At 61.5% G+C, this 46,633-nt stretch carries 46 protein-coding genes; 20 read left to right on the top strand and 26 right to left on the bottom strand.

The features are described from left to right. Positions 1–493: 493 nt before the first annotated feature. On the top strand, positions 494–661 hold the full coding sequence (locus tag KW838_RS28900) for a hypothetical protein (RefSeq protein ID WP_173900862.1): 168 nt from the start codon (positions 494–496) through the stop codon (positions 659–661). A gap of 66 nt (positions 662–727) precedes the next feature. Here KW838_RS28900 and dmpG read toward each other — a convergent pair whose 3' ends face one another. From dmpG to KW838_RS28880, 4 genes are read right to left on the bottom strand one after another with little or no spacing between them, the layout of a single operon-like run. Further along, complete coding sequence (gene dmpG / locus KW838_RS28895) at positions 728–1,762, bottom strand: 4-hydroxy-2-oxovalerate aldolase (RefSeq protein WP_102702278.1); 1,035 nt, start codon at positions 1,760–1,762, stop codon at positions 728–730. Positions 1,763–1,775: 13 nt separating this feature from the next. Then, complete coding sequence (locus KW838_RS28890; RefSeq protein ID WP_102702277.1) at positions 1,776–2,684, bottom strand: acetaldehyde dehydrogenase (acetylating); 909 nt, start codon at positions 2,682–2,684, stop codon at positions 1,776–1,778. An 18-nt stretch (positions 2,685–2,702) separates the two neighbouring features. Further along, positions 2,703–3,494 (bottom strand): fumarylacetoacetate hydrolase family protein, encoded by a 792-nt coding sequence (locus KW838_RS28885; protein ID WP_218504337.1) that lies wholly within the window; start codon positions 3,492–3,494, stop codon positions 2,703–2,705. After that, a complete protein-coding gene (locus KW838_RS28880) occupies positions 3,491–4,333 on the bottom strand; it encodes an alpha/beta fold hydrolase (RefSeq protein ID WP_218504336.1) in 843 nt (280 codons plus the stop codon). The genes KW838_RS28885 and KW838_RS28880 overlap by 4 nt, the downstream gene beginning before the upstream one ends. 232 nt (positions 4,334–4,565) lie before the next feature. On the opposite strand from KW838_RS28880, the gene KW838_RS28875 reads away from it, so the two are divergent. Further along, positions 4,566–5,336: an SDR family oxidoreductase gene (locus KW838_RS28875; protein ID WP_218504335.1), complete on the top strand. Its 771-nt coding sequence runs from the start codon at positions 4,566–4,568 to the stop codon at positions 5,334–5,336. Between the two features lie 82 nt (positions 5,337–5,418). Beyond that, positions 5,419–5,916, top strand: coding sequence for an SRPBCC family protein (locus tag KW838_RS28870; protein ID WP_218504334.1), 498 nt, complete (start codon positions 5,419–5,421; stop codon positions 5,914–5,916). 310 nt (positions 5,917–6,226) lie between these two features. On the opposite strand, the gene KW838_RS28865 is transcribed toward KW838_RS28870, so the two are convergent. Genes KW838_RS28865 through KW838_RS28835 form a run of 7 tightly spaced genes read right to left on the bottom strand, consistent with a single transcriptional unit; the run spans position 6,227 to position 11,899 of the window. Next, positions 6,227–6,661, bottom strand: a complete 435-nt coding sequence (locus tag KW838_RS28865; RefSeq protein WP_218504333.1) for a nuclear transport factor 2 family protein — start codon at positions 6,659–6,661, stop codon at positions 6,227–6,229. Beyond that, complete coding sequence (locus KW838_RS28860) at positions 6,658–7,047, bottom strand: steroid Delta-isomerase (RefSeq protein WP_218504332.1); 390 nt, start codon at positions 7,045–7,047, stop codon at positions 6,658–6,660. Before KW838_RS28860 ends, KW838_RS28865 begins: the two co-directional genes overlap by 4 nt. Further along, entirely contained in the window at positions 7,048–8,250 is a 1,203-nt protein-coding gene (locus KW838_RS28855; RefSeq protein ID WP_218504331.1) for an acetyl-CoA C-acyltransferase, read from the bottom strand. Positions 8,251–8,279: 29 nt separating this feature from the next. Next, positions 8,280–8,738 carry a MaoC family dehydratase gene (locus tag KW838_RS28850; RefSeq protein ID WP_218504330.1) on the bottom strand — a complete coding sequence of 153 codons (459 nt, stop codon included), beginning with the start codon at positions 8,736–8,738 and terminating at the stop codon, positions 8,280–8,282. A 2-nt stretch (positions 8,739–8,740) separates the two neighbouring features. Next, entirely contained in the window at positions 8,741–9,523 is a 783-nt protein-coding gene (locus tag KW838_RS28845; RefSeq protein ID WP_095967437.1) for an SDR family oxidoreductase, read from the bottom strand. Positions 9,524–9,536: 13 nt separating this feature from the next. After that, complete coding sequence (locus KW838_RS28840; RefSeq protein ID WP_218504329.1) at positions 9,537–10,730, bottom strand: acyl-CoA dehydrogenase family protein; 1,194 nt, start codon at positions 10,728–10,730, stop codon at positions 9,537–9,539. Next, positions 10,727–11,899, bottom strand: a complete 1,173-nt coding sequence (locus KW838_RS28835; RefSeq protein WP_218504328.1) for an acyl-CoA dehydrogenase family protein — start codon at positions 11,897–11,899, stop codon at positions 10,727–10,729. The genes KW838_RS28840 and KW838_RS28835 overlap by 4 nt, the downstream gene beginning before the upstream one ends. A 172-nt stretch (positions 11,900–12,071) precedes the next feature. Here KW838_RS28835 and KW838_RS28830 point away from each other — a divergent pair, with 172 nt between their 5' ends. Beyond that, positions 12,072–12,716, top strand: a complete 645-nt coding sequence (locus KW838_RS28830) for a YceH family protein (protein ID WP_218504327.1) — start codon at positions 12,072–12,074, stop codon at positions 12,714–12,716. Positions 12,717–13,051: 335 nt separating this feature from the next. Here the strand turns inward: KW838_RS28830 and KW838_RS28825 are convergent, their stop codons facing one another. Together KW838_RS28825 and KW838_RS28820 are read right to left on the bottom strand one after the other, a co-directional pair. After that, the gene (locus KW838_RS28825; protein ID WP_218504326.1) at positions 13,052–13,570 is read right to left on the bottom strand and encodes a cupin domain-containing protein; all 519 of its coding nucleotides are present in this window, start codon (positions 13,568–13,570) and stop codon (positions 13,052–13,054) included. A 9-nt stretch (positions 13,571–13,579) separates the two neighbouring features. Next, a complete protein-coding gene (locus tag KW838_RS28820) occupies positions 13,580–14,398 on the bottom strand; it encodes a shikimate 5-dehydrogenase (RefSeq protein ID WP_015094240.1) in 819 nt (272 codons plus the stop codon). Positions 14,399–14,644: 246 nt separating this feature from the next. Here KW838_RS28820 and KW838_RS28815 point away from each other — a divergent pair, with 246 nt between their 5' ends. The 3 genes from KW838_RS28815 (at position 14,645) to KW838_RS28805 (ending at position 16,054) form a co-directional block, all read left to right on the top strand. Next, positions 14,645–15,010: a hypothetical protein gene (locus KW838_RS28815; RefSeq protein WP_218504325.1), complete on the top strand. Its 366-nt coding sequence runs from the start codon at positions 14,645–14,647 to the stop codon at positions 15,008–15,010. Positions 15,011–15,552: 542 nt separating this feature from the next. Further along, on the top strand, positions 15,553–15,747 hold the full coding sequence (locus KW838_RS28810; protein WP_095967441.1) for a hypothetical protein: 195 nt from the start codon (positions 15,553–15,555) through the stop codon (positions 15,745–15,747). 115 nt (positions 15,748–15,862) lie between these two features. Beyond that, positions 15,863–16,054: a hypothetical protein gene (locus KW838_RS28805; RefSeq protein WP_218504324.1), complete on the top strand. Its 192-nt coding sequence runs from the start codon at positions 15,863–15,865 to the stop codon at positions 16,052–16,054. On the opposite strand, the gene KW838_RS28800 is transcribed toward KW838_RS28805, so the two are convergent. Then, positions 16,051–17,112, bottom strand: coding sequence for an AI-2E family transporter (locus KW838_RS28800; RefSeq protein ID WP_218504323.1), 1,062 nt, complete (start codon positions 17,110–17,112; stop codon positions 16,051–16,053). The two genes, KW838_RS28805 and KW838_RS28800, sit on opposite strands and share 4 nt — an antisense overlap. Before the next feature lie 159 nt (positions 17,113–17,271). Between KW838_RS28800 and yegQ the strand changes: the two genes are divergently transcribed. After that, complete coding sequence (yegQ, locus tag KW838_RS28795; RefSeq protein ID WP_102701861.1) at positions 17,272–18,597, top strand: tRNA 5-hydroxyuridine modification protein YegQ; 1,326 nt, start codon at positions 17,272–17,274, stop codon at positions 18,595–18,597. A 133-nt stretch (positions 18,598–18,730) separates the two neighbouring features. Here the strand turns inward: yegQ and KW838_RS28790 are convergent, their stop codons facing one another. Next, a complete protein-coding gene (locus KW838_RS28790) occupies positions 18,731–19,594 on the bottom strand; it encodes a LysR substrate-binding domain-containing protein (protein WP_104447912.1) in 864 nt (287 codons plus the stop codon). Positions 19,595–19,690: 96 nt separating this feature from the next. On the opposite strand from KW838_RS28790, the gene KW838_RS28785 reads away from it, so the two are divergent. Continuing rightward, complete coding sequence (locus KW838_RS28785; RefSeq protein WP_218504322.1) at positions 19,691–20,602, top strand: DMT family transporter; 912 nt, start codon at positions 19,691–19,693, stop codon at positions 20,600–20,602. A gap of 156 nt (positions 20,603–20,758) precedes the next feature. On the opposite strand, the gene KW838_RS28780 is transcribed toward KW838_RS28785, so the two are convergent. After that, positions 20,759–21,469 carry a FadR/GntR family transcriptional regulator gene (locus tag KW838_RS28780; RefSeq protein WP_007976831.1) on the bottom strand — a complete coding sequence of 237 codons (711 nt, stop codon included), beginning with the start codon at positions 21,467–21,469 and terminating at the stop codon, positions 20,759–20,761. Positions 21,470–21,749: 280 nt separating this feature from the next. Here KW838_RS28780 and KW838_RS28775 point away from each other — a divergent pair, with 280 nt between their 5' ends. The 3 genes from KW838_RS28775 to ampC all read left to right on the top strand — a co-directional run bounded on the left by KW838_RS28775 (position 21,750) and on the right by ampC (position 25,734). Beyond that, positions 21,750–23,096, top strand: a complete 1,347-nt coding sequence (locus tag KW838_RS28775) for an MFS transporter (RefSeq protein ID WP_218504321.1) — start codon at positions 21,750–21,752, stop codon at positions 23,094–23,096. Between the two features lie 25 nt (positions 23,097–23,121). Further along, positions 23,122–24,465, top strand: a complete 1,344-nt coding sequence (gudD, locus tag KW838_RS28770; protein ID WP_218504320.1) for a glucarate dehydratase — start codon at positions 23,122–23,124, stop codon at positions 24,463–24,465. A 159-nt stretch (positions 24,466–24,624) separates the two neighbouring features. Next, complete coding sequence (gene ampC, locus KW838_RS28765; RefSeq protein ID WP_371317899.1) at positions 24,625–25,734, top strand: class C beta-lactamase; 1,110 nt, start codon at positions 24,625–24,627, stop codon at positions 25,732–25,734. 187 nt (positions 25,735–25,921) lie between these two features. Here ampC and KW838_RS28760 read toward each other — a convergent pair whose 3' ends face one another. Next, the gene (locus tag KW838_RS28760; RefSeq protein WP_102675653.1) at positions 25,922–26,473 is read right to left on the bottom strand and encodes a DUF4174 domain-containing protein; all 552 of its coding nucleotides are present in this window, start codon (positions 26,471–26,473) and stop codon (positions 25,922–25,924) included. A 180-nt stretch (positions 26,474–26,653) separates the two neighbouring features. Between KW838_RS28760 and KW838_RS28755 the strand changes: the two genes are divergently transcribed. Then, the gene (locus tag KW838_RS28755; protein ID WP_102701873.1) at positions 26,654–27,022 is read left to right on the top strand and encodes a VOC family protein; all 369 of its coding nucleotides are present in this window, start codon (positions 26,654–26,656) and stop codon (positions 27,020–27,022) included. Positions 27,023–27,042: 20 nt separating this feature from the next. Here KW838_RS28755 and KW838_RS28750 read toward each other — a convergent pair whose 3' ends face one another. Next, positions 27,043–27,828 carry a sulfite exporter TauE/SafE family protein gene (locus tag KW838_RS28750; RefSeq protein WP_095967456.1) on the bottom strand — a complete coding sequence of 262 codons (786 nt, stop codon included), beginning with the start codon at positions 27,826–27,828 and terminating at the stop codon, positions 27,043–27,045. Positions 27,829–28,045: 217 nt separating this feature from the next. Beyond that, the gene (locus KW838_RS28745) at positions 28,046–28,795 is read right to left on the bottom strand and encodes a hypothetical protein (RefSeq protein WP_218504318.1); all 750 of its coding nucleotides are present in this window, start codon (positions 28,793–28,795) and stop codon (positions 28,046–28,048) included. A gap of 222 nt (positions 28,796–29,017) precedes the next feature. Here KW838_RS28745 and KW838_RS28740 point away from each other — a divergent pair, with 222 nt between their 5' ends. Beyond that, on the top strand, positions 29,018–29,839 hold the full coding sequence (locus KW838_RS28740; RefSeq protein WP_218504317.1) for an aldo/keto reductase: 822 nt from the start codon (positions 29,018–29,020) through the stop codon (positions 29,837–29,839). A gap of 25 nt (positions 29,840–29,864) precedes the next feature. Next, positions 29,865–30,335 carry a DUF1810 domain-containing protein gene (locus KW838_RS28735; protein ID WP_218504316.1) on the top strand — a complete coding sequence of 157 codons (471 nt, stop codon included), beginning with the start codon at positions 29,865–29,867 and terminating at the stop codon, positions 30,333–30,335. On the opposite strand, the gene KW838_RS28730 is transcribed toward KW838_RS28735, so the two are convergent. Next, positions 30,300–32,660: a DNA polymerase II gene (locus tag KW838_RS28730; RefSeq protein ID WP_218504315.1), complete on the bottom strand. Its 2,361-nt coding sequence runs from the start codon at positions 32,658–32,660 to the stop codon at positions 30,300–30,302. The two genes, KW838_RS28735 and KW838_RS28730, sit on opposite strands and share 36 nt — an antisense overlap. Before the next feature lie 346 nt (positions 32,661–33,006). Here KW838_RS28730 and KW838_RS28725 point away from each other — a divergent pair, with 346 nt between their 5' ends. Then, positions 33,007–33,447, top strand: coding sequence for a CBS domain-containing protein (locus tag KW838_RS28725; RefSeq protein WP_007976812.1), 441 nt, complete (start codon positions 33,007–33,009; stop codon positions 33,445–33,447). A 133-nt stretch (positions 33,448–33,580) separates the two neighbouring features. Here KW838_RS28725 and KW838_RS28720 read toward each other — a convergent pair whose 3' ends face one another. Continuing rightward, positions 33,581–34,204 carry a glutathione S-transferase family protein gene (locus KW838_RS28720; protein WP_218504314.1) on the bottom strand — a complete coding sequence of 208 codons (624 nt, stop codon included), beginning with the start codon at positions 34,202–34,204 and terminating at the stop codon, positions 33,581–33,583. Between the two features lie 261 nt (positions 34,205–34,465). On the opposite strand from KW838_RS28720, the gene KW838_RS28715 reads away from it, so the two are divergent. Then, complete coding sequence (locus KW838_RS28715) at positions 34,466–34,945, top strand: hypothetical protein (protein WP_008021706.1); 480 nt, start codon at positions 34,466–34,468, stop codon at positions 34,943–34,945. Between the two features lie 616 nt (positions 34,946–35,561). Here KW838_RS28715 and KW838_RS28710 read toward each other — a convergent pair. Then, positions 35,562–36,656, bottom strand: coding sequence for a DUF1615 domain-containing protein (locus KW838_RS28710; RefSeq protein WP_218504313.1), 1,095 nt, complete (start codon positions 36,654–36,656; stop codon positions 35,562–35,564). 283 nt (positions 36,657–36,939) lie between these two features. Here KW838_RS28710 and KW838_RS28705 point away from each other — a divergent pair, with 283 nt between their 5' ends. Then, a complete protein-coding gene (locus KW838_RS28705) occupies positions 36,940–39,150 on the top strand; it encodes a TonB-dependent siderophore receptor (RefSeq protein WP_218504312.1) in 2,211 nt (736 codons plus the stop codon). Between the two features lie 464 nt (positions 39,151–39,614). Next, positions 39,615–41,150, top strand: coding sequence for an FAD-dependent oxidoreductase (locus KW838_RS28700; protein WP_218504311.1), 1,536 nt, complete (start codon positions 39,615–39,617; stop codon positions 41,148–41,150). Positions 41,151–41,274: 124 nt separating this feature from the next. Here the strand turns inward: KW838_RS28700 and hemB are convergent, their stop codons facing one another. Beyond that, complete coding sequence (gene hemB / locus KW838_RS28695) at positions 41,275–42,249, bottom strand: porphobilinogen synthase (protein ID WP_008021700.1); 975 nt, start codon at positions 42,247–42,249, stop codon at positions 41,275–41,277. A gap of 146 nt (positions 42,250–42,395) precedes the next feature. Further along, complete coding sequence (locus KW838_RS28690) at positions 42,396–43,106, bottom strand: glutathione S-transferase family protein (protein ID WP_102701845.1); 711 nt, start codon at positions 43,104–43,106, stop codon at positions 42,396–42,398. 369 nt (positions 43,107–43,475) lie between these two features. On the opposite strand from KW838_RS28690, the gene KW838_RS28685 reads away from it, so the two are divergent. Then, positions 43,476–44,147: a histidine phosphatase family protein gene (locus KW838_RS28685; protein ID WP_218504310.1), complete on the top strand. Its 672-nt coding sequence runs from the start codon at positions 43,476–43,478 to the stop codon at positions 44,145–44,147. Between the two features lie 138 nt (positions 44,148–44,285). Here the strand turns inward: KW838_RS28685 and mnmH are convergent, their stop codons facing one another. Both mnmH and selD read right to left on the bottom strand, forming a co-directional pair. After that, positions 44,286–45,389, bottom strand: a complete 1,104-nt coding sequence (mnmH, locus tag KW838_RS28680; protein ID WP_218504309.1) for a tRNA 2-selenouridine(34) synthase MnmH — start codon at positions 45,387–45,389, stop codon at positions 44,286–44,288. Next, a complete protein-coding gene (gene selD, locus KW838_RS28675) occupies positions 45,389–46,423 on the bottom strand; it encodes a selenide, water dikinase SelD (protein ID WP_218504308.1) in 1,035 nt (344 codons plus the stop codon). The genes mnmH and selD overlap by 1 nt, the downstream gene beginning before the upstream one ends. Positions 46,424–46,633 lie beyond the last annotated feature (210 nt).

The following is a 46,633-nucleotide window of genomic DNA, read 5'->3' as shown; positions in this document are numbered from 1 at the left end:
CTCTCGATTCCAGGGCATGGTCAGGCACCTCCTGACCGTATTTCATACCTGTAAACGATGTCTCCGGTTTAAAACGTAAAGGATGTCTCCGGTTTCTACCCGAGCAAGCCCGCTCCCACAGGGGATTGCAGCCAGACGAAAATCCCGGAAACGCAAAGTAACCTGTGGGAGCGAGCCTGCTCGCGAAGGGGCCGGCACATTCAACATCCACGTCGCCTGATACACCGCTTTCGCGAGCAAGCCCGCTCCCACAGGGGATTGCAGCCAGACGAAAATCCCGGAAACGCCAAGTAACCTGTGGGAGCGAGCCTGCTCGCGAAGGGGCCGGCACATTTAACATCCATGTCGCCTGATACACCGCTTTCGCGAGCAGGCTCGCTCCCACAGGGGTTGCGGAGCTCTCAAGCCATCAACTAGTCCATTCGGACGAAGCCGCTCGCGAGTCGCCGCCATAACCTGTCTCTACAACAATAAAACCGTGTCGAGACTCATCATGCGCAAATCCACTTGTGCTCTATTCATCATCGTCTGTGCAGGCGCGTCCACCAGCCTGTGCCAACTGTTCAAAAACGAAGCCTATCGACCGACCACGGCGTATTTCAGTTGTGCGAGCGCGGCGATCAATTGCTATCCACCACTGGTGCGTAATCTGTTGCCTTAAGCGCAAGATTTCACCGGCCATAAAAAAACCACCGAATCATCGGTGGTTTTTTCGTTGCTTCAAGGATCAGGTTGGCAATACCCCACGGGCCCGCGACAAGGTCAACGCCAGGTCTTCGATCATGTCTTCCTGACCACCCACAGTCCCGCGCCGGCCCAGTTCCACCAGCAGCTCCCGCGCCGCAATCCCGTACTTCTGCTCGGCGCGCTTGGCGAACAGCAGGAACGAGCTGTAGACCCCGGCGTAACCCAGGGTCAGCGCATCGCGGTCCAGGCGGATCGGCTGGTCCATCATCGGCACCACCAGGTCTTCGGCCACGTCCATGATTTTGTACAGATCCACGCCGCTGTTGACACCCATGCGCTCCAGCACCGCGACGAACACTTCCAGCGGCGTATTGCCCGCACCCGCGCCAAGGCCCGCAACAGACCCGTCGATGCGTGCTGCACCGGCCTCGATGGCGGCCAGGGAGTTGGCGATGGCCATGCCCATGTTGTGGTGGCCGTGGAAACCGACTTCGGTCCCGGCGTTCAGGCCGGCGCGCAGGGCACCGATCTTTTGCGTCACTTCATCGGGCAGCATGTAGCCGGCCGAGTCGGTGCAATAGATGCAGTTCGCGCCATAGCTTTCCATCAGCCGCGCCTGCTCCAGCAGTTTTTCCGGGCTGACCATGTGCGCCATCATCAGGAAGCCGACGGTGTCCAGGCCCATCTTCGCCGACATGCCGATGTGCTGGCCGGACACGTCCGCTTCGGTGCAGTGAGTGGCGACGCGAATGGTCGAGACCCCATGCTCATGGGCCATTTTCAGGTGGTCGAGGGTGCCGATCCCCGGCAACAACAGGGCCGAAACCTTGGCCTGTTTCATCTGCGGGATCACCGCAGCGAAGTACTCTTCGTCGCTGTGGGCCGGGAAGCCGTAGTTCAGCGACGCACCGCCCAGGCCATCGCCGTGGGTGATTTCGATCAGCGGCACACCGGCCGCATCGAGGCCGGTGGCCACCGAGACCATTTGTTCAATGCTGATCTGATGCTGTTTGGCGTGCATGCCGTCGCGCAGGCTCATGTCATGCAGACGGACGCTCTTACCTTGCAAATTCATGGCAATTCTCCACTCAACGGACGGGCAGTTGCAGGGTGCCCTTGTGGGCTTCTTCGGCGAACATCTCGGCCGTGCGCAATCCGGCGGCGGTCATGATGTCGAGGTTGCCGGCGGACTTGGGCAGGAAATCGCCGAGGCCTTCGACTTCGATGAAGATCGACACCTTGCGCCCGTCGAACACCGGCCCGTTGATCAACTTGTAGCCGGGCACATAGCGCTGCACCTCGCGAACCATGTCCAGCACCGAGGTGCGGATCGCATCCTGGTTCGGCTCGTCATCGGTCAGGCAGTGGATGGTGTCGCGCATCATCAACGGCGGCTCGGCCGGGTTGATGACGATGATGGCTTTACCGCGTCGGGCACCGCCGATCTTCTCCACCGCACCGGCCGTGGTGCGGGTGAATTCGTCGATGTTCTGCCGGGTGCCCGGGCCGACCGAACCGGACGACACGGTGGCAACGATTTCGCCGTAGCTCACCGGCTGCACCCGCGACACCGCCGCCACCATCGGGATGGTCGCCTGGCCACCGCAGGTGACCATGTTGACGTTCATCGCCAGGCTCGACGCGTGCTCCTTGAGGTTGACCGGTGGCACGCAGAACGGGCCGATGGCCGCCGGCGTGAGGTCGATCATGATCACCCCGAGCTCGTTGAGCTTGCGGCTGTTTTCCGCGTGCACGTAGGCGGAGGTGGCGTCGAAAGCGATGCGAATATCATCGTCGAGCACGTGCGGCAGCAAGCCGTCGACTCCTCCGGCGGTGGTTTTGATGCCCATTTCCCGGGCACGTTTCAGGCCTTCGGATTCGGGGTCGACGCCGACCATCCATACCGGCTCGATCCATTGTGATCGACACATTTTCATCAGCAGATCGGTGCCGATATTGCCCGGGCCGATAATGGCCGCTCTGAGTTTTTTGCTCATGGGGTCAAACTCCAAAAGTCAGGCGCAGAAAGACACCCGGGCACTGCCCAGGCCATCGATGGTCAGAGAAAAACGGTCGCCGGCTCGGGCCGGTTCCAGTGGCACAAGAGAGCCGGACAAGATGATTTCCCCGGCCTTGAACGGAATGCCGAACGCGCCCAGGGTGTTGGCCAGCCAGGCCACCGCCGTCAATGGATTGCCCTGCACTGCCGAACCCAGGCCTTCGCTCAGGGGTTCACCGTTCTTGAACACACGCATGCGCAAGTTCGGCAGATCCAGCTCGCGGGGGTCGACCTGGCTGTCGCCCAGCACGAACACGCCGCAGGAAGCGTTGTCTGCGACCGTGTCCTGGATGCGGATGCGCCAGTCGTGAATCCGTGAGTCGACGATCTCGAAGCACGGCATCACGTATTCGGTGGCGGCCAGTACATCGGCCTCGGTGATGCCCGGGCCGACCAGGTCGTGCTTGAGCTTGAAGGCGATTTCGCCCTCGGCGCGGGGCTGGATCAGTTTGTTGGCGGACAGGGAAATTTGCGCATCGTCATCGAACGACATCTGCCGGGTGATGAAACCGAAATCCGGTTGATGCACGTTGAGCATCTGTTGCACCGCCGCCGAGGTCACGCCGATCTTCTTGCCGACGATCTGGTCACCGGCCGCGACCCGACGCTCAATGGCGTACAGGGAAATGTGATAGGCGTCTTCGATGCTGATCGACGGCCAACGTTCGGTCAGCGGCGCCAGGGTGGAGCCGCTGAGCAGCGCCTGATAAAGCTCTTCGCCGAACTCACGGCGCAATTGCACGCTCATCCGCGGGCCTCCTGAAGAAACGCCAGGCACTGGCTGTTGAAATAGTCACGGTGCTCGACCTGAACCCAATGCCCGCACTCGCTGAGCATCACGAAACGGATTCTGGAACAGTTTTCGAGCATGGTCCGGGCACCGGAGGACGGGCAGAACTTGTCGTTCATGCCCCAGAAACCGAGGATCGGGCACCGCAACTCCCCCAGGCGCGACGTCATGTTCGGCACCTGCATGGTCGACAGCACGCACACCGGCTGCTGTTGCACCACGGCCACCCGCTCGTTCACCGTCTCGTCGCTGATCAGGCTTTCGTCGAACAGCTGCAGGGCCAGCAGACGACGCATGCCCGCCGCATCGTTCAGCTCACCCTTGGCGAAGGCCGCGCCCATTTTCTGGATGCCTTCCATCTGCAGGTAATACTGTTCCTTTTCCATCAGGCCACCGGGCGCCATCAGCACCAGCCGGCTGACACGCTGCGGTTGGTCGAGGGCCAGTTTGATCGCGATCGCGCCGCCCAACGAGTTACCGACCAGCACACAACGCTGGATGTCGAGGGCATCGAGCAAACCGCTCAGGGCTGCGACAAAGAAGTCCAGGGTGTACAGGGTGTCGGGCTTGTCCGAGGCGCCGTAGCCCGGCAGGTCAGGCACGATCACCCGGTAACCGGCCTCGGCAAACACCGGGTAGTTCTGCTTGAAGTTGCTGTGACCGCTGGCGCCCGGTCCGCTGCCATGGATGAAGATCACCGGCTCGCCGTTGCCGCCATCCTTCCCGCTTATATCCACATAGCGCAGCTGCAAACCATCCGGCAGCGTAACGAAGTGCCCTTGCGCTGAAGCGCCCATAAGGTGTCCTCCCGGCCTGTTGTTGTAGCTGGATTATTCAGACGGCCCGGGCGCGCAACATCGTCCGACAGGACTACGCCCCTGTAGGAGCGAGCCTGCTCGCGAAAAACGCCAGGACACCGTGGGGCATCAGGTTTTACGCGACACCGTTCCTAGTCTCATCGGACGTTGGATTACGGGGACCACAGACCTAGCATCGATGGCATTCCCGAGCGGCAAAAAGAGAACTCCCATGCTTGATCCAATGGACTTTCGCGGCAAAGTGGTACTGGTCACCGGCGGTGGCAAAGGTGTGGGGCGCGGCATCAGCCAGCGCTTTCTCGACGGCGGCGCCGAGGTGGTGATCTGCGGTCGCGAAGCCCCGCCATCCGTACCTGCCAGCGGCGGGCGCGAGGCGCTGTTCGTGCACTGCGACCTGCGAGACGTCGAACAATCCGGGCGCTTGATCGCACAGATCGTCGAGCGTTTCGGCCGCCTCGATGTGCTGGTCAACAACGCCGGCGGCTCACCGAATGCCGACGCGGCCACCGCGTCTCCCCGTTTCAGCGAAGCGATCATTCGCTTGAACCTGATTGCGCCACTGAACCTGTGCCAGCAGGCCAACCAGGTGATGCAGGCCCAGGCCGACGGCGGTGCGATCATCAACATCTGCAGCGTCAGCGCCACCCGCCCCTCCCCCGGCACCGCCGCCTATGGCGCGGCCAAGGCCGGTCTGCTGAACCTGACCACCTCGCTGGCGGTGGAATGGGCGCCGAAGGTGCGGGTCAATGCGGTCACCGCCGGGCTGATTCTCACCGAGCAGGCGGCCATGCATTATGGTGACGACGCGGGCATTGCCCGGGTGGCGGCGACCATTCCATTGCAACGTCTGGCGACCCCGGAGGACATTGGCGATACCTGCCTGTACCTGGCGTCGTCTTTGGCCCGTTATGTCAGCGGCGCGGACATTGCGGTGCACGGTGCCGGCGAGCGACCGGCGTTTCTCGACGCGGCACAATCCTGAAAAGATCGCAGCCTGCGGCAGCTCCTACAGTGAAACGAGGCTGCGATCTTTCAAGCATTCGAATAACAAAAGGAGTTCCGACATGCCCGCAATCGCCAGCCACAGCGTCCCGCTCGACCTCACGCTACAAGCCGCCTGGACCAAACTGCGCGACCTGAGCCTCGCCCCGCACTATGTTCCGGGGCTGACCGGCTGCCAGTTTCATCCCGGCGCAACGGAGGGTGTCGGCGCCAGTCGCCGTGTGTTGCGCAAGGGCGGTCAGTACCTGGATGAAAGCGTGATGCAGTGGCAGGAAGGCACGGGGTTCGTGCTGCTATTGCACAAAGGCAGCAATGGTTCGCCCTTTCCGTTACGCGAGGCCAGCTTCAGCTATGCCCTGCAAGCCGAGGGCGACACGACCCGCATCACCCTGCAAATGCGTTACAGCCTACGCGGTGGCAGGTTGGCAGAGTGGTTGCTGGCCAAGGCCTTCAACAAGGTAGTGAGGCAGATTGCCGAGAACCTCAAGGCGTACTACGAAACCGGCCGGACACAGAATCCGGATATGACATTGAGCACATCCAACATTGATGTCGCCTGACACGCCGTCTTCGCGAGCAGGCTCGCTCCCACAGGGGGATGGGGCTGTACGCCAATGCCAGGCTCACCACAAAAAACTGTGGGAGCGAGCCTGCTCGCGAAGAGGTCGGCACATCCAACATTAATGCCGTCTGACACACCGCCTTCGCGAGCAGGCTCGCTCCCACAGGGGGATGGGGTTGTACGCTAATGCCAGGCTCACCACAAAAAACTGTGGGAGCGAGCCTGCTCGCGAAGAGGTCGGCACATCCAACATTAATGCCGTCTGACACACCGCCATCGCGAGCAGGTTCGCTCCCACAGGGGCCACCTCAGGAACGCACCACTTCCGAGTGAGCGGTAAACCGGGTGGCGACGATCTTCCATTGGCCGGCGATACGCTGGTAACGGTCCTGATAGAATCCACCTAACTGCCGCGTCGCCCCGCTCTCGCCATCCAGGTTGAAATACCACAGGGCCCAACGGCCCTGGGCCTGATCCTCGTTCAGCACCTCGATTTCCGGGTTGGCGCCATGATGCAGGTCGATCACCCGCTCATGGCAGGCCAGTTCGCGGTACAGCGCGACAAAACTGTCGCGCTCACGAAAGATCCCCAACGGACCGTAATCGATCAGCACTTCACCGTCGGCAAAGCAGTCGGCAATCACCTCGACCTGCTTGAGGTCGCAGGCATTGAGGTAGCGATGCTTGAGCTGGCGGATGTCCTCCAGCGCTTCCAGGCGGGCGATCCGCTGTTCCAGGTTCATGCATCACCTCGCGCAGTTACGTTAACTTCACTCCAGTAGGCTTTCATCGAGCGGACCTGGCCATCGGCATCGAACTCCATCACGTCGATCACATGCAGCGAGCACGGTTGCCCGCCCCACTCCATGTCGACCCGGAACGGCATCGCCCCGCAACCGTTGAGCGTCGCGCGCACCGGGCCGGTCCGGGTTGCCGAGACCTTCATCGCCCCCAGGCCTTCACGATAAAAGCGCGCGATGGCGTCGATGCCCTGCAACGGCGCCTGGCCGACCGGGTCCTCAACGGTGGCGTCTTTGGCGTAGAGCGCGAGGATGCCCTCGATGTCGCCGGCATCCACCAGCTCCACATAACGTGCCATGGTCGCCTGGATCTGCTCTGCGCTGATCATTCAGACCACCTCGAACAGGGCGGCGGCGCCCATGCCGCCACCGATGCACATGCTCACCACCACATAGCGCAAACCGCGACGCTGGCCTTCGATCAGCGCATGGCCAACCATCCGCGCCCCGGACATGCCAAACGGATGACCGATGGAAATCGCCCCGCCGTTGACGTTCAGGCGCTCGGCGGGAATGCCCAGGGTGTCGCGGCAGTACAGCACCTGACAGGCGAACGCTTCGTTCAACTCCCATAGGCCGATGTGGTCCATGGTCAGGCCGTGGCGCTTTAGCAGCTTGGGAATGGCGTAGACCGGGCCGATGCCCATCTCGTCGGAGTTGCAACCGGCGACGGCCATGCCGCGATAGATCCCCAGCGGTTCCAGGCCACGCTTCTCGGCCATTTTCGCGCTCATCAACACCGAGGCGGACGCGCCGTCGGACAACTGCGAGGCATTGCCGGCGGTGATGAAACGCCCCTTGTCGCTCCACTGACCGCCCGGCCATACCGGCTCCAGCGCCTTCAGGCTTTGCAGGGTGGTGTCGATGCGGTTGCACTCGTCGCGCAGCAAGGTGACGGATTCATAACCGGTTTCGCCGGTGGCCTTGTCGAACAGTGCCTTGCGGCTGGCCAGCGGCGCGAGCTCGCGGTCGAAGCGCCCGGCGCTCTGGGCCTGTGCGGTACGCAGCTGACTCTGGTAGCTGTACTCGTCCTGCTCGTCGCGGGAGATGCCATAACGTGCGGAGACGATCTCGGCGGTTTCGATCATCGGGATGTAGGCGTGCGGGTCCAGCTCGATCACTGAAGCCGACTGGTTGCGATAGAGGTTCTTGTGCTTGTTCTGCACCAGGGAAATCGACTCCAGGCCACCGGCCACGGCGATGTCGATTTCGTCGCACATGATGCCTTTGGCGGCCATGGCGATGCTCATCAGGCCCGACGAGCACTGGCGCTCGACGGCCATCCCGGCAACCGATGCCGGCAAGCCGCCGGCAATCGCGCACAGGCGCCCCAGGTTGTAGGACTGCGTGCCCTGCTGCGCCGCGGCGCCAATGATCACGTCGTCCACTTCACCCGGCTCGATGCCGGCGCGACGCACGGCTTCGCGCACCACATGGCCGCCCAGTTGCGGCGCCTCGGTGTCATTGAACGCACCGCGAAAGGCCTTGCCGATCGGAGTACGGGCGGTCGAAACGATGACGGCTTCTTTCATGCTGGATTCCTCGAAAATGCTGTTGAAGGTCAGGCCGGGTAATAGCGACTGATGGTGTCGACCACACAGCCGGGACGTTCCTCGCCGTCGATGTCGACGCTGACGCGGATGGTCGCCTGCACGCCGCCCTTCACTTCCTCGACCGCGATCAATTGCGCACTGCCGCGTACCCGCGAACCGACGCGCACCACCGAGGGGAAGCGCACCCGCTCGCAGCCGTAGTTGACGCCCATGGCCAGGCCACGGACTTCGACGATCTGCGGCAGGAACAGGTTGACCAGCGACAGGCTCAGGTAGCCATGGGCGATGCAGGCGCCAAACGGGCCATCGGCGGCCTTGAGCGGATCGACGTGAATCCACTGGTGATCGCCGGTGGCGTCGGCGAACAGGTCGATGCGGTCCTGCTCCAGCAGCAGCCAGTCGCTGACGCCGAGCGATTGGCCAACGGCCTCGAACAGAGCCATCGGCGTGTCGAAAATTCGTGGCATGGTCACGCCCTCTGGCTGGATACCGACAACACTTCGCCGGTCATGTAGGAGCTGTAGTCGCTGGCCAGGAACATCATCACGTTGGCCACTTCCCAGACTTCGGCGGCGCGGCCGAAGGCTTCGTTGGCGGCGAGTTGATCGAGCACCGCCTGGGGCGCGGACTTGCGCAGGAAATCGTGCAGGGCGATGCTCGGGCTGACCGCGTTGATGCGGATGCCGTAGTCGGCAGCTTCGACCGCTGCACAGCGAGTCAGCGCCATGACGCCGGCCTTGGCCGCGGCGTAGTGCGACTGTTCTTTCTGCGCGCGCCAGCCCAGTACCGAGGCGTTGTTGACGATGACCCCGGCACGCCGCTCCATCATTTTCGGCAGCATGGCGCGGGTCATGCGCATGGTGCCGGTGAGCGTCACATCCAGCACCCGGTTCCACTCTTCGTCGCCCATCTCCACCAGCAGGCGCGAGCCGCCGAGGCCGGCGTTGTTGATCAGCACGTCGACGCCTTGCAGATCGCGCTCGGCGCAGGCAATCAGCTGCTGCACCTGGGTTTCGTCGGCGACGTTGCAGACCTGGCCGAAGACCTGCTGCAGCCCGGTGGTTTCGCGAATTTTCAGCACTGCTTCGGCCAACCGGCCTTCATGGATGTCGCTGATCATCAGCGCCCGGCAACCTTCCTCGGCAGCCCTCACGGCAGCGGAAAAACCGATGCCGGCACCGGCGGCGGCGGTGATCAGTACCGACTTGCCGCGCAGCAGGCCGCGACCTTCAACATATTGAGGTACAGACATGAACTCTCTCCTTTCAGGCGCGCGGACGCGGCTCTTTGGGCATGCCCAAGGCACGCTCGGCGATGATGTTGCGCTGGATTTCGTTGCTGCCGCCGTACAGGGTGTCGGCGCGGCTGAACAGGTACAGCGACTGCAAACGGGTCAGTTGGTAGGGCGCCGCTTCGAGCAATTCCGCTTCGGCGCCGAGCACGTCCATCGCCAACTTGCCGAGGCTGGCGTGCCAGGTCGACCAGAACAGCTTGTAGATGGTCGCCTCCTTGCGCAGCGAACCGTCCTGGCTACCCGAAAGCATGCGCAGCGAGTTGTAGCGCATGATCCGCAACCCGCTCCAGGCTTCGGCCAGGCGCTGGCGCAGGATCGGATCGCGGTCGGCACCGTTGGCTTTAGCGATGGCGATGATTTCGTTGAGTTCGTTCTGAAACTGCATCTGCTGGCCGAGGGTTGACACACCGCGCTCGAAACCCAGTAGCGCCATGGCGATCTTCCAGCCGTCGCCCGGCGCGCCGATGATGTTGGCGGCGTCGGTGCGGGCATCGTCGAAGAACACTTCGTTGAACTCCGAGGTGCCGGTCAGTTGCTCGATAGGCCGCACGGTGATTTGCGCCTGGGCCATCGGCACCAGCAGGAACGACAGGCCGCGATGGCCGAGGCTGCCAGGTTCAGTACGAGCGATGACAAAGCACCAGTCCGATTCGTGGGCCAGGGAGGTCCAGACTTTCTGGCCATTGATCACCCATTGGCCGCTCGCCTCATCCAGCGTGGCGCGGGTCTTGACGTTGGCCAGGTCGGAACCGGCGCCCGGCTCCGAATAGCCCTGGCACCAGAACGACGTGCCGCTGACGATCCCCGGCAAAAAGCGCTGTTGCTGTTCAACCGTGCCGAACGCGGCAATGGTCGGCCCGGCCAGCCCTTCGCCGATATGCCCCATGCGACCGGGGCCGCCGGCGCGGGCATATTCTTCGTGGAAAATCACTTGCCGGGTGATCGACAAGCCACGCCCGCCATGTTCCGGCGCCCAGCCGACGCAGGTCCAGCCACCCTCGGCGAGCTTGCGCTCCCAGGCTTTGCGCTCTTCGGGAAACATGTGCTCGTCGCCCGGACCGCCGCGAAAACGCAGGGCCTCGAACTCACCGCAAAGGTTGGCGCTCATCCAGTCGGCCACTTCCTGGCGGAAGCGTTCGTCCTGCTCGCTGAAACTGATTTTCATGGCTGCTCTCCAAGAATCACCGAAGCAATGCGCTCGCGATGCCAGGCCGGTAGCCCGAGGAAACTCTCGCTGGCGCGGGCGCGCTTGAAGTAGAGGTGCGGGTCGTATTCCCAGGTGAAACCGACGCCGCCGTGCAACTGGATCGACTCGGACGCGCAGTGGAAATAGGTCTCGGAGCACTGCGCCTTGGCCAGCGCCGCCGCCAGCGGCAGTTCGGCCGCGACCTGCGGATCCCCCTGGGGATCGAGAACTTCCTGGGCCACGCACGCGGCGTAGTAGCTGGCCGATCGCGCGCATTCGACTTGCAGCATCATGTCGGCGGCGCGGTGCTTGAGGGCCTGAAAACTGGCAATCGGGCGCCCGAACTGCTGGCGTTCCTGCATGTAGGCCACGCTGAGGTCGAGCACCTGCTGCGCGCCGCCGGTCTGCTCGGCAGCCAGGCCGATGCAGGCCAGTTGCAGGACGCGCTCAAGGTGCGGCCAGCCGTGACCGAACTCACCCAGCAGCGCGCCAGCTTCAAGGTACAGACCCTTGAGCTGGATCCGCGCCTGGCGCCGGGTCTGGTCCATGGTTGGCAGCATTTGCCGCTCGATGCCGGCCTGTGCTGCGTTCACGACAAACAGGCTGATGCCCTTTTCGCCAGTGGTTCCGGGTTGTCGTGCGGCAATGATCAATAGATCAGCGCCATGGCCGTCGAGTACATGCTTGAGGGTGCCATCGAGGATGAACCCGTCGCCTTCGGCCACCACAGTTGCCTGGACATCGTCGGCCGACCAGCCGTTGGCACTGCTGAACGCCAGGGTCGCGGTCACGCTGCCATCGGCAATCGACGGCAACCAGCGCTGTTTCTGTTCATCATTGGCGGCCAGCAACAGCGCGGGTGTGGCCATGCAGGCGGTGGCGAAAAACGGTGAGCACAGCAAACGCCGGCCCATCTGTTCCAGCAGGATCGTCAGCTCGACAAAGCCGAGGCCAAGTCCACCGTAGGTTTCGGGGATATGAATGGCGGGCCAGTACATTTCCTGGCACAACCGCTGCCAGAGGGCTTCGTCAAAACCCCGTTCACTGACCATTGCCGCGCGCACGGCGGCAGAATCCGAAACATCGGCGAGGAAGCCCTCGGCCGATTCGCGGATCATTTCCTGTTCGTCGCTGAATGCAAACTCCATCGCGGCGCCTTCTGCTCGTTTGGCGGGGCGCGCGTGGCGCAACACCCCTTTGAGCATGAAGTCTGGCGCCAGCCGGTCGCGGCAGAATCGTTAGCCTTGCCTAGTCCGAACGGGCGATGTCAAAGTGCGCTCACGCAAGTGAAAAACATGAATCAGCTAAGGATGCAGAACCATGAGCACTGAGCAAGAGACGACTTTCGACGAACCGCGGCTCAACAGTACGGAAATTCGCATTCTGGGTTCGTTGATCGAGAAACAGGCCACCAGCCCGGAAACCTATCCCCTGACCCTCAATGCCCTGGTGATCGCCTGCAACCAGAAAACCAGCCGCGAGCCGGTGATGAACCTGACGCCGGGCCAGGTCGGCCAGAGCCTGCGCGCGCTCGAAGGACGCGGCTTCACAAGGCTGGTGATGGGCAGCCGTGCCGACCGTTGGGAACACAAGGTCGACAAGGCCCTGGAACTGGTGCCGGCGCAGGTGATCCTGACCGGGCTGATGTTTCTGCGCGGCCCGCAGACCGTCAATGAGCTGCTGACTCGCAGCGGCCGCATGCATGAATTCGAAGACGCCGAACAGGTCGTGCATCAACTCGAACGCCTGATTGCCCGGGGCCTGGCCGTGCTGATACCGCGTCAGGCCGGCCAGCGCGAAGACCGCTATACCCACGCCCTGGGCGACCCGGCGGATATCGAGGCGATCATGGCGGCACGGCAAAACCCGGTCGAACGTGGCAACAGCGGGGTTTCGGTAGAACGGATCGAAGAACTGGAAGCGCGGATTGCGGCGCTGGAAGAAAGACTGGCTCGGCTCGAATAGCCTGGAGGTTTGCCAGGCACAAAACCTGTGAGCTGGCTGGCATGTGTGATTGACACAAAACCTGTGGGAGCGGGCTTGCTCGCGAAAGCGGATTGTCAGTCACATCAATGCTGGATGAGCCGACGCTTTCGCGGGCAAGCCCGCTCCCACAGTGGATCTGTGGGCTGGCTGGCATGTGTGATCGACACTGAACCTGTGGGAGCGAGCCTGCTCGCGAAAGCGGATTGTCAGTCACATCAATGCTGGATGAGCCGACGCTTTCGCGGGCAAGCCCGCTCCCACAGTGGATCTGTGGGCTGGCTGGCATGTGTGATCGACACTGAACCTGTGGGAGGTTACTCCCCGTCCCAGTAATCCACCCCATCCGCCTGCCGGGCCACCGCAACAAATCCGGATGCATTGCCCTCGGCATCGACCTTGAAGTCATCCATCACGGCATATTTGCCGGAATCCGGGTATTCGCAAATCTCCGGTGATTGCTGGGTGCTGACCGCCAGATACCGCAACTCGCCGTTGCTGGTATTGATGATCTGATGGGCCTTTTCAGGCCCCCCCGGTGGACAGGCGATCACATCGCCGGCACGGATTGGAAAACGCTCGTCTCCCAGGCGGACCTGCCCTTCCCCGGCCACGACGTAGAACATTTCCTCATTGACCCGATGGCTGTGAAACGGACTGCCGCGCATGCCCGGCTCCAGCACATACAGGCGATAACCCAGCTTTTGTGCCCCCAGCAGTTGACCGACACGGGCCAGACGCTGCTGATAGCGACCGGCGGTTTCACCGGTCGGTGCAAACGCTTCGGGCAGCGGTTCAAGCTCGACGGTGTTCAAATTGAGAATGGGCGGATGCATGGACACCTCCTAGCTGCGGGCAAACGCCACGGCCTTCTGGAATTGCTCATCCGTCGGCCGTACACCGGTATAGAGCACAAATTGCTCCAGCGCCTGGATCGCGATCACTTCCAGCCCGGTGATGACCCGCTTGCCTTCGGCACGGGCACGCACGATCAACGGCGTTTCCGAGGGGATCGCCACCACATCGAAGACAGTTTCCGCCTTTTCGATCACATCGCCCTCAAAGGCCAGTTGCTCGGCCTCCGGCCCTCCCGTCATGCCGATCGGGGTGACATTGACCAGCATCTGCGGGCGACGACTGCCCAGCTCTGCCTGCCACTCATAGCCCAACGACTGCGCCAGCGCCTGTCCGGCGCGCTCGTTGCGGGCCACGATCAGGCCGTTCTCGTAGCCGCCATCGCGCAAGGCGCTCGCCACGGCCTTGGCCATGCCGCCGCTGCCGCGCAGGGCAAAGGTCGAGTCCTTGGGCACCTGGTGTTTTTCCAGCAACTGGGCCACGGCGATGTAATCGGTGTTGTAGGCCTTGAGATGACCGTCGGTGTTGACGATGGTGTTGATCGATTGAATAGCGGCGGCAGAGGCGTCGAGTTCATCCACCAGGGCAATGCAGGCTTCCTTGAACGGCATCGACACCCCACAACCACGAATGCGCAGGGCGCGAATGCCGGCGACGGCGCCCGGCAGGTCCTGGCTGGCAAAGGCCTTGTAGTAGAAGTTCAGGCCCAGTTGTTCATACAGATGATTATGAAAACGCAGGCCAAAGTTCCCGGGGCGCCCTGAAAGGGACATGCACAGCTGGGTGTCTTTGTTGGGGTTCATCTGCATGGCAAAGCTCCTTCAAATGCACTTTTCGGATGGACGGGATTAGCCGTCCATCTGGATCTGATCGATCATGAAAGCCTGGACGCACGGGCTTGACCAGGTCGGTAAGAAAGTCGGTACAGACCTTACACAAAATTTACCTGGCGGCCGTGCTGTTTTTCGAAAAAACGCTGTCTTAGAAGTATCCCCGCGACAATCCCTGGGTCTATTGCAGGCACAGGCGCCGGGCTGAAGAACCGAGGAACTATCATGATCCGTAAAATCCCCACAGTAGCCTTGCTGATCGGCGCCCTCGCTATCGCGGGACAGGCGCAAGCCCATGGTGGTGGTAATTACTGGCAGGGTCCGGCGGTGTTTGGCGCGATTGTCGGTACTGCCATCGTAGGTTCGGCTCTGATCAATGCCAACCGCCCGGTCTATGTCGCGCCGCAACCGGTCTACGCCCCACCGCCTCCGGTTTATTACGCGCCACCGCCCCCGGTTTACTACCAGCCGGCCCCGGTCTACGTGCAGCAACCGATCTACTACCACCCGGCCCCGGTTTACTACGGACCACCCCGTGGTTACTACGGCCCGCCACGCGGCTACTACGGCCCGCGACACGGCCGCTGGTAACGAACTCATCAAGCCCCGCTGAAACAGCGGGGCTTTTTTATGGGACTTCACGGAATCCCGGGCATCTGTAGGAGCTGCCGAAGGCTGCGATCTTTTGATTTTGCTTTTGCGATCTGGAGATTGCTGAAGATCAAGATCAAAAGATCGCAGCCTCCGGCAGCTCCTACAGGGGAACACGTGCACCACCAAGCAACTAGGCCGAGCTTGCTCCGGGCGGCGTTCCGACGAAAAACCTGAGAGCACCGCGGGGTGTCAGGCTCCCCCGCATCATCGTTGACCGCCATCGCGAGCCAGCTCGCTCCTACAGGTATCGGTGTTCCCCCGCGGTGCGTGAACAACCTTTTTTATGCCCGTTGATCGGTGCAGGTCTGGATAAATCTCGCCAAGGTCGCTATCGGGACAGTGCGCGCGGCAGAATCGGGCAAGATGGACTCGACCGGTTTTCTGCCGTGTGGCAAAAAACGGTCATATTTTTGTCATGACAGATCCGCAAGCTCGGTGCTGTCCGTCGAAAACAGGTTGATAACAACAAGGACGACCACATGCCAACGCAAAACCCGCACCGCATCGTCGGTCTGTGCACCTCCAGCAAGGTGTACAACGCACTGACCGAACTCAAGCACCTGGAAGGTCATCGCAGCGCCAAGTTTCTCTCGCTGCTGACGCAAAACCTGGTGCGCAAGGGCCTGCTCAACGAGCAGGAAGTGGTGAACATGCTCGATCAGGTGGTCAGCTGACCGACCAACGGTCGTTTGCCCCCGCTGGCATCAATGACCACTATTGAAAGCGTTGATTACTCCTCGAGGCACCCGGACTTTAAAGTAGCTCCACAGATTGATGGAGGTACTTTTCATGTCCCAGGTTCAGATCATGTCCGTTATCGGCAGCGCCGTCCCCGCACAGCTCAGAGAGCTGGGCATGCTCGCCTGCTGGTATCTGGTGCAGGACGGTGTGCAGATCAGCGGCCCGCTCACTTCCTTGCCCGCCGCCCGTGAGCTGTCGCAACGCATCGGCACCGGCCAGCCCGGCAGGTTCAGCGCCTAAGGCAGCTGCACCCGCGGTTTGGTTTCGATGAAAATGTCCCAGCTGGACATGAACAGGGCCGCGATCAACGGGCCGATGACAAAGCCGTTCAGCCCGAAAATCGCCAGGCCGCCGAGGGTCGAGATCAGGATCATGTAGTCCGGCATCCGGGTGTCCTTGCCCACCAGAATCGGTCGAAGCACGTTATCCACCAGGCCGATCACGAAGATCCCGAACAATCCCAGCACCACGCCCTGCCAGATGGCCCCGGTGAGCAGGAAAAACGCCGCCACCGGCACCCAGACAATCCCCGCCCCCACCGCCGGCAACAGCGACAGAAACGCCATCAACACCGCCCAGAGCAATACGCTGGGAATGTCCAGGAACCAGAAAATCAGGCCACCCAGCGCGCCTTGTGTGATCGCCACCAGCAGGTTGCCCTTCACCGTGGCCCGTACCACACGATTGAACTTGAGCTGCAAACGACGTTTCTGCTGTTCCTCCAACGGCACCGCCGCACGCACCTTGCGCGCCAGTTCCGCGCCGTCGCGCAGGAAGAAGAACAGCAGGTACAGCATGATGAAGAAACTGACGATGAACTCGAACGTGCCCTGGCCAAAAATGAAGGCCTTGGCGGCCAGTTCCTGCCCGCCGGTCATCGCACTCTTGACGATTTTCTCTCGCAGCCCGTTCAGCTCGCCCATACCGAAGCGGTCCAGCAGTTGCTGGAAATACGGCGGCAGGATGTGCTTGAACTGCGTCACGTACCCGGCGATGTCCAGTTCGCCGCTCTCGATGTTCTTGTAGAGCGCGACCCCCTCCTGGACCAGGAGGCTGCTGAGGACTATCACTGGCAGGATCGCGATCAACAGGCAGATGCTCAGCGTGAGCAGTGACGTGAGGTTGCGCTCCCAGCCGAACTTCAGCTGCAGCCGCCGTTGCAGCGGAGCAAAGAGGATGGCGAGGATTACCGCCCAGAACGCCGCGCCGTAGAACGGCAGCAGGATCCAGATGAAGGCGACGCTTACCACGGCCAGAAGGATGGTCAGCGATCTGTCTTTCAGGGTTTCTTCGTTCATATCCGATCCATGCCCGCCGGGACGCAACACTTGGGCCCTGATGTTTAGTCCGCTACGGCTCGCGCGAGTGCCATCTCTTTGTTGATCAGACATGGATCCAGATCAATAAACGCTCGGCACGGGGCGTTTACCCTGCGCGGTTTTTACGACGACACCGCCATGAACCTCACCGCGCCAGAACTGCTCGCCCCCGCCGGCACCCTGAAAAACATGCGTTATGCCTTCGCCTACGGCGCCGATGCCGTGTACGCCGGCCAGCCGCGCTACAGCCTGCGGGTGCGCAACAACGAATTCGACCACGCCAACCTCGCCCTCGGCATTCGCGAGGCCCAGGCGCAGGGCAAGCGCTTCTACGTGGTGGTGAACATCGCGCCGCACAACGCCAAGCTCAAGACCTTCCTCAAGGACCTTGAACCGGTGATCGCCATGGCCCCCGATGCGCTGATCATGTCCGACCCCGGCCTGATCATGCTGGTGCGCCGGCACTACCCGCAGATGCCGGTCCACCTTTCGGTGCAGGCCAATACCGTGAACTGGGCAAGTGTCGAGTTCTGGCAGCAGCAAGGCTTGAGCCGGATCATCCTGTCGCGGGAGCTGTCGCTGGAAGAGATCGCCGAAATCCGCGAGCAAGTGCCAGCCATGGAACTGGAAGTGTTCGTGCATGGCGCATTGTGCATGGCCTATTCCGGGCGCTGCCTGCTGTCGGGGTACATGAACAGGCGCGACGCCAATCAGGGCAGTTGCACCAATGCCTGTCGCTGGAAATATTCGGCGCAACCGGCCACGGAAAACCAGCTCGGCGAGATCGTGCAGGCATTCGATCCCGAACCGACCCTGGGCATCGGCGCGCCCACCGATCAGGTGTTCCTGTTGCAGGAAGCCAATCGTCCCGGCGAACAGATGCCCGCCTTCGAAGACGAACACGGCACGTACATCATGAACGCCAAGGACTTGCGCGCCGTGCAGCACGTCGAACGCCTGACACGGATGGGCGTGCACTCGCTGAAAATCGAAGGCCGGACCAAATCGCACTTTTATTGCGCGCGCACCACCCAGGTTTATCGCCGGGCCATCGACGACGCGGTGGCGGGCCGGGCCTTCGATCGCGGCCTGATGACCGACCTGGAATCCCTCGCCCAGCGCGGCTACACCGAAGGTTTTCTGCGGCGGCATGTGCATGACGAATACCAGAACTACCAGAACGGCAGCTCGGTGTCGGAACGGCAACAGTTTGTCGGTGAGCTGACCGGGCAGCGTCGGGATCGCCTGGCCGAGGTCAAGGTGAAAAACCGCTTCGGCGTGGGCGACCACATGGAGCTGATGACGCCCAAGGGCAACTTCCACTTCGATCTGCATCAGTTGCAGAACGCCAAGGGTGGAGCGATCGACGTTGCACCGGGGGATGGGCACACGGTGTATTTGCCGATACCGGATGCGGTGGATCTGCAGTTTGGTTTGCTGATGCGGGACGTAGGTGTGAACTGACCTTCAAATACACACAAAACCCTGTGGGAGCGAGCTTGCTCGCGATAGCGGTTTATCAGTCAATATTGTTAGCGACTGACACTCCGTCATCGCGAGCAAGCTCGCTCCCACAGGCTCTCCCACAGGTACTGCGTCAGGCAAATTCCTCGCGGAGCATCGCCACGAACGCCTCACGCGCCGGGTGCACCCCGGCGTTTTCGTGCCAGTAAAACAGGTTGTCGACGGCGGTCAGCTCAGGGAACTCAAACCCCGCGCATCCCGCGCCTTTGGCGTATTGGTCGAAGATCCCCTTGGGCACCAGCGCCACGCCGGCCCCAGCGCTGACGCAACCGACAATCGCGCCATAACTGGCCAGGCTGACAATCGGCAGTGCCTGCCCCTGTCGCAACAACCAATGCTCCAGCGCCGCCCGGTACGGACAGCCCTGGGGCCACATGAACACGGTCTGGTCCTGCAAATCGCTGATGTCGCGCAATGGCCCCAGGGATGTCGAGGCGATCAGCAGCAATTCTTCGCGATACATCGGCGTGCGCTTGAGGTGCGAACGCTCGACATCCACCGCCACGATGGCGCCGTCGAGCTTGTGATTGAGCGTGTCATCGAGCAGTTGCCCCCAGGCGCCGGTGGTCAGCTCCAGCGCCACCTGCGGGAAACGCTTGTGGAATTTCGCCAGCAGACGCGGCAATCGCCCGGTGGCCGACGACTCGATGGCACCGATGCGCAACGGCCCTGAGGGTTCGGCCGAAGGATCGACCGCGCGCTTGGCCTCGGCGGTCAGGGCGAGAATTTTCGAGGCGTAGGCCAGGAAGGTCTGCCCCGACGGGCTGATGCGCAACCCTCGGCCTTCGCGCAGGAACAGCGCGACGCCCAGCTCAGCCTCGAGGGCCTTGATCCGTGCCGTGATGTTGGACGGCACGCAATGCAGCAGTTCGGCCGCGCGGGCAATGCTGCCGACGTCGGCCACGGTCTTGAACATGCGAATCTGCGCCAGCTCCATACATCACCCATAGTGAACGGTTAGCGCAGTATAAGTCAGTTGTGGCGAACGATGCGCTTTCTGATACTCCGTGCATCAGCCCACAGGTGCACGACCATGACGCAGCTCACACCCTCCCCCGCTTCACCCTGGAAAATCATTCTGGCCATGGCGTTTGTCGTGGCGTGCTGGGGCTATTCCCCGACCGGCATCCATATCGGTTTGCAGGCCTACGACCCCGTGCACCTGGCACTGCTGCGCTTCCTGCTGGCCTCCGTGTTCATGGCCGTGGTCGCGGTCATCAAAGGCATCCGCCTGCCCAGCCTGCGAGACTTGCCGCTGATGTTCGGCCTGGGTTTCTTTGCCGTGAGCCTGCATCACGTGGCGATCAACTTCGGGCAGCAGGGAGTCAGCGCTGGCGCTTCGAGCGTCCTGGCCCAGACCACGCCGCTGTTCAGCACATTGATCGCGCGCTTCGTGTTCAAGGATCAGGTGAGCCTGTGGCGCTGGGGTTGTGTGCTGCTCGGGTTGTTTGGCGTGGTGATAGTGGTAGCGGGCGATCATGGCCTGGGCAGCATTTACGCCCACGGCTTGTTGATCCTGCTGGCGGCGGTGTCCTGGAGCCTCTACTTTGCCCTGCAAAAACATCACACCGGGCGTTACGACGGGCTGACGCTGGTGTGCTACACGGTGTGGTCCGGTACGGTGCTGTTGTTGATTTTTCTGCCCGGCCTTGTGGATCAAGTCGCCCTGGCGCCGATGCGCGTGCAGTGGGCGGTGATTGCCCTGGGGATATTCCCCAGCGCCCTGGCGTACCTGGCCTGGGCCTATGTGCTGGCGCATGTCGATTTGAGCCGGGCGACCATGACGCTGTATTTGACGCCGCCGACGGCGATGGTGATTGCGTCTTATGCGCTCGGCGAACGGCCGACGTTGATGATAGTGGTCGGCGGGCTGGTGGTGTTGGCGAGTGTGCTGGCGTTGAATCTGGAGCGGCGGGCTGTGGTTGTTCAGGCTGTCAGGGTCTGATTCAGGTTTTTCGCTGTCAGGTCTGGCGCTATCGCGAGCAAGCTCGCTCCCACAGGGTTTCATGGTGGCCGCGGTTCCTGAGCACGACCCAGAACCTGTGGGAGCGGGCTTGCTCGCGAAGAACGATGACTCGGTGTCACTGAAAACCAGACAAACTCAGCTAGCCGAAAACCGGTCGCGACTGTTGGTCAGGTGCAACCACATCGCCGCCCGCGCCGCGTCCGGGTCCTGACGCTTGATGGCATTGAGGATCGCCTCGTGCTCCAGATTGGCCAGCTCGCCGAGCTTGCTCAAGTCCACGGCTCCCCGCTCGGCGGCATTGACCCGGGTGCGCGGGATCATGGCGCTGCCCAGGTGCTGCATGATTTCGGTGAAGCAGACGTTGCCGGTGGCTTCGGCAATCAGCAGATGAAAACGCCGGTCCGCTTCGACACAGCTGTCGTTGTTGGCCAGCAGGCTTTGATAATCGTCCAGCGCTTCACGCATCTGCGCCAGTTGCAGATCGGTGCGGCGAGTTGCCGCCAGCGCCGCCGCCTGGGTTTCCAGGCCCATGCGCAACTCCAGAATGCTGCGCACCCCCAACGCCGTGTCGACATTCAGCCGCAGCCCCTGCTCCGGCGCGCGCTCGATCACGAACGTGCCAATGCCATGCCGGGTCTCCACCAGCCCCGAGGCCTGCAACTTCGAGATCGCCTCGCGCACCACCGTGCGACTGACCCCGTGTTCCTGAACGATGGTGTTTTCTGACGGCAGCTTGTCGCCGGGCAACATCTGGCCGAGCAGGATGCGCTGGGTCAGTTTCTCCACCAGGTCATGGGCCAGGTTGTGGCTGCGCTTGCGGGCGGGTGCTTCGAGGTCTTCTTGCATGAAGGTGTCCGGAAATCAGGGCTATCGAATCGTAGCACCGCGCCGGGCTGGAATCCTGAAAAATCTCGTTTAACTTGTATGACAACACTCAACAAACGGCTCATATTGATTCGTTTTAAAGACCACCTGCCACCGCCACCAGAATAAAAAACCTCTAATACAGCGCCATTTCGTTGAACAAAGGCGGTTGCAAGATCAAAAAATCTAGTTGTATGATGTCTATCAACAACGCAACAACCAGCTTCACCCCGCATAAAAATAACGAGTGGGAGAAAACGCAGTGAATACATCCGTCTCCGGGATGCACGACGACGCCAATTCAGCGCTGAAGTCCGCCATCGCCAAAGTCAAACGTCACGTCTTGCCGCTGTTCGTCATCATGTTCATCGTCAATTACATTGATCGAGTGAACATCGGTTTCGTCCGTGCCCACATGGAACACGACCTGGGCATTGGCGCGGCCGCCTACGGCCTGGGTGCCGGCCTGTTCTTCATCGGTTATGCGCTGTTCGAAGTGCCCTCCAACATCCTTCTGCAAAAAGTCGGTGCACGTATCTGGCTGACGCGGATCATGCTGACCTGGGGCCTGGTCGCCGCGGGTATGGCGTTCATCCAGAACGAAACCCACTTCTATATCCTTCGATTTCTGCTGGGCGTGGCCGAGGCCGGGTTCTTTCCCGGGGTGATCTACTACTTCACCCGCTGGCTACCTGGCGTGGAGCGCGGCAAGGCGATTGCGATTTTCCTCAGCGGCTCGGCGATTGCCTCGCTGATCTCCGGCCCCCTGTCCGGTTTGCTGCTGCAAATCAGCGGACTCGGCATGCATGGCTGGCAATGGATGTACTTCATCGAAGGCATGTTCTCGGTGGGTCTGTGTGTTTTTGTCTGGTTCTGGCTCGACTCCAAACCCCACGATGCCAAATGGCTGAGCCGCGACGAGCAGGACGCACTGGTCAAGGCCATCGACGACGAACAACTGGCCCGCGAAGCCGCCACACCGATCAAGCCGTCGCTGGGCAAGCTGCTCAAGGACCGACAGATCATCCTGTTCTGCCTGATCTACTTCTTCATCCAGCTGACCATCTACGCCGCGACCTTCTGGCTGCCGAGCATCATCAAGAAGATGGGCGACCTCAGCGACTTCCAGGTCGGAATGTTCAACTCGATTCCGTGGCTGCTGTCGATTGTCGGCATGTATGCCTTCGCCTCGTTGTCGGCCAAGTGGAAGCATCAGCAAGCCTGGGTCGCCGCGGCCCTGCTGATCGCCGCTGCCGGGATGTTCATGTCCACCACCGGCGGGCCGGTCTTTGCCTTCGTCGCGATCTGCTTTGCGGCGCTGGGCTTCAAATCGGCCTCGTCGCTGTTCTGGCCGATTCCCCAGGCTTACCTGGACGCACGCATCGCCGCCGGTGTCATCGCGCTGATCAATTCGGTGGGCAACCTCGGCGGTTTCGTCGCGCCAACCACCTTCGGTCTGCTGGAGGAACGCACCGGCTCCATCCAGGGCGGACTCTATGGCTTGGCCGCGACCTCGATCATCGCCGCGATCATTGTCTTTGCCGCACGCAACAAACCCAAGGTCGCCTCCGTCACCGCACCGGGCAAACCAGCGCCCCACCACGCCTGAATCATTGGTTTAAAAGGATAACAACATGACCGCACACGACATCGCCAAAGCCCCGATCATCACCAGCATGCAGGTCGTTCCGGTGGCCGGCCACGACGGCATGCTGCTCAATCTCAGCGGTGCCCACGGCCCGTTTTTCACCCGCAACATCGTGATCCTCAAGGACAACGCCGGCCACACCGGCGTCGGCGAAGTGCCGGGTGGTGAGCGCATTCGCCAGACCCTGGAAGACGCACGCAGCCTGGTGGTCGGCAGCCCGATCGGCACCTACCAGAAGATTCTCAACCAGGTACGCCAGACCTTCGCCGACCGCGATGCTGGCGGTCGCGGATTGCAGACCTTCGACCTGCGCATCACCATCCACGCCGTCACCGGCCTGGAAGCTGCGTTGCTTGATCTGCTCGGCCAGCACCTGGACGTGCCGGTGGCAGCCCTGCTCGGCGAAGGCCAGCAGCGCGATGAAGTGAAGATGCTTGGCTATCTGTTTTATGTCGGCGATCGCAACGAAACAGACCTCGCCTACCGCTGCGAGCCAGACGCCGAAAACGACTGGTTCCGCGTACGTCACGAAAAAGCCATGACCGCCGAGGCGGTGGTGCGCCTGGCCGAGGCGGCTCACGCGCGTTATGGCTTCAAGGACTTCAAACTCAAGGGCGGCGTGCTCAGCGGCGACGCCGAAATCGAAGCGGTCACGGCCCTCGCCGAACGTTTCCCCGATGCGCGCATCACCCTTGACCCGAATGGGGCCTGGTCACTTAAAGAAGCCATCCGCCTGTGCCGCGATCAGCACCGCGTGCTGGCCTACGCCGAGGATCCGTGCGGGGCGGAAAACGGCTACTCGGGACGCGAAGTCATGGCTGAATTCCGCCGGGCCACGGGGCTGAAAACCGCAACCAACATGATCGCCACCGACTGGCGGGAGATGGGCCACGCGATCCAGTTGCAGTCGGTCGACATTCCCCTGGCCGATCCGCACTTCTGGACCATGCAGGGTTCGGTGCGCGTGGCGCAGATGTGCCACGAATGGGGCCTCACCTGGGGTTCGCACTCCAACAACCACTTCGACATTTCCCTGGCGATGTTCACCCATGTCGCGGCAGCCGCGCCGGGCGAGATCACCGCCATCGACACCCACTGGATCTGGCAGGATGGCCAGCGCCTGACCAAGGCCCCGCTGCAAATCGTCGACGGCTGCGTGCAGGTGCCGCAGAAACCGGGGCTGGGGGTCGAACTGGACATGGATCAGGTCGCCAAGGCTCATGAACTGTACAAAGGCATGGGCCTGGGGGCGCGGGATGACAGCGTGGCCATGCAGTTTTTGATTCCGGGCTGGACGTTCGATAACAAGCGGCCGTGCCTGGTGCGTTGAAACGCCCAGTGAGTTGAATCCATCGTTGCGCGTGGCCGCCTGTTGGCGGCCGGGTTAAAAAGCGCTCGGAGCATAGCGCTTAACCCCCTAAAATGGCGCGCAACTGAATCAACGACGGATGAAACCCACATGGACAGGCTGAAAACCATCGCCGCCGGCATGGCGATATTTGCCGCAGGCCATTGCGTGGCACAGGATCAAATCGAGACGCTGGTGAACGCCGCCGTACAACCGGTGATGCAGGCCGAAGGTATCCACGGCATGGCCGTGGCGGTCACCGTCAACGGCCAAGCGCACTACTTCAACTATGGCGTCGCCTCGAAGGAAACCGGCACCCCCGTCACCCAGGACACCCTGTTCGAAATCGGCTCGGTCAGCAAAACCTTCACCGCCACCCTCGCCGCCTACGCCCAGGCCAGGGGCAAGCTGTCACTGTCGGACAAGGCCAGCCAAGTGCTGCCGGCCTTGCGTGGCAGCGCTTTCGACCACATCAGCGTGCTGCAACTGGGTACCTACAGCGCCGGCGGCCTGCCGCTGCAATTTCCTGCCGAATCTGATTCAGCCGACAAAATGCTCGGCTACTACAAACAATGGAAACCGCTCTACGCCCCCGGCAGCCACCGACTGTATTCGAACCCCAGCCTCGGCCTGTTCGGCTACCTCGCCGCCCACAGCATGGGCCAGCCGTTCGATGAGCTGATGGAGAAAACCCTGCTGCCGAAACTGGGCCTCAAGCACACCTATGTGCATGTGCCGCAGGACCAGATGGCGCTGTACGCCCAGGGCTACAACAAGGACGGCAAGCCAGTGCGGGTCACTCCGGGCGCACTGGATTCCGAGGCGTACGGGGTGAAAACCAGCGCCTCTGACTTGCTGGCCTACGTCGACGCCAACATGAAGCCGGCGTCTCTGGACAAGCCGTTGCAGCAAGCCATTGCCTTGACTCATAGCGCCTACTACAGCGTTGGCGACATGACCCAGGGCCTGGGCTGGGAGATGTATCGCTACCCGATCACACTGGATCGCTTGCTGGACGGCAACTCCACGCCGATGGCCATGGAGGCGCACAAAGTCCAGTGGCTGAACCCGCCGCAAGCGCAACCGCAGAACGTGCTGATCAACAAGACAGGCTCAACCGGTGGCTTTGGCGCTTACGTGGTGTACGTGCCATCGAAGGAGATCGGCATTGTGATGCTGGCCAACAAAAACTTCCCGAATGCGCAGCGGGTCAGGGTTGCGCATCAGATTCTGAGCGCCCTTGCCCAATAAGTCTGGTTCGCGCTCCCAGAGAAAAAACTGGAGGTTAATACTGATCAGTTAACACACGAAACCTGTGGGAGCGAGCTTGCTCGCGATGGCGTCATAACAGTCAATATAAATGTTGAATGTCAGGTCCCCATCGCGAGCAAGCTCGCTCCCACAGGTTAATTGCTTAGCACCAGGATTCAGGGCCGGATCAATCATCCGGCATTTCCGGCGGCTTGGCGGGTTTGGCCGGTTTGCTGTTTTTCCCGGGCTTGGCGCCTTTGGCCGCCGGCTCGGCTTCAGCGACGGGAGCGGCCACTGTCGCGGTAAATTCTTTCTCGGCCGCCGGCAACTGATCGACTGCGCTGAAGATCTCGTCCAGCTTGATGGCGTCCGATTGTTCCAGTTTCTTTTCGCCGTCCTTGCCGACCAGAATTACCTTGGTCTTGGCGCCAGCACCCAGCTTGAGCGAGCGGATCAGCGCCGCCGTATCCTGGGGCCCGAGGTCTTTGCCGTCGCGCTGGCCCATCAGGTTGAGCACGGTGTAGAGCACCATGTTGCGGTCGGTGAACCCCTTGCGATTGGCCGGCTCATCCAGCGACTTTTTCAGGCTGACCCAGGTCGGATCCACAGTGCTTGGAGCGATGACAATCAGTGGCCGGGCCCTGCCCTTGTCCATGTCCAGCGGTGAGTCGCCATCGGCGGCGAACGAGGTGCCGGCAATCGCCAGCAAGATAGCCATGGTCAGTGACCTGATGAGCATGCGCATCTCCTTTTTGATATCCACGCTCTAATGATTGCGCATCGCGGCGATTGTTCCGGGTGACGTACCGCAAATTTTTTCGCCTTGTCCCAAGCTTAGGTCAGGGCGGTCATTGCGCAACAGGCTGGGCTAATCTGAAGACTCATGACAACCCGCCTGATCCGTCGTGAGGACCTGGGCATGAGCACTCAATTGAACCACACCATCGTCTGGTGCCGGGACAAGCAGGTTTCGGCGAATTTCCTCACCGGCCTCCTTGGCCTGCCCGCCCCGGAGCCCTTCGGGCCGATGCTGATCGTCAAACTGGATAACGGCGTGTCACTGGATTTCTACGACAACGACCCGCCGATAGCGTCCCAGCACTACGCATTCCTGATGGGCGACGAGGACTTCGATGCGGCCTTCGCCCGCCTGCTGGCCAACGGTCAGCCATGGTGGGCCGACCCGGGCAAGCAGCGTCTGAGGGAGATCAATGATTACGCGGGAGGACGGCGGGTGTATTTCGATGACCCGGACGGGCATCTGCTGGAAATATTCACCCGCGAGTGAAGCTGGCGTGGCGGCCTGGATCAGAACGCCAGTTTGTAGCCGATCAGCAACAGCATGGTCGCCAGGCAAGGGCGCAGCAGTTCGTCGGAGATGCGCCCGGTCAGGTGGCTGCCCAGGTAAATCCCCGGCAACGATCCCACCAGCAAGTAACCCAGGACCTGCCAGTCCATGTTGCCCATGCTCGCATGGCCGAGGCCGGCGACCAGGGTCAGCGGCACGGCGTGGGCGATTTCAGTGCCTACCAGGCGGCGGGTCGGCAGCATCGGATAGAGAATGAACAGGGCCACGGTGCCCAGTGCACCGGCGCCGATGGACGTCAGCGCGACCATGGTGCCAAGGACCAGGCCCGTGATGACCGTCAGGACATTGAGACGCGAGCCGCTGGGGTTGTAGTGGCCGCCAGCACGTTTGTGGGCGAAATCCAGCAGACGCTTCTTGAACAGAATCGCCAACGCCGTGGCGAACAATACAAAGCCGAGGGCCTGCTTGATGATCGCGTTCATCGCATCGGGGCTGGAGTGCAGGCTGCTCAGGAACCACAACGTCAGTGCCACCGCCGGCACGCTGCCAAGGGTCAGCCAACCGGTAATCGCCCAGTCGATGTTGTTGTTCTTTCGGTGAACCAGTACACCGCTGGACTTGGTGATCGCCGCGTAGAGCAGATCGGTACCGACCGCCGTCGCCGGGTTGATACCGAACCACAGCAGGATCGGGGTCATGAGCGACCCGCCACCGACGCCAGTCATGCCGACAATGAAGCCAACCACCAACCCGGCCACGACCAACCCGATGTTCACTAAATCCATTGATACGTCCACAAAGATCGCAGGGGAAATCTGGCCCGCAGCATAGCGATATTTCTTATAACCAGTTATATCGATGCGATCTATCTTTATTCCGGAACCATCATGCAACCCTGTGGGAGCGAGCTTGCTCGCGATAGCGGTGTATCAGTTGGCATCAATGGCGACTGACACTCAGTCATCGCGAGCAAGCTCGCTCCCACAGGGTTCCGTGTCGGACTCACTGCACCGGCAGGAAATTCAGGAACAGCAGGCTCTGGGCATAGTTCAGGCCGATGCGCCGGTAGCGTTCGTCGAGCATCTGGGTCAGCAGGTCCAGGCGGGCGACGATCTTGCCGAACTCAACGGCAAAGCTCAGGTTGCTGCCCTCCTCCGAGATTTCGTTGGAAAACAGCAGGGGTTGGCCTTGCTTGTCTTGGCGCTGGCTGAGGATCCAGGTGGCAATCTCGATGTTGCGTGCGGCATTGCTGACGAATACCGGGTTGATCGTATCGGTCATGTAGAACTCGGTGCGATTGCCATGGGCGGTCACCAGCATGCTGCCGATGGCATAGATGAACGCTCCGACCCGATCGCCGAGAAATTCCGGGCTCATGGCAAAACGCAGGGCCGCCAGGTCTTTTTTGCCGCCCAGGGTCGGTAATGGCTGCTGCTGCTCAATGGCCATACGCACTTGCTTGCCGGCCGTACGGGCATCGAGGAAACCGGACTTTTTCAGCTCATCGGGGTTGCGCAGGTAGAGCTTGCCCATGAGCAGGTAAAGGCTGTCGAGGTTGTCGCGCATGGTCAGGGTGGCCATGCGGTCGACACTGGTCTGCAGGAACTCCTGGGGTTTGCCTTCACGCATCTGGGTGATGATGTCGCCGCCCTGCTGCTGGCTGCAACCGGTGACGAAGAACATCGACAGACCTGCCAGCAGCAGGAAATGACGGCGGATTTTTGAGCTGATCGCGGGTGAAACTCGAGCCATGGGTTGTTGAACTTGGGCATGGGCCGACGGAGGGGATCGCCGCAGGCTGCCATGGATAGAGCAGGACATTTCGAAAAAGTGCAGTATCGGGCGGCACCAATCGATCACTGGCAGGGGAATGTTCAAAGAAAAAACGGATCAGAACATCATGAAAACGGTCCACACTCCCTGTAGGAGCTGCCGCAGGCTGCTCCTACATCACCGAATACACAGGAGGTTTGCATGCGCACGCTTCAATTGGCTGGCGCCCAGGTGCCCGTCATTGGCCAGGGCACCTGGCAGATGGGCGAGGACCGCTCTCGGCACAGGGAAGAAGTCGCGGCACTGCGCCAGGGCATCGAACTGGGCATGACCCTGATCGACACCGCTGAAATGTACGCCGAAGGCGGCGCCGAGGAAGTGGTCCGCGATGCCATCGCCGGACAGCGCGACAGCGTCTTTGTGGTCAGCAAGGTGTACCCGCACAACGCCAGCCGCCAGGGCATTCCCCAGGCGTGCGAGCGTAGCCTGCGCAGGCTCGGCACCGATTACATCGATCTGTATCTGCTGCACTGGCGCGGCCAGTATCCGCTGGAGGAAACCGTCGACGCCTTCGAGCGCCTGCGCGAAGCCGGCAAGATCGGTCGTTGGGGCGTGTCCAATTTCGACCTCGACGACTTGCTGGAACTGGATGCCCCGGCCTGCGCCACCAATCAGGTGCTCTACAATCTGGAGCAGCGCGGCATAGAATTTGATTTGTTACCCTGGAGCCAACAACAGCGGCTGCCGGTCATGGCTTACTGCCCGATCGGTCAGGGTGGAAAAATGCTCGCCAATGCCACGCTCAAGCAGGTGGCCGCCCGGCACGGCGTCACACCGGCACAGGTGGCACTGGCATGGATAATGCGCCAGGACGGCGTGATCGCCATCCCCAAAGCGGTCCGGCCCGAACATGTGCGACTCAATGCCCAGGCCGCCGCGCTGCAACTTGAACCCGGGGATCTGGAGGCGCTGGACCACGCGTTTCATGCGCCACAACGCAAACAGCGACTGGCCATGGTCTGAGCCAACGCAGTCAGAGAGCTTCGCCATGAGAAGCACCGACCACCTGGACCCGTTCAATCTGCAACGCTTTCTCCAGGCTCAGGACCCGGTATTCGACCGGGTTCAAGACGAGCTGAACAACGGACACAAGCGCAGTCACTGGATGTGGTTCATTTTTCCGCAGTTCGCCGGGCTCGGCGACAGCGAGATGTCGCGCCGCTTTGCCATCCGCTCGCGGGAGGAGGCCCTGGCCTACCTTGAGCATCCGTTGCTCGGCGCCCGACTGCGCACCTGCACCCAGGAAGTGCTGAACATCCGGGAGCGCTCGGTGGCCGGGATTTTCGGTCATCCCGACGACCTGAAATTTCATTCCTCGATGACCCTGTTCGCCCAGGTCGATGCCGCCGACAGCCTTTTCCAGCAAGCCTTGAACCAGTACTTCCACGGCATCCTGGATGACTGGACCTTGTCGCTGATGGACTCAAAACAGGCCCAGTTGCCCCCCAACCAGGGTTGAGAAGTCGTCGTCGACAAACGGCAGTATCGCGTCCGCCACCGGTTGCAGCTGGCGGGTGATGTAGTGGTCGTAGTCGATGGGCGCGCTGCGCACTTCCAGCGGTTCGGGGCCGGCGACGGTGATCACGTAGCTGATCCAGCCGCCGTTCTGGTACTGCCGCGGGCGACCCTGGCTGTCGTTGTACTCATCAGCCAGGCGCGCCGCGCGTACGTGGGGCGGGACGTTGCGCTGGTAGTCATCGAGGGTGCGGCGCAGGCGTTTGCGATAAACCAGCCGGTCATCGAACTCGCCGGCCAGGGTCTTGCGCACGTAGTCACGCACGTAATCCTGATAGGGTTTGCGCAGGAAGATCCGCGAATACAGCTCTTGCTGGAATTGCCGGGCCAGCGGCGACCAGTCGGTGCGCACGGTTTCCAGGCCCTTGTAGACCATTTCGTCGCTGCCATCGGCGCGGGTCACCAGTCCGGCGTAGCGTTTTTTGCTGCCTTCTTCGGCACCGCGAATGGTCGGCATCAAAAAGCGCTTGTAGTGGGTTTCGAACTGCAATTCGAGAACGCTTTGCAGGCCGTATTCCTGCTGCACATGCTCGCGCCACCACTGATTGACATGCGCCACCAGCGCCTGGCCGATCTGTGCCGCCTCCTGCTGGCCGTGGGCGCGACGCAGCCAGACGAATGTCGAATCGGTGTCGCCGTAGATCACCGCATGCCCCTGGGCCTCGATCAACTGGCGGGTGCGCAGCATGATCTCGTGCCCGCGCAAGGTGATGGAGGACGCCAGGCGCGTGTCGAAGAAGCGACAACCGCTGGAGCCGAGCACCCCATAGAACGCGTTCATGATGATTTTCAGCGCCTGGGACAGCGGTGCGTTGTGTTCGCGCTTGGCGGTTTCCCGGCCTTCGGCGACCCGGGCGACGATGGAGGGCAGGCAATGCCGGGTGCGAGAAAAGCGTGCGCCGCGAAAGCCCGGCACCGATTCGCTGTCGTCCGGGTGCTTGAGCCCTTCTATCAGCCCCACGGGGTCAATCAGGAAGGTGCGGATGATCGATGGATAGAGACTCTTGTAGTCGAGCACCAACACCGACTCGTACAGTCCAGGTTGCGAATCCATGACGAACCCGCCCGGGCTGGCTTCAGGTGGCTTGCCCCCGAGGTTGGGCGCGACGAAACCCTGACGGTGCATCAGCGGCATGTACAGGTGGGTGAACGCCGCCACCGAACCGCCCATGCGATCGGCCGGCAGTCCCGTGACGCTGGCCCGCTCCAGCAGGAAGGTGAGCAACTCGGTCTTGGCGAAGATTCGCGTGACCAGTTCGCAATCCTTGAGGTTGTATTTGGCCAGCGCCGGTTTGTCCTCGGCGAACATGCGATTGATTTCGTCCATGCGCTGGTACGGGTTGTCGATGGACTTGCCCTCGCCGAGCAAGGTTTGCGCGACGTTTTCCAGGCTGAACGAGGGGAAACTCCAGGTCGCCGAACGCAGGGCCTCGATACCGTCGATGATCAGGCGGCCAGCGGCTGAAGCGAAGTAATGGTTGCCGTTGCCATGTTCGCGCCACTGCATTTCCTCGCCACCACGCCCCAGTTTCAACGGCACCGCCAGGCGCCGGGCGTGTTCGTGAAGCACCCGCAAGTCGAACTGCACGACGTTCCAGCCAATGATCGCGTCGGGGTCGAACCGGGCAAACCAGTCGTTGAGTTTTTTCAGCAACAGGGTTCGCGAATCGCAGTACTCGAGCTGGAAATCCACCTGGCTATCGTCACCATTGGGCGCGCCGAGCATGTACACCTGACGCTCGCCGCAGCCTTCCAGGGCAATGGAATACAACTCGCCCTGGGCCGTGGTCTCGATGTCCAGGGACACCAGTTTCAAGCTCGGCCGATAGTCGGGATCGGGCTTCATCTGTGCGTCGAGCAGCAGGCCCTCGGCATTCGGCGTGCCACTGAAGCGCACCGGCGCGGTGATGAAGCGTTCCATCATGTAGCGTTCCGGCGGGCGCACGTCGGCTTCGAACACGTCGACGCCGGCCCGGCGCAACGCGGTTTCCAGGCGCATCAACTGGCCATGTTGCCGGCAGTAGAGTCCGAGGACCGGACGATGGTCGAAATCCTGCAGGGCCAGGGGCTTGAGCTCGACGTTCTTCTCGTCCTGCAAAACGCTTTCGGCCGGCAGACGCTGCGCAACAGGGATGAACGCCACCGAGGGCTGGCAAGGCAGGCGGATGCGCCGGGGACCGCTGTCGGTCGCCAGCCAGAACTCGACTTCCGTACCGGCCGGGGTGTCGCGCCAATGCCGGGTCAGGACGAAGCCCTGCTGTAGATCCACCACTGCAAACCTCAACGTTGATTCAGAGGGGGATTCTACCCGTCATCCGTCGCGATAGCGCGTATGGCCCCGGTATTCGGGATGAACATAAATCCTGTGGGAGCGGGCTTGCTCGCGAAGGGGCCAGCACATTCAACATCTTTGCTGGCTGACAGTCCGCTTTCGCGAGCAAGTCGGATCGCCGCACCGCCGCTCCCACAGGTAAGGTGCTGGCCGGAAATAAGGGGTTTACCGAAGAAAAACCGCCGAATGACGTTTTTTGCGTGTTATCTGCCGCTTTCGCCCTTGCCCTGAGCGCTTGCGTCTACGATTCTTCAAGGACAACGACAACACCCGAGTAACCACCATGAAAACCGTCGCCCAACTGCTCAAGCTCAAAGATCAGAAGAATCAGGAAGTGCACCAGATCAAACCCGATCACATGGTGCTCGAAGCGCTGATGAAGATGGCCGAGAAAAACGTCGGCGCCTTGTTGGTGGTGGAGAATGATGAAGTGCTGGGCATCATCAGCGAACGGGACTATGCGCGCAAACTGGTGCTACACGGCCGCTCCTCGGTGGGCACGCCGGTGCGCGACATCATGGTGTCACCGGTGATTACCGTCGACACCCATCAAACCGTGGATACCTGCCTGGGCATCATGTCCGATAGACGCCTGCGTCACTTGCCGGTGGTCGAAGGCGGCAAATTGATCGGCCTGCTGTCGATCGGTGACCTGGTCAAGGAAGCGATTGCCGAACAGGCGGAGCTGATTCGCCAGCTGGAGCAGTACATTCGCGGGGAGTAAATCCGGACACAACATTCACCCCAAAACCTGTGGGAGCGAGCTTGCTCGCGATAGCGGCCAGACATTCAACATAGATGTCGACCGACATGGCCCCATCGCGAGCAAGCTCGCTCCCACAGGGTAAGTGGTGCTTTCAGACTGGCCAATGCCGGGCGAACACCGGTGCCAGTGCCGGGTGACGGTCGATTCGTTCCAGCCAGGCGAAAAACCCGGGCCGTGCAGTGCGCAAATGCTCCCGACTGCCCGCCCATCGCGAGATCACCGCCGTCAGCACATCCAGGGCCCCTGGCTTCTCGCTGCCCAGATACAGCTCGCCCGAAAACTGGTCGGCAAACACCTCCCAACTCCAGTGCAGGCGCCGGCGGGTTCCCTCCATGAGATTCTGCCTGGACGACTCATCCGCCCCGGCCAGCCAGCGTTCGGGGTAATCGATGATGCCGATGGCCGCATAGCAATTGCTGACGATGTACGCCATGGCGCGAATGGCCTGGTCCCGCTCGGCCGGGTCCTGGGGCAACAACCTCGACGCGGGAAAGCTCAGCCCGAGGTGAATCAGGATCGCCACGCTCTCGGTCAGGACAGCGCCATCGGGGAGTTGCAGGGTCGGAATCTGTTTGAGCGGATTGAGTTTCTCCAGCGCATGGGCCGCCTCCGCGGACGCCTCGACATCGATGAAGCGATAAGGAACATCACAGAGTTCAAGAGCGGCTTCGATGGCCGCGGCCCCGGAGTTCTGATGGCCGTAGAGCTGGTACATGATCGTCTCCTTGCACACCGCGATCTCTGCAGTGCCTCATCATCCGTCCCGGCAGAGGAACGCGCCAGCTTTCCAGTGTAGAAGCCGCCACCTGCCATGCAGCGACCATCCGACGATCGCACCATCAAGCTCGCAAGAGGTATGGCGCAGGTCCTATCACTGCCATCGATGTTCACCATCACCTCAATGAAGTTCTCTTAAAAAATCCGCGGCGTAACATCTGCTCCATACCCACCCATAAGCACCCCGGAGCACACCATCATGAAACGCCAAACCCTCCTCAGCATCGCTTTCTCGGTTTTCGCAGTTAACGCTTTTGCCGCAACCTCTGCTCAACCTGTGGTCGCTGAAGGCGGCTCGGATCGTCTGATTGAAAGCCGTGTGGCTGAAGGTGGTTCCGATCGCCTGATCGAGAATCGTGTGGCCGAAGGTGGTTCGGATCGCCTGCTGGAAAAACGCGTTGCCGAAGGCGGCTCTGACAAGCTCCTGCAAAATCGCGTCGCTGAAGGCGGCTCCGACAAACTGCTGCAGAATCGCGTTGCTGAAGGTGGCTCTGACAAACTGCTGCAAAACCGCGTTGCTGAAGGTGGCTCCGACAAACTGCTGCAAAACCGCGTTGCTGAAGGTGGTTCGGACAAACTTCTGCAAAACCGCGTCGCTGAAGGTGGTTCCGACAAACTGCTGCAAAACCGCGTCGCTGAAGGCGGTTCGGATCGTCTGATCGAAAGCCGCGCTGTCTGAATGCAGGGCTTTACCGCAGGACTCGACGAAAACCCGGCCTCACCCGCCGGGTTTTTTATGCTTGGAGCTTTCACTGTTTTGGAGATCGCTTCATTTCCAGCGTGGGCATGGCCCTTTGTAGGAGCTGGCTTGCCAGCGATGGTCGTTAACGATAACGCGGGTGAACTGGATAAACGCGGCACACTTGAGTCCATCGCCAGCAGGCTGGCTCCTACAGTTTCAGCGTGGGCATGGCCCCCTGTGGGAGCTGGCTTGCCAGCGATGATCGTTAACGATAACGCGGGTGAACTGGATAAACGCGGCGCACTGGAGTCCATCGCCAGCAAGCTGGCTCCTACAGTTTCAGCGTGGGCATGGCCCCCTGTGGGAGCTGGCTTGCCAGCGATGGTCGTTAACGATAACGCGGGTGAGCTGGATGAACGCGGCGCACTTGAGTCCATCGCCAGCAGGCTGGCTCCTACAGATTCCCGCGTGGGCACGTTCCCTTGTGGGAGCTGGCCTGCCAGCGATGGTCGTTAACGATAACGCGGGTGAGCTGGATAAACGCGGCGCACTGGAGTCCATCGCCAGCAAGCTGGCTCCTACAGTAGTTACCCGGGATTGTGTGAAGAACCGATTACTTCCCTGCCCGCGCCATGCAGCGCTGGTAACGTTCATCGACCCGTTTGGCGAACCACGCGGTGGTCAGTTTGCGCGTGATTTTCGGGCTTTGCAGCACGATCCCCGGCAACACTTCACGGGGTAACGGCCGACCTTCGGCCCGTTCGGCCAGTTCGAAAACCCGTCGATAGAGTTTGCTGTCTTCGAACGCCAGGGTATTGCCCTCTTCCAGTTGCGCGCGGATCGTCGGATTGCGCATGTCCAGTTGCTTGCCGAGGGTACGCACGGCCAGTTCCGTGGTGCCGGGCATGATCGAACCGTAACGCACCAGGTCGCCATCCAGCGCCAAGGGGATACCGGAAGCCCGGCTCACCGCGTTTTGAAACGCGGCATTACGGCTGGCGTACCAACCCGCGTTGAAGTCCGCAAAGCGGTACAGCGGCTGTGGGTAGCTCGCCGGATACCCCAGCAGATGCGCGATGCCGAAATACATGCCGCCGCGCCGGGTGAACACTTCATGACGGATCGAGCCCTGCACCGGATACGGGTAGCCCTTGGCCTGCTGCTCGGCAAAATCGATGCTGACCTGCATCGGTCCGCCGGTATGCACCGGGTTGAAGCCGCCGAACAGGGTTTTGCCCATCGGTACCATGCCGATGAAGTCGTCGAAAATGCCACTCAGCTCCTTTTCACTGCGCGCGGCATTCAGGCGGGCGTTGTAGCTTTTGCCGTTGGGCGAGTCGAGCTTCAACGCACTGTTCACCAACAGGCCGGGAATGTGTGCCTTGGCGGCGCGACGGTCGATCTCGTCACGGGCGATCCTGCCCAGGCCCGGTACGCTCGGATCGACCTGAAAGGTCGACTCCTGTTCGGTCACGGCCAAAACCGAGCACAGGTTTTGCGTGGTCGGCGAGATGTCTTGCGCGGTAAACGCCACCTGGATATCCGTGGCCCACCCCTGAGGGTCGGCGGCTTTCGCCGGCAGCAATCGCACAATCTCAGCCTTCACCTGGGCCGGACTACGCGCCGCCGGTTCCTGTGTCCGTTGGCTGCCGCAACCGGCCAGTATCAACAAAGCGGCGATGCTGAAGATCAATCGATTGGCTTGCATGTCGTTCCATCTAGTCCTTGGGTCCGGCTTAACCATACGAGCAATGGCAGGGCAACGGCTATGACCGTTGTCCGCCACGTGCCTTTATTTGCCACTGAAACGGCCCTGAAGCTCCGTTATCCGAAATCCGCATGTGCAGAAAATGCCTGCGAGCCTTGCAGAAAACGCATTGCACAACGCTACTGAGAACAACTACCATTTGCATCAGGAGTCGCATTTGCGCATGGAGTTCCCGCGCCGCCCCTTTTTTTTCAATCGGCCGCGCGCCGCCCAGGAACCCATCATGACCACTCCAGCACGACTGCGCGTACCTTTTCGCCCGACGCTACTGGCCCTGTTTTGCTCCTTGTCCCTGACGGCCCATGCCGCAACGCCCGAAACAACCGAAGCCCAGGGAACACCGCTGGTGCTGGGCGACGTCAATGTAAACGCCCAGGCCCCGGCACCGTCCGACCTGCCCCCGGTTTACGCCGGTGGTCAGGTCGCACGCGGCGCTCAACTGGGTATCCTGGGCAACCAGGACATCATGGACGTTCCCTTCACCATGACGTCCTACACCGAAGAGTTGATCCGCGACCAGCAAGCCGAAACCGTCGGCGACGTGCTGCTCAACGATGCCTCGGTGCGTCAGGCTTCCGGTTTTTCCAACCAGGCCCAGACCTTCATGATTCGCGGCCTGCCCCTGAACGGCGATGATATTTCCTTCAACGGCCTGTACGGCATCCTGCCGCGGCAGATCATTTCCACCGATGCCCTGGAGCGTGTGGAAGTATTCAAGGGGCCGAATGCCTTCATCAACGGTGTCACCCCGACCGGTTCCGGCATCGGTGGCGGCGTCAACCTGCAACCCAAGCGCGCCAGTGATGTGCCGCTGCGTCGGTTCACTACGGACATCAGCGACGACGGGCGCATCGGCGAACACCTGGACATCGGTCAGCGCTTTGGCGAGGACAACCGCTTCGGTGCCCGCCTGAACCTGTCCCAACGTGAAGGCGACACCGCCATCGACGACGAGAACCAGCGCTCCAAACTGTTCGCCCTGGGTCTCGACTACCGCGGCGATGCGCTACGCCTGTCCGGCGATTTCGTCTATTCGAAGGAACGCGTCAACGGCGGCCGCAGCTCGGTCAACCTTGGCGACGCCACGCACATCCCGGATGCGCCCTCCGCCGACACCAACTACGCGCAGAAGTGGGGATTCAGCGAGATCGAGGACACCTTCGGCATGCTGCGCGCCGAATACGACCTGAACGACAGCTGGACCGCCTACGCCGCTGGCGGCGCCAAGCACACCCGTGAAGTCGGCAACTACGACTCCACTACCCTGGTGGGCAACGATGGCAGCTCGGTGACCAGCGGTTCGTTCATTCCCCACGAAGAAGACAACACCAGCGCCATGGCCGGCCTCAATGGCCGTTTCGCCACGGGTCCGGTGACCCATAAACTGAACTTCGGCCTGGCCGGGATCTGGACCCAACAACGCAACGCCTTCGATTTCGATCTGACCCAATACCCGAACAACATCTACCACCCGATTGACGTTCCGGCGCCGGCGGGCGGCTTCTCCGGCGGTGACCTGGGCGATCCGGGCATCACCGGCAAAACCTTCATGCGCAGCGCCGCCGTGTCCGACACCCTGGGCTTTATCGATGATCGCCTGCTGGTCACCCTGGGCGTACGCCGTCAACAGTTGGTCGTTCAAGGCTACGACTACGACACGCAAAACCGCACGTCCAACTACGACAAGTCGATCACCACGCCGGTGTACGGCATCGTGTTCAAGCCGTGGGACCACGTGTCCTTCTACGCCAACCGCATCGAGGGCCTGGCCCAGGGCCCGACGGCTCCGACGACCTCCGGCTCCAGGGTCGTGGTCAACGGCAATGAAGTGTTTGCCCCGTCGCGTTCCAAACAGGTTGAAGCCGGGGTCAAAGTCGACATGGGCACCTATGGTGCGACCCTCGGTGTGTACCGCATCGAACAACCGGCTGACGGCTACACCCAAGTCATCGACGACACCACCGCCGTGTTCGTTCATGACGGTGAACAGATCAACAAGGGCGTGGAACTCAATGTCTTCGGCGAACCCATCGACGGCCTGCGCCTGCTCAGCGGCGTGACAGTGATGGACACCGAACTGAAGAACACCCAGGACGGCCTCAACGATGGCAACCGGGCCATCGGCGTGCCGAGCTTCCAGTTCAATGCCAGTGTCGATTGGGACGTGCCGGGTGTGCCAGGCGCAGCCCTGAACGGACGGATGTTGCGCACCGGCGGCCAATACGCCGACGCGGCGAACAACCTCAGCCTGCCGGCCTGGAACCGCTTCGATGCCGGCGCCCGCTACGCGTTCAGGGTCCAGGAAAAAGACGTGACCGTACGCCTGGGGGTGGAAAACGTCGCCAACAAGAGCTACTGGGAATCGGCCCAGGGCGGTTACCTGACCCAGGGCGAACCGCGCACGGCGAAGTTGTCGGGGACTATCGACTTCTGATTGGAGGCAGCCCTGTACCTGTACCTGTACCTGTACCTGTACCTGTACCTGTACCTGTACCTGTACCTGTGGGAGCGAGCCTACTCGCGATGGACGTTAACGATAACGCGTACTCTCAGGATTAACGCGGCGCTCTTTCGTCCATCGCGAGCAAGCTCGCTCCTACAGGGGGCCAAGTGCCTGTATCTGTACCTGTGGGAGCGAGCTTGCTCGCGATGGACGTTAACGATAACGCGTACTCTCAGGATTAACGCGGCGCTCTTTCGTTCATCGCGAGCAAGCTCGCTCCTACAGGGGACCGAGTGCCTGTATCTGTACCTGTGGGAGCGAGCTTGCTCGCGATGGACGTTAACGATAACGCGTACTTTCAGGATTAACGCGGCGCTCTTTCGTTCATCGCGAGCAAGCTCGCTCCTACGGGGCCGTCGTCCATACTTGTTCTACCCAGCGAGGAGGACAGGTTCATGCACAGAAGCGATGTGTTGATCATCGGCGCCGGCCCGACCGGACTGGTCCTGGCGTTGTGGCTGAGCAAACTGGGCGTGCGCGTGCGGATTGTCGACAAGGCCTCGGCCCCTGGCACCACGTCCCGGGCGCTGGCTGTCCAGGCGCGGACGCTGGAACTGTATCGACAACTCGGGCTGGCCGACGCGGTTGTGCAATACGGCCATCGGGTGGCGGCCGCCAACTTCTGGGTCAAGGGCGAACCCGTGGCGCACCTGCCACTGACCCAGGTCGGCGCGGGACTGACACCCTACGCGTTCCTGGAAATTTTCCCGCAGGACGAGCACGAACGGCTGCTGATCGAGCGCCTGGAAGCCTTCGGCATCTCGGTGGAACGCAACACCGAACTGGCCAGCTTCGAGCAAACCGCCGACGGCATCACCGCCACGCTGCATCTGCCCGACGGCCAGCAGGAAATCTGTCAGGCCTGTTTCCTCGCCGGGTGCGACGGCGCCCGGTCGATTGTGCGCAAGACCCTGGATACCGGGTTTCCCGGTGGTACTTACCAGCAGATTTTCTACGTCGCCGACGTACAGGGCAGCGGCCCGACATTCAACGGTGAACTGCACGTGGACCTCGACGAGGCGGACTTCCTTGCCGTGTTCCCGCTGGCGGGCAGTGGCCGCGCGCGCTTGATCGGCACCGTACGCGACGAGCGCGCCGACCACGCCGAGACCCTGTGCTTCGAAGACGTCAGCAGCCGGGCCATCGAGCACATGAAGGTGCGGATCGAGCAACTGAACTGGTTCTCGACCTACCGCGTCCATCACCGGGTGGCGGATCATTTTCGCAATGGCCGGGCGTTTCTGCTCGGCGATGCGGCCCACGTGCACAGCCCGGCGGGCGGCCAGGGCATGAACACCGGGATTGGCGATGCCATCAACCTGGCCTGGAAACTGGCGGCCGTGCTGAGCGGCGCTGCCGAGGCCAGACTGCTCGACACCTATGAAACCGAGCGCATTGCGTTTGCGCGCAAACTGGTGGCGACCACTGACCGGGTCTTCACGTTCGTCACCGCCGACGGGCCGATGGCCGATTTGCTGCGTACGCGCCTGGCGCCGTTCCTGATCCCGAAAATAACCTCGTTCGAAACCTCCCGCCAATTCCTGTTTCGCACGGTGTCGCAGATCACCCTGAATTATCGGGGCATGCCTTTGAGCACAGGCGTTGCCGGGCACGTGCATGGCGGTGATCGCCTGCCCTGGGCCCATGACGGTGAGGGGGACAACTTTGAATCGCTCAAATGCATGACCTGGCAGGTGCATGTCTATGGCGACACCAGCGACGAGATGATCGCCTGGTGCCACGAGCACCATCTGCCGTTGCATGTGTTCGACTGGCGTCCGGCGTTCGAAGCGGCGGGCCTGGGGCGCAACGGCTTTTATCTGTTGCGGCCCGATACCTATGTAGCGATTGCCGAGACGTGCGCGGACCCGAAAGTGATCGAACGGTACTTCCGTGATCACGGGATCCGCTCGTTTTTTGGCACGCCCTGATTCAACACAGATCAAAATGTGGGAGCGGGCTTGCTCGCGAATGCGGAGTGTCAGTGACAGATGTACTCACTGACACTCCGCATTCGCGAGCAAGCCCGCTCCCACAGGGGTTATGCGTTGTTTTTCAGATCCCCGCCAACGCCAGATCCATCGCAAAGTAGGTAAAGATCAGGTCTGCCCCGGCACGCTTGATCGCCCCCAGGCTCTCGCGCACCACGCGGTCTTCATCGATGGCCCCGGCCTGGGCGGCAAACTTGATCATCGCGTACTCACCGCTCACCTGATACGCCGACAGCGGCAGGCGCGAGGCTTCGCGGATGTCGCGGATGATGTCCAGGTACGCACCGGCCGGTTTGACCATCAGCGCATCGGCGCCTTCCTGTTCGTCGAGCAACGACTCGCGCACCGCTTCGCGGCGGTTCATCGGGTTCATCTGGTAGCTTTTGCGGTCGCCCTTGAGCGCACTGCCGCCCGCCTCGCGGAACGGACCATAGAGCGCCGAGGCGAACTTGGTCGAATAGGCCATGATCGCCGTCTGGGTAAACCCGGCGTCATCGAGGGCCCGGCGGATCGCCTGGACCTGCCCGTCCATGGCCGCCGACGGGGCGATCACGTCGGCACCGGCTCGGGCCGCCGCGACGGCTTGCCTGCCGAGGTTGATCAGGGTCTGGTCGTTGTCCACTTCATGGTTGTGCAGCACACCGCAATGGCCGTGGTCGGTGTACTCGCAAAAACAGGTGTCGGACATCACGATCATTTCCGGCACCGCGTCCTTGGCGATGCGCGACATGCGCGAGACCAGGCCGTCGTCGCGCCAGGTGTCGCTGCCGCTGCTGTCCAGATGATGGGACACGCCGAAGGTCATCACCGACTTGATCCCGGCGCGGGCGTAGCGCTCGATCTCGCCGGCCAGCTTCGACTCGGGAATGCGCATCACCCCGGGCATGCTTTTGATCGGCACGAAGTCGTCGATCTCTTCTTCGACGAAAATCGGCAGCACCAGGTCGTTCAGGCTGAACTCGGTCTCCTGGAACAGGCTGCGCAGGCTCGCATTGCGGCGCAGACGGCGTGGGCGTGCTTCGGGGAACTGGCTGGACATGGGGATTCCTGGATATCAGAGGACAGAATGTGGGAGCGGGCTTGCTCGCGAAGGCGTCGGCACTGTCAACATCCATGTGACAGGAATACCGCTTTCGCGAGCAAGTCGGACCGCCGCACCGCCGCTCCCACAGGTTATGCGGTGTATCAGCTGGCGACCGGGCTTGGAATCTGTAGCCCGCGCACCACCGCCGGCCGTGCCAGGAAGCGCTCCAGCACCCGTGTGACGTTAGGGAAATTCTGAATCCCCACCAGATCGCCGGCTTCGTAGAAACCGATCAGGTTGCGCACCCACGGGAAGGTGGCGATGTCGGCGATGGTATAGCGCTCGCCCATGATCCAGTCGCGCCCTTGGAGCCGGCCGTCGAGCACCTTGAGCAAGCGCTTGCTCTCCTCGACATAGCGATCACGGGGACGCTTGTCTTCGTAGTCCTTGCCGGCGAATTTGTTGAAGAACCCGAGCTGGCCGAACATCGGGCCAATGCCGCCCATCTGGAACATCAGCCATTGAATCGTTTCGTAGCGCGCGGCCGATTCCTGGGCCAGCAGTTGCCCGCTCTTGTCGGCCAGGTAGATCAGAATCGCTCCCGACTCGAACAGCGCCAGCGGCTTGTCGTCCGGACCGTGGGGGTCGAGGATCGCCGGGATCTTGTTGTTGGGGTTCAACGACAGGAATTCCGGGGACATCTGGTCATTGGTGTCGAAGCCTACCCGGTGAGGTTCATACGGCAGGCCGATCTCTTCGAGCATGATCGAGACCTTGACGCCGTTGGGAGTCGGCAAGGAGTACAGCTGAATCCACTCCGGGTATTGGGCAGGCCATTTGCGGGTGATGGGGAAGACGGACAAATCGGTCATGGGCAGGATCCACGAAGACAGTGAGAGCGACGATCATAATGGAGATATCGGCTCAACGATCCCTTGGATCCATCAATCTCGCTGATAGAGGAGATCAAAAGAGATCACGACGGTTTCACCACGATCAGGTGTAGGCTGTCCATAAATCCGCAACATCCTGTCGATAACCTTCACTGCAATCCGCTGAAGGTTACCGGTACATTGCTGCGCTCTTGGCCGGAATCGAACCAAACGGGTTCAGGGGACTCTGAGCACCACCCCCTTTGAAAACGGACCGGCTTCAACGACATGGAAAACACCCGACGCTGGAAAGTCGTGGTGTAAAGGTTTGTCAGCCTTAACCGAATTGCGCTGAAGAACCTTTTATTCATGAATTTGTTCAATATTGCCAAACGTTTTAAACATCGCGCCTACCTGTTTTTACCCGCATTGCTGGTGGTCAGCGCGGTGTTCCTGTTGCTGGAATCCGGCCTGAGTCGCGCCCAACCGATGGACGGCACCCAGACGCTGGTCTTCCTGCGCCATGGTGAAAAACCCGACGGCGGCCTCGGCCAGCTCAATTGCCAGGGGCTGAACCGCGCCATCGACCTGTCCACGTTGCTGCCGGAAAAGTTCGGCAAGGCCGACTACGTGTTTGCGGCGAACCCGACCCGTAACGTCGAGGAAGGCGAGTTCGACAACTCCTACAGCTACATCCGTCCCCTGATGACCATCAGCCCCAGCGCCATCAAGCTGGGCCTGCCGGTGAACATCAATTTCTCCGCCAATGACACCAGTGACCTGGCCGATGAACTGCTTCACGACAAGTATCACAACTCGGTCATCTACACCGCCTGGTCGCACGGCTACCTGCCGGAGCTGATCAACAAGGTGGCAGGCGACGCCACCGGCAAGAAAACGACCATTACCGATGACTGGGAATCCAGCGACTACGACTCGCTGTATGTGCTCACCCTGACCTGGCACAACGGCAAGGCCAGTTTGCAGAGTCATGTGTACAAGCAAGGTCTGGATAATGGTGCCGAAACCTGCCCGACCTGAGGCATGTGTTGTCTGAGCTGGCCCCTTCGCGAGCAAGCCCGCTCCCACATTCGATCTCCAGCGAACACAAATTTTGTGACTGTCGCTGATTAAAATGTGGGAGCGGGCTTGCTCGCGAAGGGGCCGGCAAAAACACCCTCAACCTATCTGACTGCCCCGCTCGCGCAAATACTCGAGAACCGCCCCCCGCTCCCCGGCAAACTCGATCCGCGCAGCTTTCTTCTCCCGCTGGAACGCGTACATCGGATCGTAATACTCGCTCAGCAACCCTTCGATCCAGCCCCGGTGCAGATCCACCGCGCCACTGCGGGCCTGCTCCGCCAACGCCTCTTCCATCAAAACCAGCATGCGCCGATGACGTTCGCCGCCCAGGCGTTTCTGCACATTGTTCAGGCTCGCCAGCAATCGCTCGGAAAACAGTGCAAAGCCGTCTTCGCCATGCACGTCGATGAATTCGGCGCACAGATCCACCACGTAATCACGCAGGATCCGCTCCACCCGACCTTCCAGGCTGTCTTCCAGCCAGACCATCGGGAACTGCTGCATGCCCTGGTACAGCGGCAACGGCAACGCGCAACTGCCCACCGCACGACTTTCGTCTTCCAGTACGAACTGCTCGATACCCCGGGCGCGTTTTTTCAGCACATCCACGGCCAGGCGGTTTTCGAAGTCGATGTTCGAGGGCTGGCCGGTGGCGCGCTTGCCGAAACTGGAGCCGCGGTGGTTGGCATGGCCTTCAAGGTCCACGCTGTTGCCCAGTTGCGTGAGCACCTCGGTTTTGCCGGTACCGGTCATCCCGCCCAGCAGGACGAAATCGCACTGGGCAACCGCTTGATCGAGGGTGTCCAGCAGGAAGGTACGCATGGCCTTGTAGCCGCCGCCCACCCGTGGATAGTCGATGCCGGCCTCGTCCTTGAGCCATTGCTGGACAATCTGCGAGCGCAGGCCGCCACGAAAGCAATACAGCAGGCCATCCGGATGCGCCCGGGCAAAATCGGCCCAGGCCTGGATACGTTCGGCCTTCACCGCGCCTGATACCAGCTGATGCCCGAGCACGATGGCCGCCTGCTGGCCGTGCTGCTTGTAGCACGTGCCGACCCGCTGGCGTTCATGGTCATTCATCAACGGCAGGTTGATCACACCGGGAAACGAACCCTTGTTGAATTCGACCGGCGAGCGCGCGTCCATCATGGGCCGGTCGTTGAGGAAGATGTCGCGGTAATCGGTGCAGTCGACGAACATCAAAACACCTCGACCGCGTTGCTCTGTCGCTCGATCAGTTCACCGATCGGCTCCAGGCTCAGTCCCAGTTCGGCGGCCACGGCAAGAAACTCCTCGTTGCCTTGCGGCGTTACGGCGATCAGCAGGCCGCCGCTGGTCTGCGGGTCGCAGAGCACACGTTTGTGCAGCTCCTGAAGGCGTCCGAGCTTGCTGGCGTAGCTATCGAAATTGCGCAACGTACCGCCCGGTACGCAACCCTGTTCGAGGTAATACTCGACACCCGGCAGACGCGGAACCCGGTCATATTCAATGCGCGCCGTGAGCTGGCTGCCGTCGGCCATTTCCACCAGGTGCCCGAGCAGGCCGAAACCGGTGACGTCGGTCATCGCAGTCACGCCATCGAGCTTGCCGAAACGGCTGCCGGGCTTGTTCAGGGTGCACATCCAGTCCCGGGCCAGGCCGATGTCGGCATGACGCAACTTGCCCTTTTTCTCGGCCGTGGTAAGGATGCCGATGCCCAGGGGCTTGGTGAGATAGAGCAGGCAACCGGCGGTGGCGGTGTCGTTGCGCTTCATGTGGCGCTTTTCCACCAGACCGGTGACGGCCAGGCCAAAGATCGGCTCGGGTGCGTCGATGGAGTGTCCGCCTGCCAACGGGATGCCCGCTGCGTCACACACCGAACGCCCACCGCGGATCACTTCCCGGGCGACTTCCGGCGCCAGCACGTTCACCGGCCAGCCCAGGATCGCAATCGCCATCAAGGGATCGCCACCCATGGCGTAGATGTCGCTGATGGCATTGGTGGCGGCAATTCGGCCGAAATCGAAGGGATCGTCGACGACCGGCATGAAAAAGTCGGTGGTCGAGACCACACCGCGTTCTTCATCGATGGCATACACCGCCGCGTCGTCACGCGAGGCGTTGCCGACCCAGAGTTTCGGGTCGAGATTCTGCGCCCCGCTGCCGGCCAGGATCACTTCCAGCACCTGGGGGGAAATTTTGCAACCGCATCCGGCGCCGTGACTGTATTGGGTCAGGCGAATCGGCTCGCTCATAGGGTCACCTCTTGGAGTCTAGGTAACCAATCCTACAGCAAACGCGCCTTTTTCTTTGCAGGAGATGCGGTGGTGGATACCGGCCCCCTGTGGGAGCGGGCTTGCTCGGGTAGAAACCGGAGACATCCTTTACGTTTTAAACCGGAGACATCGTTTACAGGTATGAAATACGGTCAGGAGGTGCCTGACCATGCCCTGGAATCGAGAGTC

The sequence above is a fragment of the Pseudomonas sp. PDM27 genome, assembly GCF_019219205.1.
In the GTDB taxonomy this organism is placed as follows: domain Bacteria; phylum Pseudomonadota; class Gammaproteobacteria; order Pseudomonadales; family Pseudomonadaceae; genus Aquipseudomonas; species Aquipseudomonas laurylsulfatiphila.
This window is presented reverse-complemented; position numbering and strand designations above follow the sequence as displayed.

What these genes read in the sequence shown, in the direction of transcription:
- hemB (WP_008021700.1), bottom strand. Translation starts at nt 42,249, where the DNA reads ATGTCCAGCCAGTTCCCCGAAGCACGCCCACGCCGTCTGCGCCGCAAT.
- KW838_RS28790 (WP_104447912.1), bottom strand. Translation starts at nt 19,594, where the DNA reads ATGGAGCTGGCGCAGATTCGCATGTTCAAGACCGTGGCCGACGTCGGC.
- KW838_RS28890 (WP_102702277.1), bottom strand. Translation starts at nt 2,684, where the DNA reads ATGAGCAAAAAACTCAGAGCGGCCATTATCGGCCCGGGCAATATCGGC.
- KW838_RS28885 (WP_218504337.1), bottom strand. Translation starts at nt 3,494, where the DNA reads ATGAGCGTGCAATTGCGCCGTGAGTTCGGCGAAGAGCTTTATCAGGCG.
- KW838_RS28710 (WP_218504313.1), bottom strand. Translation starts at nt 36,656, where the DNA reads ATGCAAGCCAATCGATTGATCTTCAGCATCGCCGCTTTGTTGATACTG.
- KW838_RS28880 (WP_218504336.1), bottom strand. Translation starts at nt 4,333, where the DNA reads ATGGGCGCTTCAGCGCAAGGGCACTTCGTTACGCTGCCGGATGGTTTG.
- KW838_RS28820 (WP_015094240.1), bottom strand. Translation starts at nt 14,398, where the DNA reads ATGCAGATGAACCCCAACAAAGACACCCAGCTGTGCATGTCCCTTTCA.
- KW838_RS28725 (WP_007976812.1), top strand. Translation starts at nt 33,007, where the DNA reads ATGAAAACCGTCGCCCAACTGCTCAAGCTCAAAGATCAGAAGAATCAG.
- KW838_RS28735 (WP_218504316.1), top strand. Translation starts at nt 29,865, where the DNA reads ATGAGAAGCACCGACCACCTGGACCCGTTCAATCTGCAACGCTTTCTC.
- KW838_RS28785 (WP_218504322.1), top strand. Translation starts at nt 19,691, where the DNA reads ATGACGCAGCTCACACCCTCCCCCGCTTCACCCTGGAAAATCATTCTG.
- gudD (WP_218504320.1), top strand. Translation starts at nt 23,122, where the DNA reads ATGACCGCACACGACATCGCCAAAGCCCCGATCATCACCAGCATGCAG.
- KW838_RS28700 (WP_218504311.1), top strand. Translation starts at nt 39,615, where the DNA reads ATGCACAGAAGCGATGTGTTGATCATCGGCGCCGGCCCGACCGGACTG.
- KW838_RS28755 (WP_102701873.1), top strand. Translation starts at nt 26,654, where the DNA reads ATGAGCACTCAATTGAACCACACCATCGTCTGGTGCCGGGACAAGCAG.
- KW838_RS28850 (WP_218504330.1), bottom strand. Translation starts at nt 8,738, where the DNA reads ATGCCACGAATTTTCGACACGCCGATGGCTCTGTTCGAGGCCGTTGGC.
- KW838_RS28810 (WP_095967441.1), top strand. Translation starts at nt 15,553, where the DNA reads ATGCCAACGCAAAACCCGCACCGCATCGTCGGTCTGTGCACCTCCAGC.
- KW838_RS28830 (WP_218504327.1), top strand. Translation starts at nt 12,072, where the DNA reads ATGAGCACTGAGCAAGAGACGACTTTCGACGAACCGCGGCTCAACAGT.
- KW838_RS28690 (WP_102701845.1), bottom strand. Translation starts at nt 43,106, where the DNA reads ATGACCGATTTGTCCGTCTTCCCCATCACCCGCAAATGGCCTGCCCAA.
- KW838_RS28745 (WP_218504318.1), bottom strand. Translation starts at nt 28,795, where the DNA reads ATGGCTCGAGTTTCACCCGCGATCAGCTCAAAAATCCGCCGTCATTTC.
- KW838_RS28835 (WP_218504328.1), bottom strand. Translation starts at nt 11,899, where the DNA reads ATGGAGTTTGCATTCAGCGACGAACAGGAAATGATCCGCGAATCGGCC.
- KW838_RS28780 (WP_007976831.1), bottom strand. Translation starts at nt 21,469, where the DNA reads ATGCAAGAAGACCTCGAAGCACCCGCCCGCAAGCGCAGCCACAACCTG.
- KW838_RS28840 (WP_218504329.1), bottom strand. Translation starts at nt 10,730, where the DNA reads ATGAAAATCAGTTTCAGCGAGCAGGACGAACGCTTCCGCCAGGAAGTG.
- KW838_RS28685 (WP_218504310.1), top strand. Translation starts at nt 43,476, where the DNA reads ATGAATTTGTTCAATATTGCCAAACGTTTTAAACATCGCGCCTACCTG.
- KW838_RS28740 (WP_218504317.1), top strand. Translation starts at nt 29,018, where the DNA reads ATGCGCACGCTTCAATTGGCTGGCGCCCAGGTGCCCGTCATTGGCCAG.
- KW838_RS28865 (WP_218504333.1), bottom strand. Translation starts at nt 6,661, where the DNA reads ATGAACCTGGAACAGCGGATCGCCCGCCTGGAAGCGCTGGAGGACATC.
- KW838_RS28760 (WP_102675653.1), bottom strand. Translation starts at nt 26,473, where the DNA reads ATGCTCATCAGGTCACTGACCATGGCTATCTTGCTGGCGATTGCCGGC.
- KW838_RS28715 (WP_008021706.1), top strand. Translation starts at nt 34,466, where the DNA reads ATGAAACGCCAAACCCTCCTCAGCATCGCTTTCTCGGTTTTCGCAGTT.
- KW838_RS28750 (WP_095967456.1), bottom strand. Translation starts at nt 27,828, where the DNA reads ATGGATTTAGTGAACATCGGGTTGGTCGTGGCCGGGTTGGTGGTTGGC.
- KW838_RS28855 (WP_218504331.1), bottom strand. Translation starts at nt 8,250, where the DNA reads ATGAAAGAAGCCGTCATCGTTTCGACCGCCCGTACTCCGATCGGCAAG.
- KW838_RS28845 (WP_095967437.1), bottom strand. Translation starts at nt 9,523, where the DNA reads ATGTCTGTACCTCAATATGTTGAAGGTCGCGGCCTGCTGCGCGGCAAG.
- KW838_RS28800 (WP_218504323.1), bottom strand. Translation starts at nt 17,112, where the DNA reads ATGAACGAAGAAACCCTGAAAGACAGATCGCTGACCATCCTTCTGGCC.
- KW838_RS28870 (WP_218504334.1), top strand. Translation starts at nt 5,419, where the DNA reads ATGCCCGCAATCGCCAGCCACAGCGTCCCGCTCGACCTCACGCTACAA.
- KW838_RS28860 (WP_218504332.1), bottom strand. Translation starts at nt 7,047, where the DNA reads ATGATCAGCGCAGAGCAGATCCAGGCGACCATGGCACGTTATGTGGAG.
- KW838_RS28825 (WP_218504326.1), bottom strand. Translation starts at nt 13,570, where the DNA reads ATGCATCCGCCCATTCTCAATTTGAACACCGTCGAGCTTGAACCGCTG.
- dmpG (WP_102702278.1), bottom strand. Translation starts at nt 1,762, where the DNA reads ATGAATTTGCAAGGTAAGAGCGTCCGTCTGCATGACATGAGCCTGCGC.
- mnmH (WP_218504309.1), bottom strand. Translation starts at nt 45,389, where the DNA reads ATGTTCGTCGACTGCACCGATTACCGCGACATCTTCCTCAACGACCGG.
- KW838_RS28805 (WP_218504324.1), top strand. Translation starts at nt 15,863, where the DNA reads ATGTCCCAGGTTCAGATCATGTCCGTTATCGGCAGCGCCGTCCCCGCA.
- KW838_RS28705 (WP_218504312.1), top strand. Translation starts at nt 36,940, where the DNA reads ATGACCACTCCAGCACGACTGCGCGTACCTTTTCGCCCGACGCTACTG.
- KW838_RS28875 (WP_218504335.1), top strand. Translation starts at nt 4,566, where the DNA reads ATGCTTGATCCAATGGACTTTCGCGGCAAAGTGGTACTGGTCACCGGC.
- KW838_RS28720 (WP_218504314.1), bottom strand. Translation starts at nt 34,204, where the DNA reads ATGTACCAGCTCTACGGCCATCAGAACTCCGGGGCCGCGGCCATCGAA.
- ampC (WP_371317899.1), top strand. Translation starts at nt 24,625, where the DNA reads ATGGCGATATTTGCCGCAGGCCATTGCGTGGCACAGGATCAAATCGAG.
- selD (WP_218504308.1), bottom strand. Translation starts at nt 46,423, where the DNA reads ATGAGCGAGCCGATTCGCCTGACCCAATACAGTCACGGCGCCGGATGC.
- KW838_RS28815 (WP_218504325.1), top strand. Translation starts at nt 14,645, where the DNA reads ATGATCCGTAAAATCCCCACAGTAGCCTTGCTGATCGGCGCCCTCGCT.
- yegQ (WP_102701861.1), top strand. Translation starts at nt 17,272, where the DNA reads ATGAACCTCACCGCGCCAGAACTGCTCGCCCCCGCCGGCACCCTGAAA.
- KW838_RS28900 (WP_173900862.1), top strand. Translation starts at nt 494, where the DNA reads ATGCGCAAATCCACTTGTGCTCTATTCATCATCGTCTGTGCAGGCGCG.